Genomic DNA, 57,671 nt, shown 5'->3' with positions numbered 1-57,671 from the left:
TGGCTCATGTTCGCGGCGGCGAGGAAGGCGTCCTTGCGGCGGTTCATCGGCGTGCTGCCGGAGTGCGCGGCCTGGCCGTGAAACGTGATGGCGTGTCGCTCGACGCCGAACGTGCCGAGCACCGCGCCGAGCGGCAGACCGAGGTCCAACAGCACTGGGCCCTGCTCGATGTGCAACTCCAGATACGCGGCGGCGTTCGTGAGTTCCTTGCCGCTGTCCTTCACGCGCTCGAACTCGATGCCGACATTCTCCAGCGCGTCGGGAAGTTTGATGCCCTGCTTGTCCACCAAGCCGCGCGCCTCGGTCATGTCGAGGTTGCCGGAGCACGCGGAAGAACCGAACAGACTCTTGCCGAAGCGCGCGCCTTCCTCGTCGGCCCAATCCACAAGGCGCACGGACACGGGTGGCTTGCCGTGATACTGCGCGTTGATGCGCCGGAGAATCTCCACGCCCGCGAGCACGTTGAGGCAGCCGTCGAGCCAGCCGCCGTTCGGCACGGAGTCCATGTGGCCGCCGATGAGAAGCGCGCGGTCGGACGCGCCATGAAGCGTGCTCCACAGGTTGCCGGCGGCATCCATGTGCGTCTCGACGGGCAGCGCGGCGAGCTTGTTGCGCAGCCACGCGCGCGCGTCGACCCACTTCGGCGTGAAGGCGACCCGTTGCGCCCCGTTCTCATCGCCGGTGAGCGCGCGGAGTTCCTTCAGTTCGGCGATGGGGCGTTTGGCATCGAGCGTGTTCATGCCAGCGGTCGAATCGCCGGGACGCAGCCGATGTTTCCTGTCGCCACGGTGGTCATTTGCGCCTAGATTGCGGCCACAGCGGTCAGAAACAAAGTGCAAAGCCATGCCCTCCCTCGCGACCACCGTGGACGGCTTGAAGCTGCCGAACCCGTTCATCATCGGCTCGGGGCCGCCGGGCACGAACCTAAACGTGATCACCAAGGCCTTCCAGGAGGGCTGGGGCGCGGTCATCGCCAAGACCATCAGCCTCGACGCGTCGAAGGTCACCAACGTCACGCCGCGTTATGCGAAGCTGCTTGCGGCAAGCGGCGAGGTCATCGGGTGGGAAAACATCGAGCTCATCAGCGACCGGCCGTTCACGCACTGGCTCGATGAATTCAAGAGGTGCAAGGACCAGTTCCCTGATCGTGTGCTCATCGCGAGCATCATGGAGGAATACCGCCGGGATGCGTGGATCGAGATCGTGGAGCGCTGCCAGGGCGCGGGCGTGGACGCCTTCGAGCTGAATTTCTCCTGCCCGCACGGCCTGCCCGAGCGCAAGATGGGCGCGGCGATGGGCGAGAACCCGGAAATCCTCGAGGAAGTCTGCGCCTGGGTCGCGTCGGCCGCCAAGCGGCCCGTATGGGCGAAGATGACGCCAAACGTCACGCACATCGAGGATCCGAGCCGCGCCGCGTTGCGCGCCGGCGCGAGCGGCATCAGCGCCATCAACACCATCCGCAGCGTGATGGGTGTGAACCTCGACACGCTGCGCCCGGAACCGTCCGTCGAGGGCTACACAACGCCCGGCGGCTATTCGTCCAAGGCCGTCCGCCCGATCGCGCTGCGGATGGTCATGGAAATCGCGCTGATGATCCGCAGGGAATTCCCCGGCCGTTCGCTCTCGGCGATTGGAGGCGTGGAGAGCGGCAACGACGCGGCTCAGTTCATCCTGCTCGGGGCGGACACGGTGCAGGTGTGCACCGGCGTGATGAAGCACGGCTACGAATGCGTGAAACCGATGTGCGACGAATTGCTCGCCTTCATGGACCGCCACAAGTTTGCCGCGCTCTCCGACTTCCGGGGCCGGACGCTGCCCTACTTCACCACGCACGCCGACCTCGTGAAGCGGCAGGCCGAGCGCAGGGCCGCGCAAAAGGCCGCCGTGGACGCCAGGAAGGTCGTGAAGAGCGACGTGGAATGGAACGGCAGCGAATTCGTGAAACAGTCGGATGCACTCGCGCGGTGAAGGACCGCTGCGGAACCGGCCCGACCTCGACCCTGTTGCGGCCGGATGGCACTTTTTGAGGGCGAATTGCCAGTTTTCCCATGTCGCGCTCGCGCGGACCGCACAAAAACATTTTTGTCTTCAAGCGGTCATTGTGCGCCCCAGCGCGCAGCCGGCCCCGACTCGAAATCGAACGCGACCCAAAATCGAATCGCAGGCTCACAGGAAACAAGCCGGCTCCCCTTATCCAATGAACGCAGTGTCCAACTCCGAACGCCGCGGCGTGGCAGCCTTCACCTTCGTCGAACTGCACGTGGTGATACGCGCCAGTAGGCACGGCCTCACTCCCGGCGCGCGTGGCGTGTTCGCTCCCCCGAACAGTTCGCGCCGCCGGTTCCTGGTCGCTTCGCCCGCCACTTGGGCGGCGGCGGCCATTCCTTCACCTGCCGCCCAACCCCCGCGCACTTGCATTGCGGTGTGCGACTGGATGATTTTGAAGCGCCCAAAAACTCGGTGCGTTCCAGATCACCAAGGCCATCGGCGCGGATGGCGTGAAGGTGGACATGGGTTCCTCGCGAAGGCGCGTTCTACTTGGCGCGCTTTGCTTCCCAATCGTAGGTGCGCTTCTCGCCGCCGAAGTCGGAGGTGATCTTTCCCTTGATCGTGTCGCCGCTGAGCTTGCCGGTGTAGGTGGAGGTGAACTTCTGGCCGTCGCGCTCGCGGACGACTTTGAAGCTGAGTTCGCCGTCCTTCAACCCGCCGTCGCTGATGGGGGAGTCGAATTCGTTCACCTTGATCGTGCCGGTGACTTTGTCGCCGTCCTGCTTGAGCACGGCGGTGAACTCGAGGTTCGTGTCTACGGAGATTTGGAGCGCGTATTTCCACGACCCCGTGGCGTTGGCGGCGGCTTCGCGCCTGCCATCGATGTCCGCGGCGAAGTCCTGCCCCTCGACGGTCGCGGAGATTCTGCCTTTGAATTCGTCACCCGTGAATTTGCCTCCGACTTTGGAGACGATCTTCTGCCCGTTGCGCTCGCGGGTGACGTTGAACGATGCCTGGCCGTCCTTGATGGTGCCGCCGTCGTCGATCGCGATCTCCTGGCCGTTGCGCGCGATGTAAGTTCCGCCGAGCTTGGATCCGTCCTGCTTGAGTTTCAGGGTGAGGACGATCGCGTTTCCGTCGGGCGCAGTGAACGCCAGCTTCCAGACGCCGCTGACACTGGGCGCGGGCTTGACTTGAGCGAATGTGCAGAGCGCGGCGGAGAGGGCAAATCCAAGAGCCGTGCGGCGGAGCAAGGCGGGGATTGTGCGACGGAGACTCATGGTGTTTGGGCGCTTCGAATTGCGGCCGTATCGGCGGCGATTTGCATCAGAGTTCGGGGGGCCGGTAGAACGTGAGCCAGCTTCCGCTGAAGGAGCCGAGGCGAATCTGGTCCTTCATATACCAGCTTACGTGGCCATCCTCGTAGAGGAAGTTGGCGCCGCGCGCCCGGTCGGCGTTGTCGCGGTGGCTCGTGGTGGCGACGGACTTGCCGGCGATGGTCGAACGCCACGACGTGATGTTGTAAGTGGCGCCAAGGGCTGTCGCATTGCCTTGGGCTTGATACATGTCAATGAGGACAGGCGTGTCTTTGAGCGGGCCACCGAAGCGTTCCTTGGTTTGCCAGTTGGTCAGTCCCGCCGAGGTGTAGGGCCAGGAGTTTCCGGCATTGTTGGTGCGGTTGGGGAGGAAGAAGTAGCCGGTGAGCACGACGGGCGCACCGGGGCGTTCATATTGGCCGTAAAGCGGGTTGGCCTGAAGGCTGGCCTTGTCCACCTCGCGGTGCCATTCCTGCGTCGGGCAATAAACCATGTGGTTGCGCTGGTCGGCGGCGGGTTTGTCGAGCTTCATGAGGTATTGCGCCCAAAATTTTTGAACATTGGTGCCGACCCAGCTCAGGTCGCGTCCGTCGCGGTTGTCCGGGAACCTCTCGTCGTTGTCATTCCCGTAAGCTGCAAGGGCGATGCCCCACTGGCGCATATTGGAACTGCATTGGGCCTTGGCCGCCTGTTGCTTGGCCTTGGCCAGCGCGGGAAGCAGCAATCCGGCGAGGATGGCGATGATCGCGATGACCACGAGCAATTCGATGAGCGTGAACGCGCGAGCCGCGGCGCTCTTGGCAACGGAATGTTGGCAGTGTCTGGGACGCATCGGGTGCTTGAATTGTGTGTGACGATACAGGTTCGGAACCGGGCCGCAACAGGGATTCGTGGCGAAGCGCCCGCGCGGCCGGGGGGCGGAGCGCTGAGCGCTATTTCCCAGCCCACCACGCGTCGAGCGACTTTGTCATCCCGGCGACGCGATCCTTGTCGGTGGCGGCGCGGTTCGTAGTCTCGTGCGCGTCGTCCTTGAGGTTGTAGAGCTCGACCACGCCGGCGGCTTCATTGCGCGGCGATGGGACGATGAGTTTCCAGTCGCCCTCGATCGTCCAGCGCCATCGGAGGTTTGCCGCGGGATTGTCGAGGTCCACGGCGTTGTGCGTGAAACACGAGCCGAAGATGGATGTGCGCGCGCCGACCGCGGCGGGGTCGAGCAGATTCAAGCCGGGCAGGCCCGCTGGCAGTTTCACGCCCGCCGCCGCGAGGAGCGTGGGCATGAGGTCCACGGAACTCGCGAGCGACGCGGACTTCTGCGCCTTCACGCGGTCCGGCCAGCGGATCATGATGGGCGTGCGCAAGCCGCCGTCGTATTGCGATTGCTTGGACTTCGGCGCGTAGCGGTCGGCGTCGGGCTGTTGAATCCAGCCGTTGTCGGTGACGTAGGCGACGACGGTGTCCTTCGCGAGCCCCTGCCGGTCGAGGTGGTCGAGGAGCTGGCCGCACGTTTCATCGAACCACTCGACCATCGCCCAATACTTCGCCACGGACGGCGTCGGCGCCTTGTCGCGGTATTTCTCGAGCAGGCGCTCGGGCGGATTGTGCGGCGTGTGCGGCAACATCGGCGCATACCACACAAAGAACGGTTTCTTCTCCTTGCGCGCGGTTTCGATGAAATCGAACACGGGCTGCATCGTCTTGCGGCCGATGTCGAGCCCCTCGTCGCCATGGCGGTTGCCCTTCGTCATGCCGTGCGTGAAGCCGCCGCGGCTGAACGGCCCCTGCCACCACTTGCCGGTCTGCAGCGCGAGGTAGCCGTGTTGCGCGAGCACGCGCGGCAACGTCGGCACGGCGTCCATGTGGCGGTTCATGGCCTCCCGGCCGTTCTTGAACGCGTCGGATTTCTGGAAGTCGCGCGGCAACGTTCCCGCGGGCAGCGGCGGGTCGTTGCTCGTGACCTTGTGCTGGTGCGGATAGCGGCCGGTGATGATGGACGCGAGACTCGGGCAGCACAGGCTCGACGGCACGTAGCCGCGAGTGAACGTGAGGCTCTGCGACGCGAGCCGGTCGAGGTTCGGCGTGCGGATGTTCGGATGGCCCATGAAGCCGTAGTCCGTCCACGCGTGGTCGTCGGAGATGATCAGCACGATGTTCGGCGGCGCGGCGGCAAAGGCCGCGGCACAGGCGGCAAACAACGAAACAACGGCGGCGCAGCGTCGGAGCGTGTTCATGCCGTGATCGAAAGCGACGGCCCCGGCCGTGTCGAGGGGAAACCAGCGGCGCTTCATCCGTCCGACTCCGCGGCGATGCGCCGGTAGAAGTCCTTGGCCTTCTCAAACGTCGCCCGCGCCTCCTCGCGCTCGGCCGGGGCGATGGCCCGCTCGCGCACGCGCCACAACTGCTCGATGCAGCCGATCGCCCACAGCGCGCTCTCGCGTGAGGCACGGATGGGTTTGTCGCCCACGAGCACGTTGACCGGGTTCGTGTGCAGCTCGGGAAAGTGCCGCAGCGCGACCCAACTGCTCCGCTCGATGCGCGTGTTGAAAATCAGCTCGTGCTCCCGGTCGTCGGCGGGCACTTCTTTCGAGGCGACTGGCCGGCCGTTCACGACAAGTTCCACGCGCCGCTTCGTTCCCGCGAACACGCCTTCGCCCTTCGTCTCGTGCAAGTTCACCGTGTCGCCGAGCCATCGCGCGCCGCCCACGGGCATCGCGCCGCCGTAGTAGACTTCCAGCGGCGTGCCCGATGCGAATGCGACGCGCGCCTTCACATTCACGCGGCCCGCAGTCGCGAGCTTCAAGTCGTCGCCGGGGCGCGCGCCGTTCACCGTGAAGTCCAGCGCGTGCGCGTAGCCGTCGCTCACGTAACTGCGGCCGGCGCGGACGCCTTCGCACCACGCGGTGTAGTCCACGCGGTCCACCTTGCCGAGGCGCACATACACGCGGCCCTGCCCGACGCGCGTGCCGCTCATGCACGGGAAGTCCGTCTCGCCGCTGACCTTGAGCGGCAGCCCGCAATTGAGCAGGTGATACCAGCAGTTCCATTCCGCCAGCCGCGCGGTGTCCATCGCGCTGATGAAATCGCACAAACCCTGTGCCGCCGTGACGAAGATTTCCTGCGCGCCGACGCTGTTCAACTCGGGGATCGCGAGGTTGGGCAGGCGGTCCGCCGCGCGGTCGTGGCTCGCGGTCAACTCATCCGGCGAGATCAACCCGTCACGGTTCGCGTCCGCCGTCGCGAACGGCTCGGGAAGCAGCCCCTTGGCCGCTTCGTCCGCGCTCAGCCGGCCGTCGTTGTTTTCGTCGACTGACGCCATCATGCGCCGCGCCGCGCCCGCGGGGTCAATCTGCAATCCGCTCGCCGAGTGGGCGTAGCCGACGACCGCGCCCTGCGCCTTGGCCCAGCGCATCACGGGCGTGGTCCACGTCGGCCAGTTCTTCGCGCGGTCGGCGCCGGGATAGATTTGCTCCTTCAAATTCAGCAGGCACACGTGCCCGAGCGCCTGCGAGCCGAAGCCGCTGACCTCGACGTCGTATTTGATGACCGTGAACGGCTCGGAGAGCTTGTCCGGCGTCGCCGCGAAGAACTGGTGTTGAAAATCAAAGCACGGTCCCCACGAGAGGATGCACCCGACATGGAGCGCCTCGCCCTTCACCTGCCGGAACATGTCGCGCGCGAACACGCCCTCCGTCGGCGAGTTGTAGTGCGCGCAGCCCGCGGCGTGGATGTGATGGTCGCCGGAGTAGAAGCCGTCGCGCGCGGGATTCACCCAGCGGGCGAGCTTGGTGTCGAGTTTGGAGTTTGCGGCGATGGTGACCTTGCGGGGCTGCCACCGATACTCCGGCCCGCGGCCGGAATACATCGTGAACTCGCCGGGCGGCAGCAGGACGGTCTCGCCGTCCTCGCGATAAATGTGCTTCTGAAAGAAGAAATCCGGCGCGAGCCGCTTCGCCTGCGGCGGGAACACATGGCCTTGTTTGTCGAGGAACAAGAACTGCCCCATCGTCGGAGTGCCGTCGTGGTCCTTCACGGAGAGTTTCACCTCGATTGCCGGCGCGATGTCGAACAGCACCGGCACTTCGGCGCGGAAGCCGAGGTCCTGCGTGCCCTCGCCGGCATCGAACGCGAGCGTCGCCTCGCGCCTCCCCGCCTCGCTGCTGTAAAGCAGCGCGATGGCATACTCGACGCGCAGCCCGCTGAGCCGGTCCGTCATCGGCGGGTTCGTGAACAGTTCAACCTCAAGGAAGCGGTCGGTGCGCCCGGTTGTGTTTTCGTTCTCGCGAAGTTTCTGCTGCTTCTGCCGGTCCATGCTGAGCTTGGCGACGCCCGCATAGACGGGCCCGGCCTGCGGGCTCGTGATGCGAAGCGGCTTGGTGGCCGTGGAGTCGTTGAGCACCTTGAGCAGCACCGGCGTGTAGCCCGCCTGCTGCACCCGCGCGGCCACCGGCCCGCGCGCGGCCTTCACGCGCACCTCGGGATTGATGCCGACGACCACGAGCACGCGCGGGTCGAGAAGCTTCTGCAATTCAGCCGCGTCTCGCTTCGCAGCGGCCGCGTCGAGCGACTTGCGCAAGGCCGCGGGCAAAGGCGCGCCGAGAATGTCGAACGCTTGCACGACGCGCTGGATGTTCGCCGCCAGCGGCTGGCCCTCGACGTCCACGGGGAGGACTTGTTGCGCGAGTGCCCGTGGGTTGGGGGCAATGATGAGAGCGAGGCAGGCGCAAAGCGCCACACCGACCGGACCCGACGAGGGCTTCATGTCGCCGAGCGTAGCGGAACCGCGGAGACCGGCAAGCCACGGAACCGTGCGAACTACTTCTCCAACTCCGAGGGCACGATCTTCTTGTCCTCCCACACGGCTTCCTTCGTCTTCGCGTCGTATGTGAGGACGCGGGCTTTGCTGCCGGGCGCGGGCGGGAGGTCCTTCTTCGGCAGCCACTTCGCGAGGTCGCGTTTGGTGTCCGCGAACTTCGCTTCGGCGGCGAGGTTCGTCCACTCATTCGGGTCCTTCTTCATGTCGTAGAGTTCCTCGGAGCCGTCGGCGTAGCGGATGTAGCGCCATTGCGCGGTGCGGATGCCGTGGTTGCCCTGGTTGTGCGTGGTGATGGCGGGCCACTCGCGCGGCGCGCCGGCGTTCTTCAATTGCGGCACGAGGCTGTGGCCCTCGAGATCGGCGCGCGCGGGGAGCGAGCAGAGTTCGAGCAGCGTCGGGAAGATGTCGAGCAACTCGGCGGGACTGCCGCACTTCGCGTTCTTCGCAATGCCCGGCCCTGCGAAGATGAGCGGCACGCGCGTCGAGCGGTCCCACAACGTGTTCTTGCCCGTGATGGCCTTTTCGCCGAGATGCCAGCCGTGGTCGCTCCACAGGACGATGATCGTGTCGTCGGCGCGGCCGCTCGCGTCGAGCGCATCGAGCACGCGGCCTACTTGCGCATCCATGAAGCTGATGCTCGCGAGATACGCGCGGACAAGCGGGCGCCATTCGTTGACCCGCTCGAGCAGCGAGAGACGCGGTTCGGGCAGTGTCCAGTGCAGATACCACGAGAATAGCGGCGTGTCGTCGCGGTCGCCGGGCTTGACGGGCGGCATCGTGAGCGTGGCGTCGGGATACAAGTCGAACCACTTCTGCGGCGCGAAGCACGGCACGTGCGGCAGCCGGAAACCCGCGGCGACGAAGAACGGCTTGTCCTTCGGCGCGCGTTGAAGCGCCTCGACGGCCGCGGTCGCGATCTTGAAGTCGCCGCCGTCCTCGTCCTTCTCCGGAAACACGCCCCAGTCCATCGCGGGGTGACGGCCTGCCGCAGGCAGCTTCGCGATCGTCGCCGCAGGCCGCCCGATGCCCGGCGCCGGACCCCATTCGTTGAACTCCGCCGCGCGATCCTTGGGCTGGATCGAGCCGTCGTGGTAAATCTTGCCGCACGTGTAAGTGGACCAACCGGCGGTCGTGAACGTCTGCGGCAGCGTCACGTGATTCTTCGTGATCTCGACCTGCCGGATGCCGGGTTGCAATCCATAGATGCCCGTGGATGACGGGCGCAAGCCGGTGAGCAAACTCGATCGCGATGGATTGCAGAGCGGCGCCTGGCAGTGGGCGTTGGTGAACAGGGTGCCGCGCCGCGCGAGACGATCCATGTGCGGTGTCTTCACTTGCGGATGCCCGCCGAGGCAGCCGATCCAGTCGTTCTGGTCGTCGATGGCGAGGAAGAGAAGGTTGGGCCGCGTGGCCGCCTGAGAACTGAGGGACAGCGACAGCGCGGCGAGCGCGGCGTGGAGGAATGGCTTCATGCCTGCACGATAGCAAGTGCGGTGGCCGGCGGGAAGTGCCGGCGGGAGGATCTTCAGAACCAGTTTCAGTGATGAGATTCCGGCGGGGAGCATTCGGGAGAAGTCACCGGGCTGAACATGGACTGCTTTCGCCCGCCCCTGTCCGTGCTTCACGCCAGATACGGAATCGTCAACGGCCCCTGCGGCAGCACGGCGACGCGCGAACCGGGGCCGCGACGTTCGAGTTCCGCGTGCACGGCGGCGGTGATGTCGGCGCACGGCCCGAGGTGCGCGCCGCGGATGATCTCCTCGGGCAGGGAACTGTGCACGAGCACGCGGGCCTTGCGCTGGATGAGCGCCTGGATTTGCGCCTGCCACTGCTCGGGCCGCACGAATCCCGGCGTCGCCAGCATCGCGAGGATTTCCTCCGTGCTGCCGGCGCTGCGCAGTAATTTGTCCAGCGGGCTGCCGGCCGGGACGCCCTCGCGGCACTCGCAGGCGAGGATGATGAGGCCGCCTTCCCGCACGATGCGCGCGGCGGCGCTCATGCCCTTGACGCCCTGGTAGAGATTCAAGTCGAGCGGGTAGCCGCTGTTCGTGGTCACGACGACATCGAACGGCGACTTCACCCTTTGCATGGCGGACTTGCGCACGAACTCGCACCCGACGCGGTGCGCCTCGCGAAGGTCGCCGGCGAAGACGTTGGTGATGGCGCGCCGCTCGTTGAGGGTGACGTTGAGCAGGAAGCTCGGCCCGACGCGCGTCGCGATGGTGAAGAGTTCCTCCCAGAGCGGATTGCCCACGGTCACGCCGAAGGTCGAGTTCTGCGAGAGCAGGTTCCGGTAGCCGTGGTTGCTCATGATCGTGCGCAACCCGCCGACGCCGGGCACGATTCCCTTGGGCCCGCCGCTGAAGCCCGCAAAAAAGTGCGGCTCGATGAAGCCCGTGATGATCCGCACGTCGGCGTGCGCGCAGTGGCGGTTGATGAGCGCGGGCGTGCCGTCGCTCGTGGTGCCAAACGCCACGAGATCTGCGTCGTGCTCGCAGTCGTGGTTGAGCACGCGATAGCCCGCGACGATCCCGGGCGTGAGGATCTTCTCCAACTCGGCGCGCGTGTTGGCGCGGTGCGTGCCGGTCTGGTTGAGGAGCGTGATCTGGTCGCGCGAGACGCCCGCGGCGTGAAGGTATTCCAGAATCCACGGGATGATGCGGTCGTTGGGAGTCGCGCGGGTGATGTCGGTGAAGTTGATGCAGATGCTCGCGCCGGGCTTGAGCCAGTCCCGCAAGGGCCGCGCGCCGATGGGTTGCCCGACCGCGGCGAGGACGGCCGACTTCTCATCGGGCAATCCCGGGTAATGCGACGGCTCGATCACCGTGGTGCGGTCGGCGGGAAGCTCGACCGTGATGTGGCTGCGGCCGTAGGCAAGTTGGACGTTCATGCGTGGACGCGACCGGCAGACCGTAACAGCGAGCCCTGCCCGAGCCAAGCGCGGGCTTGGCAACCGTGATGATGCGTTGCGGCACGCCCACGGTTTGACAACTAGCTCAGGAATCCCAGCCCGGGGTCAGTCCTCCGTTCCGATCCTCCAAGCCCACCAAATCCCCTGGCCGGATTGACGACCTCCACCACCTCGCTGAACCAGGTTTGAACCGACACGAAGTGCCGGGATTTGAGGCTTGCGTTTTGGCCCTGCACTTCAAACATTTCCCGCCTTTATGAATCGGGAACAAGCGCCGCCGCCCTCACGCATGATCGACTTCATCGCGTGGGTGGAGGTGAACAAGGTGCGGCTCCTGCAGGCGGTGCTCGTCGCGCTCGTCGCGGGGTTCATCGTCTACACATGGTCGCACATGCGGCAGAAGGCGGAACGCGAGGCGAGCGAGGCGCTCATCGCGCTCGGCCGCTCGGCGGAGGCGGGCGGCAAGGTCGACGCTGAAAAATTCCTGGCGGTTTCGAGCACGCACTCCGGCACCGAGGCCGGCCTCCGGGCGCTCCTGCTCGGCGCGGGCGCGCTGTTTTCCGAGAAGAAGTTCGACCTCGCGCGCGCGCGGTTCGAGCAATTCCTGGCCGAGGTCCCCATCGGGCCGGGCGCGGCCACGGCGGCTTACGGCGTCGCCGCGTCACTGGAAGGCGCCAACAAACTGGACGAAGCCCTGCAAGGCTACCAGCGCGTCGTGGTGAGCTACTCGACCGAGCCCGAGGCCGCGCAAGCCCAGCTCGCCATGGCGCTGCTGCACGAGGCGAAGAAACAGGACGATCAGGCCCTCAAGATTTACGATGAAATTGATCGCGCCCGACGCCAATCCGTCTGGGGCATGGAAGCCAAGATGCGCCGCGACCTGCTGCTTGCTCGAAACCCGCAACTCGCGCCCGCAAGCCTCATCGTCCCGCCTGCTCCCGGCCCCAAAGCCGCCATCACCAATCTGCCCGCCTTCACAAACACCGTCACCACGGTCGTGACGAACCCGCCCAAGTCCGCATTGCCCCAGTCACCTGCCAAGGGCGCCGGCAAGTGATGAACCAGCCGCTGGCCAAGCAGGTCGTCGCCGAGTTGATCGGCACCTTTGCGCTCATCTTCATCGGCATTGGTGCGATCCACCACCTCGGCGGCGCGGGCGCGGGCGTCGTCTACGGGCACTCTCTCATCAAAATCAACGAACGCTGACCACCGTTCTCAGCCGTCCGCCCACCACGCAACACGCACCATGAAGCTCTGCATCATCGGCACCGGATACGTCGGCCTCGTCACGGGCACCTGCTTCGCCGAGGTCGGACACACCGTCACGTGCGTGGACAACGACGCGAACAAAGTCAGGACGCTGCAAGCCGGGGGCATCCCGATTTACGAGCCCGGCCTTGAGGAGATGGTCAAGCGCAACGTCGCCGCCGGCCGCCTGCGCTTCACCGTCAGCATCGCGGATGGCGTGCAGAATTCCGACGTTGTCTTCATCGCCGTCCCGACGCCGCCGCAACCCGACGGCTCGGTGGACCTGAGCTTCATCGAGAAGGTTGCCCGCGAGATCGCCTCGGCGATGACCAGCTACAAGATCGTCGTGGACAAGTCCACCGTGCCCGTGAAAACCGGCGAGAAGGTCGCCGAGACCATCAAGCGCTACTGCAAGTCCAAGGTCGAATTCGACGTCGTCAGCAACCCCGAGTTCCTGCGCGAGGGCTTCGCCGTCGAGGACTTGATGAAGCCCGACCGCATCGTCGTCGGCGTCGCCAGCCCGAGGCCGGTGGCGGCGATGCGCGACGTTTACACCCCCTTCAACGCGCCGATCATCATCACCGACATCAACTCCGCCGAACTCATCAAGCACGCGAGCAACTCGTTCCTCGCCCTCAAGATTTCCTACATCAACGCCGTCGCGAACATCTGCGAAGCCAGCGGCGCGAACGTCGAGGAAGTCGCCACCGGCATGGGCATGGACGCGCGCATCGGCCGGCGCTTCCTCAACGCGGGACTCGGCTTCGGCGGCTCGTGCTTCCCGAAAGACCTCAGCGCCTTCATCAAGATCGCCGAACAACTTGGCTACGATTTCTCGCTCCTCCGCGAGATCCAGAACATCAACGCCGCGCAGATGGACCGCTTCGTCAAAAAGATCACCGACACGCTCTGGGTGCTGAAGGACAAGAAGCTCGGCGTGCTCGGACTCGCGTTCAAGCAGAACACCGACGACGTGCGCATGTCGCCCGCCATCGAGCTCTGCCAGCGGCTGCTCAAGAACGGCGCCGCGCTGCGCGTCTTCGACCCGAAGGCGATGGACAAGGCGAAGGACGTGCTCAAGCCCGGCGCGAACGTGACCTACGTGGACGACATGAACGCGGTGGCCGAGGGCTGCGACGCGCTCGTCGTCGCGACCGAGTGGCCGGAGTTCAAGCAGCTCGACCTCGACCGCGCGCGCAAGGGCCTCTCGCACCCCATCATGTTCGATGGTCGCAACCTCTTCGACCCCGCCGCGATGGCCGCAGCCGGGTGGGTTTACAAGAGCGTCGGCCGGTGAACCGCGTCGAAGTCAGCGCCGCGCTCCTCTTTCACGAGGGCCGGCTCCTCATCACCCGGCGCCGCGCGCAAGATCACCTCGGCGGTTTGTGGGAGTTCCCCGGCGGCAAGCGCGAGCCTCACGAAACCTTCGAGCAGTGCCTCGCCCGGGAACTCCGCGAGGAACTTGGCATTGACGCGGACATTGGCGCGCTGGTCGAGAGCCTCACGCACGCTTATCCGGAGAAGACGGTTCACCTGCGGTTTTTCCGGTGCGCGATGCAGGCCGCGAGTGCCGCGCCGCGGCCGCTCCACTGCCACGCGCTCGCATGGGTCACGGCGCGGGAACTCGCGCACCATGAGTTTCTGGCCGCCGACGCGCGGCTGATCGGCCGCCTGTGCGCCACGCCGGAGTGGTGGGGCCAAAACCGAAGTTGACCCTCCCCTGCACGCTTGCTAGCGTGCGCCCCCTTCGCGGCGGGCGCCGCGGCGTATGCGTCACACCATTTCCGTGCTGGTCGAGAACAAGTTCGGCGTGCTCACGCGCGTGGCCGGGCTCTTCAGCGGCCGCGGCTACAACATTGACTCGCTCAACGTCGCCCCGACGCATGACGCGAGCGCGAGCCGCATGACCATTGTGACCCGGGGCGACGATGCGACCATCGAGCAGATCGTCAAGCAGCTCAACAAGCTCGTGGACGTGCTCGAGGTGCAGGACTTCCGCGACACGGAGTTCATCGACCGCGAGCTCGTGCTCGTGCGTGTTGCGGTGGACTCCAAGACCCGCGCCGAGGTGATGCAGATCACCGACATCTTCCGCGCAAAGATCGTGGACGTGCAGCCCAAGTCGCTCTCCATCGAGATCACCGGCAACGAAAGCAAGGTGGAGAAATTCGTCGGGCTGATGAAGGCCTTCGGCATTCTCGACCTGACCCGCACGGGCAAAGTCGCCCTGCCGCGCAAGTAGGTTCGAAGTTCAAAGTCCAAAGTTTCCGGCACTCAACTCCCAACCCACGCCTCAACTCCCGACGCCATGCCCTCGAAAGTTTACTCCGACAAGGACGCCAGCCTCGGCGTGCTCGCCAACAAGACGCTCGCCGTGCTCGGCTTCGGCTCGCAGGGCCACGCGCACGCGCTCAATCTCAAGGACAGCGGCCTCAACGTCATCATCGGCCTCTACGAAGGGTCCAAGTCCGTCGCCGTCGCGCGCGAGAAGGGCTTCGAGGTCGTCCCCACCGCCGAGGCGGTGCAGCGCGCGGACGTGATCATGGTCGCGCTGCCCGACACCAAGCAGGCCGCGTGTTACCGGCGCGACCTCGCGCCGAATCTCTCCAAGGGCAAGACGCTGCTCTTCAGCCACGGCTTCTCGATTCACTTCAAGACCATCGTCGTGCCGGAAAACGTGAACGTGATCATGGTCGCGCCGAAGGGCCCCGGTCACATCGTCCGCCGCCAATACACCGAGGGCAAGGGCGTGCCCGCGCTCATCGCCGTGCATCAGGGCGGCAGGGCGGCCAAGGCCATCGCGCTTGCGTGGGCCAAGGGCATCGGCGGCACGCGCGCCGGCGTCATCGAGACGAACTTCCGCGAGGAGACGGAGACGGACCTGTTCGGCGAACAGACGGTGCTGTGCGGCGGATGCACGGCGCTGGTGAAGGCGGGCTTCGAGGTGCTCGTCGAGGCGGGCTACTCGCCGGAGATGGCCTACTTCGAGTGCCTGCACGAGCTGAAGCTCATCGTGGACCTGATGAACGAGAAGGGCATCGCCGGGATGCGCTTCTCCATCAGCGAGACGGCCAAGTGGGGCGACGTGACCGTCGGCCCGAAGATCATTGATGCGAGCGTGAAGAAGCGGATGAAGGCCGCGCTCCGGGACGTGCAGTCCGGCAAGTTCGCGCGCGACTGGGTCAAGGAATACGAGGGCGGCTACAAGCGTTACAACGCGCTGCTGAAAAGGGACGAGCAGCATCTCATCGAGAAGACCGGCGAGCGGCTCCGCGGTCTCATGCCCTGGATGCCCAAGCGCAACATCAAGGGCGCGCAGGCGGCGTATTAGCCGCGGCCTCGGGAGGAATCCCGTGCGCCGAACCCCACGCGTTCCCGAGGGGCTTGGCGAGACCGGGCTTGCACCGGGTCCGGGCGCGCCGGGTGGTTTCCCGGCTTGGCAGCCACCGGTCGCGCGCCTACTGTCGGCGCCCGTGATCGCCTTCCTCCGCTTCATCGGCGTGACGAACGCCGCGATCTGGTTCGGGGGCGCATTCTTCTTCACCTTCGTCGGCGCGCCGACCTTCTTCACCGACGAGATGAGGCGCCTGTTCCCGCCTCCTTACAACGGCGCCGTCGCCCAGATGGCCCTCGACCGGTTCTTCATCTTCAACTACGGGTGCGCCATCGTCGCGGGACTGCACCTCGCGGCGGAATGGCTTTACGCCGGGCGCGAAATCCGCCGCGCAACCGTTGCCCTGCTGGCCGCAATGTTCCTGATCGCGCTGTCCGGCGGCGTGTGGCTCGAACCCAAGCTGGAGGCGTTGCACAAGACCCGTTACGCCGAGCAATACAGGCTCAGTCCCATGCCATCCGCCGACGCGCAGAAGGCGGCGGACAAGTCCTTCCGCCGCTGGCACGGCGCGGCGCAGGCCATGAACCTCGCGATGCTTGCCGGATTGCTGCTCTTCCTCGCCCACATCATCCGCCCCGACTCCGCTTCCAAGTCCCTCCGGTCGCCGCAAATTCGGGGTTGACATCCGGTCCCGGCGGCCGAGTGTCCCGCCCAAGCCCGGACCAGCGCCGCTTTGCGCGGCAAACCATGGAGTGACCATGATATCCAACGAGCGCCCGTCCCCTTACGGCCACCGTCATCAACCGTGGCAGCACAGCACGCCGCCTTCCAACGAGGAGATGCTCCGTGTCGAGCGCGTGCACATCGAGCGAAAGACCTTCGTCTTCATGCTCAAGGAAAACCCGCGCGGCCGGTTCCTCCGCATCACCGAGGACGTTCAGGGGCGGCGCGAAGCCATCATCGTGCCCGCAACGGGCCTGGAGGAATTCTGCCGGATGCTCGGGGAAATGGCGAAGGCCTCGGTCGCGGCGCCGGCCAGGGAAACCGAACCGCCCCCCGCGGACTAATCCGCGTCCGCGGCGTCGCCGTCTTCGCGCTTCGGAGCCCTGCGAAGCGCCCGGATTCGCGGCGCGTCGTTCCACAAGCCCTCGATGTCATACTGCGTGCGCACATCGGGCTTCATCACGTGGACGATCACGTCGATGTAATCCAGCGCGATCCACGCCGCGCCACGGCCGCCATCCACCGCGCTCGGCCGCAAATCCTGATCCTCGCGAAGCCGGTCCTCGATCTCGTCGCGGATCGCCCGCAAATGCGGCTCGCTCGTGCCCGAGGCGATCACGAAGTAATCGGTCACGGTCGAGATCTTGCGCACGTCGAGGATGACGATGTTCTCCGCCTTCTTGTTGTCCGCGAGTTTCCTGCAAAGGAGGGCCAGCTTGCGTGAATCCATCTTTTGGCCGCGAGGATGCCAAAGGAGAACCGGGCGCGGAAGAAGCAATTTGGAGGATTCATCGTGCGAGGTGCGTGGTTGGTGAACCCTCCGCGGTTGGCGGGCGTTCCCGCCTCCGCGCCCCGCACGCCCCGCACCACGTCACTTCCGATACAACCCCAGCTCGCGGATGGCCTCCGCGACGTTTGTCCCCACAAGCGCGTCCACCGGCAGTCCGGCCTTCACCCGCGCGCGGATCTGCGAGGCGGAGACGCCGATCGGGAAGCCGTGCAACGCGCGGCCGCGGAACGGGCCCGGCAAGGGCGCCGGCGCTTCGCCCGGCCGCGGGATCACCACGAATTCAACGAGGTGTGCGAGTTCGTGGGCGTCGCGCCATTGCGGGAGCGTGGCCACGTGGTCTGCACCGATGAGCCAGAAAAGCTGCGCGTCCGGGAATCGCCGCAGGTAATCGCGCACGGTGTCCACCGTGTAGCTCACGCCGCCGCGCTGGATTTCCTGCGCATCAATCTCGAAACGCGTGCGCCCCGCGAGCGCGAGCCGCAGCATCCGCAGCCGTGCAGCCGGCGGCGACGGCTCCGCGCCGGGCTTGAAGGGCGACTGCGCAGCCGGGATGAAGAACAGCCGGTCAAGCCCAAGCTCCTCGCACGCCGCCTGCGCCACGAGCAGGTGCCCGAGATGCACCGGGTCGAACGAGCCGCCAAACAGGCCGAGTTTCATTCGAAAAAATCTTCACCACGAAGACACGAAGGCACGAAGTTGGTCAGGGGCCTTCGTGTCTTGGTGTCTTCTCGATTCATTGATCAGCAGCACCGGTTCGGCTTGCCATCGAACTTCGCCTCGGCCGTGGCGACGTAGGCGCGGGCGCGGGCATCTCGTTCCATCGCGGGGCGGCCGCCGAGCAGGTCCACCTCCGGCGGCACGCAGGCTTGCGCGCGGTCCACGGCGCCCTGGCCGCTGAGTTCCTTGAGCAGCAGGAAGCCGAGCGCGAAGAGGTTCCACCACTTCACGGGCTTGCCCTCGGCGACGGCGTAATCGGGCAGCCACGTCGGCGGCGTCTCGCGCAATTCGGCGAGCTTCTTGCGCGTGAGCAGCAGCGTCCACTCGAACGCGCTGATGAGGAAAATCGTGGCAACAAGCGTGAGGAAGAACCCGGTGACAACGGCGTCGAGGACGTTGTTGAAGTGTTTCGTGCGGTTGGTGCGCAGCGCCGCTTCGGCGGACGCGAGCAGCTTGGGATCAGCGGTCCCACCGCTGACCTCGATCGCGCGCGCGCGATTCTTTGCGGCTTCAACGCCGGCTCGGAGAGCTTCGGCTTCACCATTCAGCACGTTCGCCGCAGCGAGGAAGCCGATGTTTGGCGCCGGATGCCAGATCTTTTGCACCGCCGCCGTGCTTGTGACGGTGAGCAGCCACAACAGCGGCGCGAGTGTGACGAGTGCAAAGGCCGGCGAGCGCGCCGTAGCGCTGGTTTCCACGCCGGTGCCTGCCCCGGCGCCGTTCGCCGCGCCGCTCAACTGCATTTTCAAGATCACCGTCGTTGCGAGGCACAGCGCGGTGGCGGCGAGGAGCTGGTTCGCGATGCCGAAGATGGGCCACAGCGCCTTGATGCCGCCGTCCGGGTCATACACGGCCGCGATGAGAAAGTATCCCCACAGCGACACCACGAGCCCGCTGGCGAAAATGTTCGCCGTCAGGCTCTTCACATCGCCGAGCGGTTTCCACATGTGCCCGAGCGCGTCCTGCAGGAGGTAGCGGCCCACGCGCGTGCCGGCATCGAGCGTGGTGAGGATGAACAGCGCCTCGAACATGAGCGCGAAGTGATACCAGATGGCGAGCGCGTGTTCGCCAATCCACGGCATCGCCTTGTGGAAGAGATTCGCCATGCCGACCGCGAGTGTCGCCGCGCCGCCGGTGCGGCCGTAGAGCGATTCCTCCTTCACCTCGCGAGCGAGTTCAGTCATGCGCTCGGTGGTCACGGCGAATTCGGGACCGAACGAGTTCACCTTCGCCACGGTCGCGGCCGCCACGGCTGCGGCGTCGGCGCCGGGCGCCTTGATGTTCATCGCGAGATACACGCCGGGGTCGAGCGTGCAGGCGGCGATCATGGCCATGATGGCGACGAGCGACTCGAGCAGCATCGCGCCGTAGCCGACCGGCCGCGCGTAGCCTTCGCGCGTGATGATCTTGGGCGTGATGCCGCTGGAGATGAGCGTGTGGAAGCCGCTGATCGCGCCGCACGCGATGGTGATGAAGCAGAACGGGAAGAGCTTGCCCGGCACGACGGGTCCGGAGCCGTCAATGAACTTGGTGACCGCGGGCATCTCGAGCTTCGGCAGCACGAGCAGCACGCCCAGCGCGAGCAGGAAGATGGTGCCGAGCTTCATGAACGTGCTCAGGTAATCGCGCGGCGCGAGCAGCAGCCACACCGGCAGCACGCTCGCGGCGAAGGCGTAGATCACGACCGACCACGCGAGCGCAGGGGCCTTGAGATGAAACATTTCCTTGAGCGTCGCGTGCTCGGACACCCATTGCCCGCCGACGACCGCGAGCATCAGGAGGAACACGCCGATGACGGAAGCTTCCAGCACCTTGCCCGCGCGCAGCCACCGCAGATAACCGCCCATGAACATCGCGATGGGAATCGTCGCGCCGACCGTGAACACGCCCCACGGCGATTCCGCGAGCGCATTGACCACGACGAGCGCGAGCACCGCGAGCAGGATCACCATGATCGAGAGAATCGCGATGACGCCGATGACGCCCGCGACGGAGTTGAGTTCCTCGCGGACCATCTGCGCGAGCGACTTGCCGTCGCGCCGCATCGAGGCGAAGAGGATCACGAAGTCCTGCACCGCGCCGCCGAGCACGACGCCGATGAGAATCCACAGCGATCCCGGCAGATAGCCGAATTGCGCCGCCAGCACCGGGCCGACGAGCGGCCCCGGCCCGCTGATGGCCGCGAAGTGGTGGCCGAAGACGATCCACTTGTTCGTCTTCACGTAATCGCGGCCGTCCTCGTGGACTTCGCAAGGCGTGGCCCGGCGGTCGTTGAGCGCGAGGATTTTCGCCGCGACCCACTTCGAGTAGAAGCGGTAGCCGATGGCGTAGGAGCAGAGGGCCGCGATGAGGATGAAGCCCGAGTTGACCGGCTCGGCGCGCTTCACCGCGAGTGTCACGTAGGCGAACGCGCCGAGCGCCGCGACTACGAGCCAAATGCAGGTCGAGAGGGCTTTGTTCATCGTCGTGCGCTGCGCGCGGGCGCAGACATGATACGAGCCGGACCGGCTGTGCAAAGGCGAAAGCACGTTGCGCGCGTTTCACTGCCGGGCCTTCCCACACGCAATCGCGGTCACTACGATTCGCGCATGCCGCAGTCATTCTGGATCGTGAAGCAGGAGCCTTCGGATTATTCGTGGGAGGATTTCGTGAGGGACGGCGGCGCGGCGTGGACGGGTGTGCGGAACTTCGCCGCGCGGTTGCATCTCCGCGCGATGAAGCCGGGTGACCTGGTTTTTTTCTACCACAGCGGCGACGAGAAACGGCTGGTCGGCCTCGCGCGGGTGAAGCGTGTGGCGTATCCCGACCCGACGGCGACCGAGGGTGACTGGTCCGCGGTGGACCTGGAGCCGGTGAAGCCGCTTGCCAACGGCGTCACACTGGCGGCAATCAAATCCGACCCGGCGTTGGAGGAACTCCCGCTGGTGAAGATTTCGCGCCTGTCGGTCTCGCCCGTGAACGAAGCGCAGGCGAGGCGGTTGATCGAGCTGGCCGGGATGGAATTGTGACGCCGCGACGGATTGCGGTGCGAGCAGTTTGAACGAACGTCAGACGGCCTGCTGGCCGTTGCCGTCGTGGCCTTCGCCGTCGAGGTCGATGAGGATGTCGCGGGGTTCGGCGCCTTTGCTCGGGCCGACGATGCCGCGGCCTTCGAGCTCGTCCATGATGCGCGCGGCGCGTCCGTAGCCGAGGCGGAGCCGGCGCTGGAGCAGCGAGACGCTGGCCTTTTGCTCGCTGCGGATGACTTCGATGCACTGTTGGATGACTTCCTCGGGTTCGCCGCAGCCGCCTTCTTCCGCGCCGAATCCGGCGGGTTGCGAGAGCTGCTGGTGGATTTCCATCTCGTAGCTCGGCTTGCCCTGCCGGGAGATGAACTGGACGATGCTCTCGATTTCCTTGTCGGTGACGAGCGCGCCCTGGGCGCGGATGAGCTTCGCCGAGCCGGGCGGCAGGTAGAGCATGTCGCCCTTGCCGAGGAGTTTGTCGGCGCCCATCGCGTCGAGAATGGTGCGCGAGTCCACGCGGCTGGCCACCTGGAACGCGATGCGCGCGGGGATGTTGGCCTTGATGACGCCGGTGATGACATCCACGGACGGGCGTTGCGTGGCGACGATGCAGTGGATGCCCGCGGCTCGCGCCATCTGCGTGATGCGCGCGATGGCCATCTCGACCTCGGCGGGCGCGACGAGCATCAGGTCGGCGAGTTCGTCGATGATCACCACGATGTAGCTGAGCTTGTCGGGGATGACGATGTCCTCGTCCTCGGGCACCACGATGTCCTCGTCCACCTCGACCGCGAAGCCGTCGGAGCCGGGCTCGATTTTCTCCTTCTTCGCCATCAAGGGCAGCTCGGGCTCGCGCGGCGGCAGTGGCTTGTTCTTGGGCCGGTCGTTGAAGGACTTGATGTTCCGCACGCCGACGCGTGCGAAAATCTGGTAGCGTTTCTCCATCTCGCTCACGACCCATCGGAGCGCGAGGATGACTTTCTTCGGGTCGGTGACGACCGGGACGACGAGGTGCGGGAGGGCGTTGTATTGCTGAAGCTCGACGACCTTCGGATCGATCATCACGAATCGCAGCTCGTTGGGCGGGAACTTGTAGAGCAGCGAGGCGACGATGGAATTGATGCAGACGGACTTGCCCGAGCCGGTGCTGCCCGCGATGAGCAGGTGGGGCATGTCGGAAAGGTCGGCGATGATCGGATGCCCGTAAACGTCCTTGCCGAGCGCGAGCGGCACGCGCGCCTTGCTGTGGTTCCAGTCCTCGGCCTCGAGCAGGTCGCGCATGATGACCTTGGTCTTGATCGCGTTGGGCACCTCGATGCCGACGGAGGATTTGCCGGGCACGGGCGCAAGGATGTGGATGCGCTCGGCCTTGAGCGCGGCGGCGATGTTGTTGGAGAGCGCGGTGATTTTCTCGAGCTTCACGCCCGGCGACGGGTGCAGTTCGTAGCGCGTGATGGTCGGGCCCTTGGTGATGTCGCCGAGCGCAACCTCGATGCCGAACTGTGCGAGCGTCTGCTGCATCAGGCGCGCGTTGGCCATGAGTTCCTCGCGCGACTCGGTGGGCTTGATTGCCGTGTCGGGCAGGTTGAGCAAGTCGAGCGAAGGCAACTGGTAACCGGTGATCTGCGGGGTCGAGGCCACGGTCATCGGCCGCGGTTTGCGGGAAGCTGGAGACTGCCTGATTTTCGCGGGGACCGGGGCGGCCGGCGCGGATTCCTCCGCTGCCGCGGGCGTTGCGGCTGCAAGCGCGATGGGTTCGGCGCTCGCGGGAAGCGCGGGGGAGATCCCGGCGGCGGGCTTCGGGGCCGCGCCGTCGGGCTTGAGGCCGAGGATTTCCGCAACGGTCGCGGGCGGCTTGACTTCGCTCGCGGGAACGGCGGCGGGCTGGACCGGTTCGGTGGACTTTGGCGGCGCGGCGGGAGTCTCGGCGGTCACGTCTGCGGACTTCCGGGACTTGGCGCGTGGGGATTTTTCGGCGGCGGGTTTGTCGGCGTTCCCCGGTTCGGGCTTGGGCGCCGGCTCGTCGGGCCTCGGGACGGGCACGCTCAAGTCGCGGACTTCCGGCTCGGGCACGGGCTGGAGGTCGGCGCCTAGCGCGGGCTTCTCCTCGCCGAACGGCGCGGAGGCGAGGCCGACGGATGTGTTCGCGTGCGCCTCGGCCTCGGCGCGGCGCTGGCGTTCGAGTTCGCGTTCAAGTTTCTGGCGCTCGAGTTTCAACTCGGCAAGCCGGCGGTCGCGGAGCGAATCCATCAGCCCGAGTTCGTTGGCTTCCGCGGCCTTGCGCGCGCGCCAGTCGCGGAACCAGTCCACCACTTGAAAGTCGGTCAGGAACAGGAGGCTTGCGAAGTAGAGCGAGCAGAAGATGATCGTCGCGCCCACCGCGCCGCACCGGCGGAAGATGGCGTCGTTGAGCACGAGGCCCACGATGCCGCCGCTGCTCGGGGCGTTGATATTGTGGGAGAGCCGCTCGAAAAATCCGGCGTCTCCCAGCCGCGGCTCCTTTGCAAGCAGCGAGACGATCGCGCGGTCGGTGTAGAGGTCCAGCAGGCACGCGAAGGAGAAGAGCAGCACGAGCGACCACGCCCATTTGCGCCGGAGAAACATGAACGAATCGGAGAAGCACGTCCACGCGAACGCGAGCAGGACAAGCGGCAGGAGGTAGGCCGCCGCGCCCATGGCGAAGAACGTGCCAAACGCGACGTGCGCGCCGGCGGAGCCGACCAGGTTGCGCTCGGGTTGGTTGACTTTGGTGTTGTTGAACGCGATGTCGGCCTTGTCGTAGGAGTAGATCGCGAAGAAGAGCAGCACCGCGAGGATGGCGAGGATGACTCCGATCGATTCCCCCGTGCGTCGCTTGGGAGATTGCTGCTCAGGGGCGTCCTTCCGGGCCACGAGCGCAGACTATGCCATGCGCCTGCGGGAGTTCAACGACGGAAGTGCGGGTGTTCTCCGCTTCTGCGCCTCGCGCTACTTGTCCGCCACCTGCACCGTCATCGATCGCGTGTCGAAGACGAATCGCTTGCCTGCCGGTGGGCTGGGCAGTCGCTTGAGGTAACCGGCGGTCACGAGGTCGTTGAGGTCCTTCGGCGGATTGTTCCGTTGGAAAATCCACAGTTCGAGGGCGCGGTTCAATTCGGCCACGCTTGCCTCGGGAGCGCCGGGCGGCGGCGCGACGGTTACGCCCACGGGGCTTGCGGTCGGTGGTGCGGGCGCCGGGGCGGGGGTTACGGCGGGTTGCGGCGCGGGCGTCACGGACGGTGTCACGGACGGCGAAGGCTGGCTCTCGCGGGAACAGCCCGTGAATTGGCAAGCAACCAAAGCGAGGGCGACGGCGAACAAGGCTCTCATCGGGGCTCGAAGTTGCGTGGCGCTCACCGGCGGTTCCATTTCGCCCGCGAGTCCGAGGCGGGGAATTGAAACCCAAGTTCGCTGGGCTTGAGGATTTCAGCGTGGGCGTCCATGAACCCCGCCGGCAGCCTGCGGTTGTGGCGCGCCACGGCACGAGTCGGTTCAATCGAGGCGTAGTTCCCATCCGACGGCGGGCGGAAGTAAACCGCGGCGCGTCCCGGGATTTCGAGCCAGTCGTCCGGGTTGGGCGCAGCGGGGTTGCTGATCTGCGCGGAGTCGGATGACGCAACGGTGCCGGGCGGATCGGTGACTTCGACTTCGCGATACGGGAGCGGGACCACGGTTTGTCCCTGAAACGGCGGGAACGCGAACGTGCGCGCAATCTCGAAGTGATTCAGTGCCACGCCGAGCATGTTGGTCGGGCTGGCGGACCCCCCTGCCGCCTGGATCGCGGGTTGTTTGAGCGCCGTGCAGTCGAAGGATTTCGGGTTGGACGTGAGGTAACTGCGGAGAATGTCGGTCCACCAGATCACATTTGGATTGGGCACGAGCCGCTGGCTTGCCGGCAGGTCGGTCGGCAACAACGGGCCGCGCCACAGCGGGACGATCGTCCCGTCGTTTTCGTCCGTGTAGAGTTTCATCGCCAACAACACTTGGCGGTGATTGTTGAGGCACTGGATTCCCTTCGCCTTGGACTTCGCACTCGCCAGCGCCGGCAGCAGCAAACTGGCGAGAATCCCGATGATCGCGATGACGACGAGCAATTCAATCAAGGTGAACCCGGCGCTTGCGCGCGGGCGAAGGGCTCCTGCGTCTTGTGTGGTCATTCGCTTCAACCCGACTGTATCGGATGTCCCCGGCGAATCAACCGGCATTCTTCCGACGCCGCGCGGCGCGATTACTTCACCTCGGGCGGGAGGTTTCCGTAACTCCACGGCGCGCGGAAGGGCGGTGCGGGCGGCGGTTGCGGAATCGGGCCGGGCGTCATCTGGTTGGCCAGCGCGATGCCCGTGTCGGCGAGCTCGCGGCCCGCGCCGATGTGCAGGTTGCTGTAGCTCGTGAGCCGCGTCTCGTAGCCGCCGCCGTTCGGGCCGAACGCCTCCTCGGTCGGCACGTAGCCCACGCAGCCGTTCGCGAGCTCGACGGGGAACGTGAACGGGAACTTGCTGCCCTTCTTGATGTCGAGGCCGAACTGCACGAAATACTCCGCCGGGTTCGACACGAACACCGCCGGGCCGACCTGGATCGCCTGCACCTCCACCTCCACCGCGGGCCGCGCCCGCGCAATGGCGTCGAGCATCACGATCTCCTTCGCGAAGGTCCACTCCGTCGCGCCGACTTTCGCAGGCTCCTGCTTCACGAGTTCGAGCGACTTCTGCACCTTTTCGGGCGACGGCAGCCGGCGCTTCATGGTCCAGACTTTGTGCCGCACATCGAGCGGGATGTTCGCGCTCGCGCCCCGGCGGATGAGCAGCAGCGTCTTGAACGCCTCCGCGCCGACGCGTCCGCCGACGATCTGGCACCACTCCTCCGCGCCGGGGTTTTGGAACGTGGTCAGGTTGTCCACCTGCGTCACGTCGCCGCACGCGCCTTGCAGGAAGACCACGGGCAGCGCGGCGTTGCCGGTCGCGCCGCGAAGGGTCTGTTCGAGCGACCACATCCAGTTGGCGGAGATGCCGCCGGGGTTCGTCGTGGCGTGGCACGAATAATTCACCACCACGCCGAGCAGGTTCGTGCGCGCATCCCACACGCCGATGACGCCCACCTGCGGGTCCGTCGGTCCCGCGTAGCCGATGATGTCCGGGTTGCCGGCGCCGGGATGCGAGAAGCTCAGCCCGTTCTTCATGCGGAGGCGGCGGTTGAAGGCGACCTTGTCCTCGTGGCCGAAGCCCACCGCGAGCCGCGCATCACCGCGCGCGGCGTCCGCGGTGGCGACCGCCTCGACGATCTGCCGTTTGAGCCACTGCGTGTAGCCGGGGTCCGAAGTCGTGGACTTTTCGAAGTAAAGCTCGCGCACGAACGGCGACGCCTTGTCGAAGTCTCCGGGCTCCGCCATGCCGATCGGGCCGGACGAATGCGAGTGCGACGCGCCGAGCAGCACGCACTCGGGGCGGATGCCCGTGCGCGTCGCGATCTCCGCGCGCACCTCGGTCGTGAGGTGGCGCGTGATGAACAGGATGTCGAGGCCGACGAGCGCGACGCGCATCCTGCCGTCGTCGAACACCGCCGCGCGGACCTTGCACGGGTCGTGGAACGTGCGGTGATACGACTTGCCGTAGCCGCCGGGCGCCTCCATGCCGATGTCCGGCGTGATGTCGCGCTCGGCGAAGCCGGCCTTGAAAATGGTCTTCGGCGCGGCAGCGGGTTGCTGCGCGGCGGCGCTGGCCGCGAACGTGATGCCGAGGGCGAGAGAGCACAGTGGAGTTTTCATGCGCGAAATGGGTTTTCCGCAACCAAACCAACGCCGCGCCGCCGGAGCAAGGCCGATTTCCCCTTTGCCCGTCGCGTCGTTCGTGGCTCAATCTCGCGCGTGTTCGAGCTGCTCCGCACCGACCCGCACACCAAGGCCCGTCTCGGCCGGCTGCGCACCGCGCACGGCGACGTGGACACGCCGGTCTTCATGCCCGTCGGCACGCAAGCCAGCGTGAAGGCGCTCGACCCGCGCGAACTGCGCGAGATGGGCACGCAGATCATCCTCGGCAACACTTACCACCTGAACCTGCGGCCCGGACTCGACATCCTCCGCGCCGCGGGCGGTCTGCACCGCTTCATGAACTGGCCGCTGCCGATCCTCACCGACAGCGGCGGCTTCCAAGTCTTCAGCCTCGCCAGGATTCGCAAGGTGCGCGAGCACGGCGTCGAGTTCCGCTCGCACATTGACGGCTCGCCGCTCTTCCTCGGCCCGAAGGAGGCGATGGAAATCCAGCGGGCGCTCGGCTCGGACATCGCGATGACGTTCGACGAGTGCCCGCCGCACGACGCGCCCGCGAAGGAGCAGCGGCTCGCCGTCGAGCGGACGATCCGCTGGGCGAAGGAATGCCGCGAACAGCCGCGCGCGGATGGACAAAACGTCTTCGGCATCGTGCAGGGCGGCAGCAGCGCGGAACTGCGCGAGCACTGCGCGAAGGCCATCGTGTCGCTGGACTTCGACGGCCACGCCATCGGCGGCGTCAGCGTCGGCGAGCCGGAGCACGAGATGTTCCGCGCCGTCGAGCTGGCGGAGCCGTTCCTGCCCGCGGACAAGGCGCGCTACGTGATGGGCGTGGGCACGCCGGCGCAACTCGTCGAGCTGGTGGCGCGCGGCGTGGACATGTTCGACTGCGTGCTGCCGACGCGCGTGGCGCGCAACGGCACGGCCTTCACGCGGCGCGGCACCTTCAGCATCAAGGGCGGCGCGGTGAAGGCGGACTTCGGGCCGATCGAGGCGGGGTGCGAGTGCTTCGCGTGCCGCGACTCCACCCGCGCTTACGTGCGGCACCTGCTGAACGTGAATGAAATCCTCGGCCTGCGGCTCGTGAGCATCCACAACAGCCACATGTTCCTGAAGCTGATGGCCGACATGCGCGCGCACCTCGCGGCCGGGACGTTTGCGGAATTCCGCCGCGAGTTCATCGCGAACTACACGCCCACGAGCCGCGTGCTCGCGGGCCGCAAGAAGGAAACGGAGCGGTGAAGGCGCGGCTCTCCGCCCGTTCGGGCACGGGCGGGACGCGATGTGAAGCCGGCGAGCTTTGAACCTTGAGGTTCGCTCCGGCGCGGGTAGGCTCGCGCGCGCCATGAGCCCCGCCGGACAGATTGACCAGCTTTCACGCCTTTACACCGGCGTCGTGTGCGATGTGCTCGATGCGCTTGGCTTCCGGCATCAGTCGCTCGGCGGCCAGGTGCGGCCGCTCACGCCCGCGCGCCACGTCGCCGGACGCGTCTTTCCCGCACGAGCGAAAGCCGTCACTGAAATCCCCGCCGAGCCTTACAAGCTGGAGATTGCCGCCGTGGATGCGATGCGCGCGGGTGACGTGTTCGTGGTGGACGCGGGCGACGATTGCGGCAGCGCGTTCTGGGGCGAACTGCTCACCACGGCGTGCATGGCCAAGGGCGTGCGCGGCGTGGTGATGACCGCCGCCGCGCGCGACATGTGGAAGATCCGCGAGCTGGGCTTCCCCGTGTTCGGCCTCGGCTTGCATCCCGCGGACAGCAAGGGCCGGCTCGATGTCGTGGCGATCGGCGAACCCGTCACCATCGCGGGCGTGCGCGCGCGGGCGGGGGACTTCGTGCTCGGCGACGAGGACGGCGTGGTCATCATCCCGGCTGAAGCCGCGGACGAGACCATCCGGCGCGCACTGGACAAAGTCTCCGGCGAGAACATCGCCCGCGAGGAACTGGCGCGTGGCGTGCCGATGGGCGAGGTGTTCCGCAAATACGGAATCCTGTGAGGCTGTCCGCGCTTCCCGACGGCTGCGCCGACCCCGCCCCGGTCAGTCGCTGAACAGGTATTCGAGGTCGGTTTGCGTGAGGCTCTTGGCGAAGCCTTCCTCGCCGAGCACATCGGCGATGGTCTGCGCCTTGCGCTGCTGGAGGTCCCAGATTTTTTCCTCGACGGTGCCAGGCGCGATGAGGCGGTAGGCGTTGACGGCGCGGGTCTGTCCGATGCGATGCGAGCGGTCGATGGCCTGCGCCTCGACGGCGGGATTCCACCAGGGGTCGTAAAGCACCACGTAGCTCGCGGTGGTCAGGTTGAGCCCCGTGCCCGCGGCGCGGAGCGAGAGCAGAAACACCGCGGGATTCGGGTCGTCCTGAAACGCCTGCACGACGTCCTGCCGGCCCTTGGTCTCGCCCGAGAGCAGGTGCGTGCCGATGCCGCGTTGTTTGCATTCGACCTCGAGCAGTTTCAGCATCTGAACGAACTGCGAGAAGACGAGCACCTTCTGCCCTTCCTCGATCAGCGGCTCGAGCAGTTCGAAGAGCGTCTCGGTCTTGCCGCTCGCGGAGTCGTTGCCGACAAGCGTCGGGTGGCAGCAGATCTGCCGGAGTCGCGTGAGCGCGGCGAGGACGTGAATCTTGCTCCGCCCGATGCCCTTCTCGGCGACGGTGCGCATGACCTGCTCGCGGCTGCGGCGCAGTTCGGCGAGGTAGAGTTTGCGCTGGCCCTCGTTGAGCTCGCAATCGCGGCGCTGCTCGATGCGGTCGGGCAGGTCCTTGGCGACCTGTTTCTTCATGCGGCGCAGCAGCAGCGGACGCAGCCGCGCGGAAAGCCGGCGCCGGGCGATGCGCGTCGCGCTGATGGCCTCCTCGCCCTCGCCCTTCGGCTCGTAGGTGGCGTGGAAGTGTTCCTCGTCGCCGAGGTAATCGGGCTCGACGAAGTCCACGATGCTCCACAGGTCGAGCAGCTTGTTTTCGAGCGGCGTGCCGGTGAGGGCGAGGCGCTGGTCGGCCTTGAGCTGCTTGACGGACTGCGTGATCTGCGCGGCGGGGTTCTTGATGAACTGCGCCTCGTCGAGCACGACGACGCGGAAGGGGAACTTCTGCAACTCCTCGAGGTCGCGCCGCAGCAGCGCGTAGTTGGTGACGATGATGTCGTGCTCGGGAATCTGCTTGCGGAGGTTGTGCCGCGCGGCGCCGCTCTGGAGCACGAGGACCTTGAGGTGCGGCGTGAAGCGCTCGGCCTCGCGCTTCCAGTTGTGCAATACGGACGCGGGGCAGATGACCAGCGCGGGCTTGGGTTTTTTCGGGTGCTGCTCGTAAAGCCACGCGAGCCACGAGAGGGTTTGCAGCGTTTTGCCCAGGCCCATGTCGTCGGCGAGGATGCCGCCCATGCGCAGGCGCGTGAGGTGGCAGAGGAAGTCGAAGCCCTCCTTCTGGTAGGGGCGCAACTCGGCGTAGATGCGGGCGGGCAGTTCGGTGGATTCGATGCCCTTGAAGTTCGCGAGCTTCTCCCGCAAGGCGAGGGCGGCGTCGGTCTCGCCGAGCTTGTCGAGCGCGGAGCCGTCCAGCCGGGCGGCGGTTTCGAGCGGGACCTTCTGCGCGAGCGGGCTGAGGGTTTCGAGGCCGAGGTCGGCCAGCGCCTCGTGCGCGCCCTGCACCGCCGCGGTGTCCAGTTCGACCCACCCGCTGTCGGGCAGCTTCACGAAGCGGCCCGTCGCCGCGGCGAGTCGTTCGAGGTCGGCCTTCGAGAGCTTCATGCCTTCCTGCTCCCACTCGGCGGAGACGCTGAACCAGTCGATGCCGCTGCCCTTGACGATGATCATCGGCTTGAGCGTTCGCGGCTGGAGGAAGAGCCGCTGGAAGGCGGGATTGCCGAGGAATTCGACGCCGTCGGGCCGGTGCGGCCAGGCGTTCGCGAGCTGGCCGAGGAAATTCTCGTTCGCGTCGCCGACCCACAAGCCGGGCTCGGGCGTGAACCAGTCCAGCTTGCGCAACCACGCGGTCGCGGGTTCGAGGCGCGGGTCGTCGAGGATTTCCGGCTTGCCGTTGGACTTCGCGCCGGGCTTGTCGAGCTGCCACTCGTGGCCCGTCCAGTGCCAGGTGGTGGCGTCGCGCTCGCTCACGGCGAGCAGGCGCAGGCGCACGTTTTCGTCGGCGAGCTCGAAGACAAAATGCGGCACCGCGGTGTGCGCGGTGCAAAGCTGGTCCCAGTCGACGCCGTTGCTCGACTGCGTGCGGCGGAGGTTCATCAGGAACCGGTGGCTCAGTTGCCGCACGGGCAGCGCGGCCTTGGCAACCCACGATTCGAACAAATCGGCGGCGGGCGCGTTGCGCAGCAGATAAAAAGTGCTGCCGACCAGCGCGAGCGCGGGCCTGCCGGCAAAGAAGCGGACTTCGCGCATCGGAGTGAACGTGCCATCGGGCATCGCGAGCCGGTGGGTGAAGGCGAGCTCGGCGTCGCCGTTTTGCAGATGCGGCTTGAGCTCGGCCATCTGCCCGTGAAATGCAAAGTGCGCGGGTTCATTCGGCACCTCGAGCCGCGGCTCGTGTCCCCAGCGCGCAAGCCACTGGAGCAATTCGAGCCCGACGAGTGACATCGGTTCGTCGCCGCGGTCCTTGTAGGTCTCGGCGAGCCACTGGATGAATTCCCAGTCGGCGGGCGAGAAGAGTTCCTGCTCGTGCGTCGCGCGCGTGACCAGCTCGGCCAGTTCGGGGATGGACTTCTCCCTTTCGCCGGTGCGCGGGCGGAACAGGTGGAATTCCACGGCGAAGCGGCGCAGGTGCGCGCAGTCGGGCGCGAACTCCGGCTTGCAAACCACGCGCAACGCCGCTCGCGGACCATCCAGATGCTCGGGCGCGGGCGGGAACACCCAGCGTTCGAGGCGTGCGATGAGTTCCTTGTCCTGCTCGACCTGCTCGGCTTCCGCGAAGCGGTCGAAGTTGGCGTGGGGCGCGAGCTCGTTCGGCAGCGAGCGCTTGGCGCGGAGGAAGAGGTGCGCGAGTTCCTCGAGTCGCAGCGCGCCGCTGGCCGCCAGCAGCCGGGGCCACCAGTCGTCGCCGATAAAGTCGCGGCGCGAGAGCGAGAGCTTCTCGAAATAATCCTCGAGCAACAGCCACGCGCGCTGCGAGTCGCCGCAGGTCGAGAAGATCTGCAGCAACTGGCTGCGTTCCGCCACCGCGGTCCGGCTGTCGGAAAGCTCGCGGCGCAGGTCGGCGAGGGCGCCGTAGGTTTGCGTGAGCACCTTGTGATGCGCGTCGTATTTGGCGGCGGCGGCGCGCGGGGTCGGGGCTTCGGTTTTTCGGGCGGGTCGGGGCATCGGTCGGGTTGGGTCCCTTTTCAGGGAGCGGGGAGTTCGTCAGAAACGGGTCGGGGTGGTCAACGATTTATCACTCGACGGCGTTCACGGGGAACGGCCGTGGAATTCAGTTCAAAGTTTCGGTTCGGCAAGGGAGCCGCGGTCACGGCGAACAGGGCGGACGCTGGAGGGGTGAGGTGTCGGGCGTGCGGGCGGGGCGTGGCATCATCATGGGAGTGCGTGGGGCTGGCGAAGCATCGCGCCGGCCGCGGCGCGGTGGGTTGAGCGGGCAGTCAAGGAGCGTGCGAATCGCTCGCGGGCAAATCGCGGCGACACACAGCCTGTCTTGAAGATGCCGTTCGTTCTGGGCATTGGAATCGTCGGGGTTCTTCGACGATGCGGACATCTTGTGTTCAGCCACGGCGAAGTCAACAGGCAACTTCTCGCCGGCAGGCTTCGGCCTTGACGCACCGGAGCCGCCCTGCAACAACTCGCCCGCCCGCCCGGAGCAATGAAGCGACCCGGGGAATCATCCGTCAGAATCCCAACATGAAACTCCTCCTCTCCTCCCTGTGCGCGGCTGCCTTGGCCGCGGGCATGACCGACACCGCCGCGGCTGATCTCAAGGCCGGCGACGTCGCGCCGGACTTCAGCCTGCCCGGCAGTGATGGCAAGACTTACAAGCTCGCCGACTTCAAGGGCAAGAAGGCCGTTGTGGTGGCGTGGTTCCCGAAAGCCTTCACCGGTGGCTGAACGGCCGAATGCAAGTCGCTCCGTGAGAGCGGCGATGCCATCCGGAAGTTCGACGTGGCCTACTTCACCGCGAGCTGCGACGCGATGGACGGCGAGAAGGGCAACAAGGCCTTTGCGCAATCGCTCGGGCTGGATTACCCGATCCTCAGCGACGCGTCCAAGGACACCGCGAAGGCTTACGGGCTCATCAACGATCAGGGCCGGGGCCCCGGCCGCGTGACGTTCTACATCGGCAAGGACGGAAAAATCCTGCACGTGGATCGTTCGGTAAAGGCGGCCCAGCACGGAGCGGACGTCGCCGCCAAGTTGAAAGAACTCGGCGTGGCCGAGAAGAAATAGGCGCGCAGCATTTCAAACGACTTCAACCGCGAACAGCCGCCCGCCCGGGCGGCTGTTTTGCATTCCAACGAGCCCTGCGCCTGCCGGCTCACACAGCGAACCCAAGGCGCCAGTGCTCCTCGTCGGGCTTGACGTCGCTTGCGAAAACCCTCACGCGGATTGGCCGGCGCGATTCGCGCCACTGCCTTCACTCTGAAGCCGCCGGCGCGTGGTTGCGTCTGACACATCGGCGCGCGCCCTTGTTCGAACTACCGGCGCCACGAATCCAATCCATGACCAAGTTCGCGCCTGCCCTGGTCGCCCTCGCCCTTTGCGCGCGCGTGTGTCTGGACCCGGCGACTGCCTCGGGCGCGTCCCCGGCGCGCGAGTTTCACTTCGTCAACGACATCGAGCCGTTACTGTCGCGCTACGGATGCAATTCGTCCGGTTGCCACGGCAAGGCGGAGGGGCAGAACGGCTTCAAGCTTTCCGTGTTCGGTTTCGACCCGAAGGGCGATCACGCCGCGCTGGTTCGCGAAGGACGCGGCCGCCGCGTGTCACCGGCCGCGCCGGACACGAGTCTGTTCCTGCTCAAGGCCGCGGGCATCGTCCCGCACGGCGGCGGCGGGCGCATCGCGCAGGGCACGTCGGAGTTTCAACTCATCCGCGACTGGATTGCCGCGGGTGCGCCGTTTGGCCGCGCGGATGCCCCGCGTGTCGCGCGCATCGAGATCGCGCCGCGGGAGCGCGTGCTCGGCATGGGCGCGACGCAGCAGCTTCGCGTCACGGCCAACTACAGCGACGGCTCGACGAAGGACGTCACGCGGCTCGCGCTCTTCCACTCGAACAACGAAGGCCTTGTGAGAGTGGACGACGACGGGCAACTGACCACGGGCTCGATTCCGGGGCAGGCCGCGGTCATGGCGCGCTTCGGCGAGGAGGTGGACGTCTTCCGCGCGATGGTGCCGCGCGGCACGGCGTTGAAGGAATTCACCGCGCCGCCGCAGGTCAACTTCATCGACGCGCTTGTGGACGCGCAACTGAAGAAACTGAACGTCCTGCCCTCGGGCCTTGCGGACGACCCGGAATTCCTGCGACGCGTCTACCTCGACGTGATCGGCACCTTGCCGACGCCGGCGGAAGCCCGCCGGTTCCTCGCCGACGCCCGGACCGACAAACGCGCGCGACTCGTGGAGGCGTTGCTCGACCGGCCCGAGTTCGCCGACTACTGGGCGCTCAAGTGGGCCGACGTGCTGCAGGTTGACCGCCTCAAACTCCAGCCGCGCGAGGCTTACGCCTACTTCAAGTGGATCCGCGATTCGCTCGCGGCAAACAAACCGCTCGACCGCGTCGCGCGCGAGTTGCTCACCGCCGAGGGGCCGCTCGACGACGCGCCCGCCGGGCACTTCTACAAGGTCGCCACCAAACCCGGGGACATGGCCAACTCGATTTCGCAGAGCTTCCTCGGCGTGCGCATCGCGTGCGCCGAGTGCCACCATCATCCCTACGACCGCTGGAGCCAGGCTGATTACCAGGGGATGGCCGCGTTCTTCACGCAAGTCAGCGTGCGCAAGGGCGCGCTCGGCGACGCGCTCCTCGCGGAGGGCAACCCGCAGGCGCGGCACCCGCGCACAGGCGAGCCCATCCACCCTTACGCGCTCGGGGCGACGATGCCCGGCAAGGCGCCCGAGGGCGACCGGCGCCGCGTGCTCTCGGACTGGTTTACCTCGTCCGACAACCCGTGGTTCGCGCGCAACCTCGCCAACCGCCTCGTCGCGCACTTTTTCGGCCGCGGTCTCGTCGAACCCGTGGATGACGTGCGGGCGACCAATCCGGCGAGCAACCCGGAGTTGCTCGACGCGCTCGCCCGCGACGTGCAGGGCGCGAGCTTCGACTTCAAGAAGATCATCCGCACGCTGACCGCGTCCCGGACGTATCAGCTCTCGTCGAAACCCAACGCGACCAACGAACGCGACGAGCAGAACTACTCGCGCGCGCTCTTCAAGCGGCTGCCCGCGGAAGTGCTGTTCGACGCCGTGAGCCAGACGACCGGTGTCGGGGAGAAATTTGAAGGCGTCGCGCCCGGCGTCCGCGCGGTGCAGTTGTGGGACAGCCAGGTGCAGAACTACTTCCTGAAACTCTTCGGCCGGCCGTCGCGCATGAGCGCGTGCGAGTGCGACCGCAACACGGAGGCGAGCATCGCGCAGGTGCTGCATCTGCTCAACTCGCCGGACATCCACCGCAAACTCTCCCACGAATCCGGCACCGTGGCCCGGCTCGTGCGAACGATCCGCGACGACGCGGCGCTCGTGGATGAACTCTACTTCACGTGGTTCAGCCGCCCGCCAACCGGGTCCGAGCGGGCCATCGCGATGCAGTTCCTCAAGGACTCGCCCTCACGCCGGCAGGGCGCCGAGGATCTCGCGTGGAGCTTGCAGAACTCGCTCGAGTTCATCTTCAACCACTGACCGCTCACCGGCTTGCGGTGGGTTGCGTGTTGTCCCGCCGGGCACCTGCACACGGAACCGGCCCTGCCGGACCGGACCCGCGCCGAGGATCGTCCCGCCTTCGTCGAAGAGGCGTCTTCCTGAGTGCCGGGCGTTGGGCCGACCGCGGGCATTCCCGGCCTTCCTGTCGCGAAGTCAAACGGCAGGGTTTCCGTCACCTAAATCCTCGCCAGTCCCGCCAGTTCGAGGAAGCGCGACTCGATTTGCGCGCGGGTCACGCGCGTGGTGCGGTTCAGGCCGAAGCCCTCGCAGCAGAACGACGCCACGACCGCGCCGTAAAGCATCGCTCGCCGAAGGTTCGCCTCCACGGGCCCGCGCCGGCTCGCGAGGTAGCCCATCACGCCGCCGACGAACGAATCGCCCGCGCCCGTGGGGTCCACCACGCGGTGCAACGGATACGCCGGCGCCACGAAGAACCCGCCCGGCCCGCTCAGGATCGAGCCGTGCTCGCCCTTCTTCACGATCACGAATCGCGGCCCGAGCTTGTGGATGCGCTTCGCCGCGGCGATCACGTTGTCCTCGCCTGCGAGCTGGCGGGCCTCGCTGTCGTTGAGCACGAGCGCGTCCACCTTGCGCAGCACCTTCAGCAGGTCCTTCAGCGCGATGTCCAGCCAGAGGTCCATCGTGTCGGCGACGAGGAACTTCGGCCGGCGCACCTGCTCGATGACGCGCAACTGGAGGGCGGGCGCGAAATTCGCAAGCAGCACGAACGGTGTCTGGTCGTGGCCGGCGGGCAGCTTGGGCGAAAACCCGGTGATCACGCCGAGTTCCGTCGCGAGCGTGCGCCGGTTGTTCATGTTCACCTCGTATTCGCCCGCCCAGTGAAACGTCTTGCCGGGCGCGCGCTCCAATCCCGCGAGGTCGATGCCGTGCTTGCGATAGAGCCGGACATATTTTTCCGGGAAATCCTCGCCCACGATGCCCGTGAGCCGCACCGGCGAGAAGAAGCTCGCCGCGACCGACGCGTGGCTGGCCGAGCCGCCGAGCAGGCGCGGGTTCTCGGCTTTCGGAGTCTTGATGGAGTCGAGGGCGGTGGTGCCGACGATGAGGACGCTCATGCTGGATTCAGTGGGTCGTTGCGTTGTGCGGGTTCACTGCAAGGCGCGGCGACGGTAGAGGCTCGACATTCCAATGTCGAGATGGCGCGGGGAATCCCAGCGCCGGCGCCGGCCAAGCGGCGGCTACCCGGGACGCGCCCTCGCGCCGAAGAGCGCGGTGCCGATGCGCACCAGCGTCGCGCCTTCCTCGACGGCGACCTCGAAGTCACTCGTCATCCCCATGCTCAGGTGCGGCAGAGGCGCGCCGAGCCTTTGCTCGCATTCGATCCGCATCTCGCGCAGCCGGCGGAACACCCGGCGCACTTTCCCGGCGTCGGGCGTCCACGGCGCCATCGTCATCAAGCCGTGAACTTCAAGCCGTGGCAGGGCATTGATCGCGTCGAGGTTTGCGAGCGCGGCGTCCGGGGTGAGGCCGTGCTTGCCCGCCTCCGCGGCGATGTTCACCTCCAACAGGATGGGCAGCCGCCTCGCCGCGGCGTCGGCGCGCCGGTTCAATTCTTCCGCGAGTCCAAGCGAGTCCACGCTGTGAATCATCTCGAACAGGTCCACGGCATCGCGCGCCTTGTTGGATTGGAGATGTCCGATCATGTGCCACCGCAGGCGCCCGGGGCACTGGGGGATTTTTGCCTTCGCCTCCTGCACGCGATTCTCGCCGAAGATGGCAAGGCCGAGCGCCGCGGCTTCGTGGACGACCGCCGGCGGCTGGCCCTTGCTCACGGCGACGAGCTGGACCGCGGCGGGATCGCGCCCGGCGCGCTCGCACGCCGACGCGATGCGCGCGCGGATCGAAGCCAGGTTGCCTGCCAAGTCCATGCCGCGAGCATACGAAGGCCGCGTGCGGGGCGAGAAGCGGAAAGCCGCCGCCCCGCGACGCGGTTGGCCGCGAAGATTTGTTTGACTTCGCCACGGGCAGGACAATCGTTGCGCGTCAGCACTCCGAAACCCGCGCGAACTCCTCGCCATGAACACCTCGTTCGCCCTCCTCGCCGTCACCGCCGCCCTGCTTATGAGCCACGCCGCATCCGCAGCCGAACCCGCCGCGCCGATCACGCTCGTCATCCACGGCGGCGCGGGCGCCATCCCGCGCGCGGAGATGACCGCGGACAAGGAGAAGGGCCATCGCGCCGCGCTCGAGGCCTCGCTCCGCGCGGGACACGCCGTTCTCAAGGCCGGCGGCGCGGCGCTCGACGCCGTCGTCGCGGCCATCCAAGTGCTCGAAGATTCGCCCTTGCACAACGCCGGCAAGGGCGCGGTGCTCACCGCCGAGGGCACGGTGGAAATGGACGCCTCGATCATGGACGGCGCGACCCGCCGCGCCGGCGCGGTCGCCGCGGTGAAGCATCCGAAGAACCCGATCGTCCTCGCGCGCCTCGTGATGGACAAGTCGCCGCACGTGCTGATGACCGGCGAGGGCGCGGAAATCTTCGGCAAACAGCACGGCGTGACGATGATGCCGCCGGACTATTTCATCACCGACCAGCGCCGGCAGCAGCTTGAGCGCATTCTGCGCTCACAAAAACAGAAGGACCGCGAGAAGCCGCGGTCGGAGTTCGAGATGCTCACGCCCGCCGAGCGCGCGGGCACGGTGGGCGCGGTCGCGCTTGATGGGCGCGGCAACCTCGCCGCGGGCACCTCGACGGGCGGCATGGTGAACAAGAAATTCGGCCGCGTGGGCGATTCGCCCATCGTCGGCGCGGGCACGTTCGCGGACAATCGCACGTGCGGCGTCTCGGGCACGGGGCACGGCGAGTTTTTCATCCGGGGCGTGGTGGCTTACGACGTCGCGGCGCTCATGGAATACAAGGGCCTGAAACTCGCCGAGGCCGCGGACCTCGTCGTGATGAAGAAGTTGAAGGAACTCGGCGGCACGGGCGGAATCATCGCGCTCGACCGGCGGGGCAACGTGGCGATGCCGTTTAACACGGAGGGGATGTTTCGCGGGGTGATGCGCGCGGACGGGTCGTTCGAGATCGCGATCTACCGCGACTGAGCGCGACCCGCGGCGTTCAACGGAGGGAAACCACGAATGGACACGAAGGGACACGATTTTGCCTGCGGGACGCTGGCGCGCTGCGACCGGTCGCATGCCGCAGAGCGACCGGCGCCAGCTTGCGCTTCACGCGCCTCGTGGCTTGCTGGCGTGCTCGCGTTCCTCGTCGCGACCGCACCCGCCGCCGACCCGGTGAAAGCCGATCTTACGGGTTATTCCGCCACGTGCGGCGTGCGCGTGCACGAGGTGGAGCAGGAACTGTTCGTGATGTGGCCGATGGCCGACCGCGTCACGGGCTGGCTCAAGTTCTCGCTCGACCCGGAGCGGCCGCTCATCCGCGCCATCCTCGCGCTCGGGCCGGGCGACCTCACGGGCGAGCCGTGGATGGGCAACATGCATCCGCTCGTGACGATGACTGTCGGCACGCGCGTCGCGCCCGCGGGGCGCCCGCCGGGGATGAGCCCGTGGAACACGTTCTTTGATTCGCCCGCGAAGCGACCGAACCGCACGCACGTCGGCGAGTTCAAGCTCACCCGGGCGCGCGTGACCAGCGAAGGCCGGCGCGCGACGGTGGCGTTCGGCGACGTCGCCATCGGGCCCTTCAATGGCGAGCTGCGTTTCACGTTCTACGCGGACACGCGGCTCGTGCAGATGGAGGCGGTGGTCACCACCCAGCAGGACGGGCTCGCGTTCATCTACGATCTCGGCCTCACGGGTGACATTGACGGCGCGCAGGCGTTCGCGTGGATGGACACGGATGGCAGGATGCAGGGCACGTCGGCATTGCCGGGAACGCCGGACCGCTCGCTCGCGGTGCGCCATCGCGTGCTGATCGCCGAATGCACGACGGGCAGCCTCGCGATCTTCCCCGCGCCGCACCAGTTCTTCTTCCCGGTGGACATCACGACGAACAACGAGTTCGTGTGGTTCGGCCGGCGGCACCAGTTCGTGGACCGGTTCGGCTTCGGCATCCGGCAGGACCCCAAGGGCGGCGGCAACTACGTGCCGTGGTTCAACGCGCCGCCGAACACATCGCAGCGGCTCGGGTGCTTCCTGCTGCTCACGCACGGGCCCGCGGGCAACGCGCTGTTCGAGACGCTGCGCTTCACGCGGCAGGACCGCTTCGCCGAGCTGCCGGGACACGTCACGTTCACGTCGCACTATCACATGGCCATCGCGATGGCCGCGATCGAGGCGGCGAAGTCGCGCGCGCAGCCGCCCGCGGTGCCGCAGTTTGTGGACGTCTTCAAGCGCATGGGCGTGCAGGCGGTGCACCTCGGCGAATTCCATGGCGACGGGCATCCGCGCGACCCCGGCCCGCTGCGGCTGCCCGAACTGGACGCGATGTTCAAGGAATGCCGGCGGCTGTCCGACACGAATTTGCTGCTCATCCCCGGCGAGGAGGCGAATGTGCACCTCGGCGTGAACGAGCCCGGCAAGCATCCCGGCCACTGGATGCTGATGTTTCCGAAGCCCGTTTACTGGACGATGGTCCGCGGCGAAGGCCAGCCGTTCGAGGAGAGGCACGAGCGCTACGGCACCCTCTATCGCACCGGCAACCGCGCCGACATGCTCAACCTCATCCAGCGCGAGAAGGGGCTGGCCTTCACCGCGCACGCGCGCATCAAGGCCTCGAGCTGGACACCCGACATTTATCGCAACGAGGACTTCTACCTGTCCGACTCGTGGCTCGGTGCGGCGTGGAAGGCGATGCCCGCGGACCTCTCGCGCGAGCGGCTCGGCGAACGCTGCCTCGACCTGCTCAATGACATGGCGAATTGGGGACAGAAAAAGTATCTGCCGGGCGAGGTGGACGTCTTCAAGATCGACCGCACGCACGAGCTCTACGGCCACATGAACATCAACTACCTCCGCCTCGCGAAGCTGCCGAGCTACGACGAAGGCTGGCAGCCGGTGCTCGACACGCTGCGCGCGGGCGCGTTCTTCACGACCACGGGCGAGGTGCTCATCCGGCAGTTCATCGTCAACGGCAAGTCCAGTGGCGAGACGCTCAAGCCGCGGCCCGGTGAGAAGCCCGAGGTGCGCGTGGAACTCGAATGGACCTTCCCGCTCAAGTTTGCCGAGGTGATTTCCGGTGACGGCAAGAATGTGTTCCGCCATCGCATCGAGATGCTGAACACGACGGCGTTCGGGAAGACCGAGCTGAAGCTCGCGCCCGACCTCGCGGGCCGCAAGTGGGTGCGCTTCGAAGTATGGGACATCGCCGCGAACGGCGCCTACACGCAGCCGGTGTGGTTGGAGCCGTAACTCGACATTCCGATGTCGGGAGGGGGCGCGAGGTTGGTTTCAAAACTCGACACCGGAAGGTCGAGCTACCTTACGCCGTCTTCGGCGCCCCCGACGGGGGCGCGGCCTTGGGCGTTCATGTGCCGCCGGCGCAGCCGGCGCGGAAACTGCGCCAGTATTTCAGCGGCAGCGAGCCGAGCGCAATCAGGAGGAGCTGGGTCGCGTTGAAGGTCATCAGCCACTTGAACGCGGCGTCCATGAAGCCGTAGCTGTGCAGGCCGATGCCGAGCATGTTGACCCCGAACCACGACCACGCGGTGACGATGTTTCCGACGAGCGCCATGTTCATCAGCCCGCGTTCCTTGATGTAGCCGCCCCACTTGGCGTGCAGGATCGTCGCGTTCCAAAGCACGATGAGGAGCGCGCCGTTTTCCTTCGGGTCCCAGCCCCAGAAGCGCCCCCACGACTGGTCCGCCCAGATGCCGCCGAGAATGGTTCCGACGAAGCTGAAGAGCGTCGCAAAGCACACGATGCCGTAAACCATCCGCGCGAGAGACTTGGCGAGTTCGTTGTCGAGCGACGTGGTCAACACGCCGCGCAGCAGGTAAACCATCGCGAGGAAGCCCGCGAGAAATGTCGAGGAGTAGCCGATGGTGATGGTGGTCACGTGCGTCGCGAGCCAGAAGTTCGTGTCGAGCACCGCGCGCATCATCTCCATCGTGTCGCCGTCCACCGAGAGGTGGTGCGCGATGATGAGCGTGACGAAGCCGATGGCCGACGCGGTGAAGCTGCCAATGCCGTTGCGCCACAGCCGTTCGAGGAAAAGGCCGAGCATCACCGCGCCCCACCCGACGAAAATCGCCGACGAATAGAGGTTCGTCACCGGCGGGCGCCATTCCAGATACATGCGGAACACCAGCCCCGACGTGTGCACGAGAAACGCAAGCCCCGTGAGCCAGAACGCCGCCTGGTTCAGCGTCGGCGAGAAGTTCAGCCACGACGCCGCCGCGAGCAGCAGCGCGAACACGTAGATGATCATCGACCGGTAGAATGGCAGGTAACCGTGGAAGTAGGATTCCTGCCGGCCTTTCTTCAGTTCCGGCTCGAAGGATTTCGCGAGCCACGCCTTGTAGCCCGCAACGTGCCGGTTGAACTCCGCGACGTTTCCCGCGCCGAATGCCGAGCTCATCGCGGCGTAGTGGCCGATGGCGGGATGGATGTCGCCGCTGCGCACGGCGTCCATCAGGCTCGCGCTCACGTGCTGCCAGTCGTCGGACTTGTGGCTGGAGCTCCACGGCGGCACGAGGAAGGGAAAGCCCTGCTGCAGCGACATTTGCTGCGCCATCTTCACTTGTTGCGCGATGTTGGCGTAAGGTTCCACGAGCGCCAGGAACCGCTCGAAGATTTCCTTGTTGTAGTCCTGCCCCGCCTGTTGCTTCTGCACGGCGGCGTAGCCCTCGCCCATGATGCGGCCGAGGGTCCCGATCTCGCGCTCGAAGTCGGTCGCGCGCTCGGGCTTGAGGCTGTTCTTGAGCCCGAGATAGACCTGCAACGAGCGGTGAAGCGACATGACGGATTTCTGGTAGGTGTTGCGATGTTCCTGCTTGGTGGTGGTGCCGATGTGGCGGGCTTCCTTCTCGATGAGCAGAAGATGAGGGGCGAGGTCGTTGAACGTGTAGAAACGCAGGCCCGACCGCTCGACGCCCTTCTCCTGGAGCGAAAGCTGGCCGAGCAGGTCCGGGTGATGCACGAGGAACGCGTGGCGCGTGTCGGCGACCGCAGGGTTGCAGAGCACCTCGAGAATCCACGCGGAGGGCTTGAGGCGCCTGGGGTGCTTCCCGAATTGATACCACTTGCGCTCGGTCATCCCGCCGTCCTTGGCGAGCTGGTCAAAGGCGCCCCACGCGCCGTTCGCGCCATTGCCCTCGAGCGGGACGGACGCGGTGCCGCGGAGCACGAGCAGGGCGTTGCGCCCGACGGAATCGAGCGGCTGCACGCGGCCGTTGAGCAGCACGGGCAGGCGGCCGAACTCATTCGCGGCAAAAGTGCCGGGCTTGTCCTGCTTCGGCCGCAACGCCGCGAGGAGCTCGAGCGCGAACACGCCGACGAGCAGCCAGGGAATCCATTTCTTCATAACTCAGTGGGTCTGACGTCCGGGCGGCGGGTTTGATTGCGGCGGAGTTTGTGATGACCGGGTCCGGCGCATCACGCCGCCTTCGGCGCGGCGGCCGGGCGTTTCCGGATGAACCCGACGAAGTGAATCATGAACTGCACCGTGAGCCCCACGCCGACGATCACGCACGCGAAATACGGCGTGAGCCAGCTTGGGTTGCTCACGACCTGCAGGATGGTGACCTTCCGCTCGCGCTGGTCGTTGTCCTTGTCGAAGCTCGCCTGGAAATACGTGAGCCCCTCGTAGCGCAGCGGGTTGTTCATCCAGATGTCCACCTCGCGCGCGTCGCCCTTGGCGGGATGTTCCACGCGGACGCGCGCCCGGAAGTCCTTCGGAATTTCCGTGCCGCGATACTTGTCGTGCGTGAACTTGAGCAGCGTGAACGAGTAGGGCGTGTAATGCCGCCGGAACCTCATGGCCACCTCGTAGGTCTTGCCGCCCGCGCTCACCGTCTGCCGCGCGCTCGAACTCACGGCGACGAGCCACGTGCCCAGCGACTTGCCGTTGTCGAGCAGCTCAAGTTCGGCGGCAGGGAGGTTGCGATTTTCCATGTCCTTCACGATCGGCCGCGGGGCGATGGCGATGCCGCCGAACGCGCCCTGCGTGACCTCCGGGAACACGGCCTCCTTCGGCAGCTCGCGATACAGCACGCAGCGCGGCCAGAAACCCCGGACGCGCATCGTCAGCGGCAGCCGTTTCAACGTGACTTCCGGATGCTTCGCAAACTCCGACTCGGGGACCATCTCGGGGTCGGCATCGCGGCCCGCGCCCGGGTCCGCCACGACGATCTGGTGACCGCCGAGTGCCGGCGCGAACAGCATCGAGAGGTGATAGATGCTGCCGTTGAACTCCAGCAACTGCGGCGCGGAACCGCGCGTGGCCAAGAGGAACGTCCCGTGCGAACCCTTCGAGGACGTGAACTCCACCACCGCGGCGGCGCGCGCGCGCGAGTCGGTGTCGTCGGGCTTGAGCGCGTGGACGACGCGGTTTGTGAACATGCCGTGCGTGGCCGCGGCAGGCACCGAACCCGCGGGCGGGCGCTCCTCGAGGTCGCAGTTGGGCCAGTAGTGCTTGACGCGGACTTCGAGCGGCATGCGCTTGTCAGCGATTGTGCCGCCGCGCGCGAGGAACGACTCCGGCACGGAGACCACCGAATCGTCTTTCGGGTCGGACGTGTCGATGAAGACCAGTTCGTTGGACTGGAAATCCTCCGAGTAATTCTTCGTCTCGCCCTCCTCGAGCCGCATGGCGCTCTCGATGGAAAGCATGTCCGTGCCGAGCTGGCCGAGCAGCAGCAGGATGAGCCCGGCGTGGGTCAAGAGGATGCCGGATTTCTTCCATGAGACCTTGAGCCGCTGGATGTGCGCCGCGGTGAGGTTCGCGAGCAGCAACGTGCCGATGAGGTAGCCGCCCGGCAACGGCAGCGGAACCTTGTGGCCGAAGAAGCTGAAGCCCGAGACAACCCAACTCTTGAAGTAGCGCGCCTGCGCGTAGTAGAGGCCCTCGTCCGCCTGCGCGACGGTGCCGATGAACACAACCACCAGGCCGGACACGAGCAGCACCAGCGTGAGCTTGAGCGAGCAGAGGACGGCGAGAAGCTTGGCGCGCATGGTCGGAGGATTACTGCGCGGCGAACTTCACGGACTGGACGAACTTCACAAAACTCGGGCGCTCGCGCTCCGCGACATCCACATCGCCCATCAGCTTGAAGAACCACGTCTCCCCGCGGTCCGGCACAATCGCGCCGATGATGCGCGTGCGTTCGCCCGTGCGCGCGCTCACCCCGGAGACGTCCACAAGCGTCGCCTTGCCCGCGGCGAGATCGAGCACGGGCAGCTTTGCCAGTTCCGCGGCGTCCATCGGCCCGAGGCCGACCTGCGTCCGCCAACGGTCGGCGTTGGCCTGCACGCCGCCCGCGGGTCCGGAAAACTTGCTCACGGTGATGTCCACCTTCTTCCCCGCGTCGCCGGTCGAGGCGAAACTTCGCAGGATCATGTCGGGCGGTTGCTGTTCCTTCCACGCCGCGGGCAGGTCCCACACGGGCATGCCCGCGGCCGCCGTCGCGGGGGCGGGCGAAGTCGAAGGGCCGTGCTCGTCGTCGGCGAACTCAACCGTCTTGAGGAACTCCACGAACGCGGGCTTCTCCTTGTCCACAAGCGCCGCGTCGCCCGTCAGCTTGAAGAACCACGTGAGCCCGTCCACCGGCACCACGGCCACGATGATGCGGTCCTGCCGCTGGCCCTCGCCCGAGGGCGGCGGGCCGGTCACGTCGAACAGCTTGCCCTGTTGCCTGTTCACGACGATGCGCGTCATGAATTTGAGGAGTTCCTCCTCGGTGGCCGCGGGCAGCTTGAGTTGTTCGCGCCACAAATTCACAAACTGCAAGTCGGTCCCGCCCATGCCGGGGAACGGCATCACCGCGATCTCGGCGGACTGTCCGTCGCGCGTGAGCGAGAAATTCGCCACGCGGGTCCGCGTCGCGCCCGCATCCGTCCAGCCCGCGGGCGCCTTGGAGTGAATGTGCGGCCGGCCGCCGCCGTGCGGGTCAGCCTTCGCCGCGGACACGACCGGCGCGGGCGGTTTCGGCACGCGATAGACCTGGAGTTCGTCCCGTCGGCAACCCGCGAACACGCACGCGACAACGAGTGCGGCGCGCGCGAAGATTCGCGCCGCGTGCCGCGCGGGGGTTTGTGCGTGTTGCAATTTCACAGCCGGCGCAGCCTAACGGTTCGTTTGACGGCGGAACAAGGAAATCCCGGACGATCACGTCGCGGGCGATGGCTCCGTTGGACAGGCCGGAGTTCGACGGGCTTGTTGGGCTGGCTATTCGCTCGCCGCTGGCAACGCTCCACGCGCTCGGCTAGCCTGCGCGCGTGAGCTGGTGCTACCGCGCGTGCCTCCGTCCGTGGCTGTTCTCCTTCGACTCGGAGGACATCCACAACCGCACGCTCGCCACGCTCGCGCGCGCGTCGCGCAGCGAGACCGCGTGTGACGCGCTCGCGTCGTTCTTCGGCGCGCCACCGCTGCCGGTGGAGCTTTGGGGCCTGAGATTTCCGAACCCCGTCGGCCTCGCCGCGGGCATGGACAAGCACGCCGCCGCCGCGCCCGTGTGGCCCGCGCTCGGATTCGGCTTCAGCGAACTTGGCGGCGTGACGTGGCACCCGCAACCCGGCAACGATCCGCCGCGGATGTTTCGCGCCGTCGCCGACGAGGCGCTCGTCAACCGGATGGGCTTCAACAACGGCGGCGCGGAGGCGATGGCCGCAAAGCTTGCCGCGTGGCGCGCGCTTGGCCGCTGGCCTGCGCACCCGGTCGGCATCAACCTCGGCAAATCGAAAGCCACCCCGATCGACAAGGCCGCCGAGGACTACGCGAACTCGTTTCGCACGCTGCGCGGGCACGCGGATTTCTTCGTCGTGAACGTGAGTTCGCCGAACACGCCGAACTTGCGCCAGCTCCAGGACAAGGCGGCGCTTGATGAAGTCCTCGCGGCCGTGCAGGAAGAGAACGTGGCGCGTGGCGCGTGGCGCGTGAAGGGAAATGCTGACTCAAGCCGGCCCGTGGCGGATTCGGATCTTCACGCACCACGCACCCCGAGCCACGCAAAGCCCGTCCTCGTGAAAGTCGCGCCCGACCTTTCGTTTGAAGCGCTCGACGAAATCCTTGAACTCACCGGTCCGCGCCACATCGCGGGCATCGTGGCGACGAACACGACCATTACCCGGCCGGACTCGAGCGACGAATCATGCCGGCGCGCTTTTTCCGAGACGGGCGGACTCAGCGGACGGCCGCTGCGCGCGCGGTCCACGGAAGTCGTGCGGCACCTGTTCCGGCAGACTCGTGGCGCGCTCCCCATCATCGGCGTCGGCGGCATCCTCAACGCGGACGACGCGTGGGAAAAGATCTCCGCCGGCGCGTCGCTCGTGCAGGTCTATTCGGGGCTGGTTTTTGAAGGCCCCGGGCTCGCGCGCGACATCGTGGGCGGCTTGCGCGAGCGGTTGGCGCGCGAAGGAATGAGGCGGCTCTGCGAAGCCGTCGGTATGAAGTCGTGAGGTTGTGACGCGCGACGCACCACGTCACGGAAACCTCTCCACATCCTCGCACGGCTCCATCCTCGCGATGCGGCGCATGAGTTCCCCGGCGATCTCCTGGTAAATTTCCTTCAGTCGCGGCTTCGAGCACGACTCCGCCTCGGCGCGCTCCTTCTCGAACAGCAACGGGTGGCCATACTTGACGACGACGGGGCGCGGACGCGGGAGTTTCCCGTGCCGCGACCACGCCTCGAACGTGCCCCACACTCGCACCGGCACCACGGGCGCGGCGGACTTGATGATCGTGAGGCCGATGCCCGGCCGCGCTGCCCGGAGCGAGCCGTCGCACGAGCGCGTGCCCTCGGGAAACAGGATGATGCCACCGCCTGCAAGCAACCGGTCGAGAATGCCCTTGAGCCCGGCCGCGCCGCCGCCGTCGCGGTCCACGGGCACGACATTGAGCGAACGCATGTAGGCGCCGAGCACGGGAAACTTCACGAGGTTTTCACGCGCGAGGTAGTTGATGCCACGCGTCAAGCCCGAGCCGACAAGCGGCGGGTCGAGATAGCTTTGGTGGTTCGCCGCGAGGATGACCGGGCCCGTGGGCGGCACGCGATCCGGATGAAAGACGCGCCACCGGAAATACGTGGCGAACAGCAGCCGGCACAACCTCCACGTGAGGTAGTAACTCGGATTCATTCCCGGCCTCCTCGGGTCACGCCGCCTCGGGCTGAAGCGCGAGCTTGCGTCCCAGCTTGCGTTCGAGTTCCGCAAGCATCACCTCGCATGTCTGCGGGATGGTCTGCTCCGAGTTGTCGATATACATGGCGCCCAGCGGCACCATGAGCGGCGCGGCGGCGCGCTGGCTGTCGTGATGGTCGCGCGCGGCGAGATTCTCCGAAACGCCCTCGGCCGCGCGGCGGCGGTTGCGCACCGCGAGCGAGGCGTCGAAGTAAAACTTGAAGTCCGTCTCCGGGAATACGTTCGAGCCGATGTCGCGGCCTTCCATGACGAGGTTGCCGAACTTCACGCACTCGCGCTGCTTCTCCTTCATCCAGTCGCGCACCTTGGGCACGGCGGCGACGTGCGCCACGGCCGCGCTCGTCTCGGCGGTGCGGATTTCCTTCTCCGGCCAGTAGCCGTCCACGAGCAGGCGCACGTGGTCGTCCACGCACACGAGCGAGGTCTTCCAACGGCGGCACACGGCGGCGACGGCCCTGGCGTCGTTCACCTCCGCGCGCTGCGCGAGGCAATGCCACGCCAGCGTGCGATACATCGCGCCGGTGTCCACGTAGACGAAGCCGAGCAGCTTCGCGAGGTGCCGCGACGTGCTGCTCTTGCCGCTCGCGCTCGTGCCGTCAACGGCGATGACAATCGAAGCGTTCAAAGTTCAAGGCTTGCGGTTCAAAGTTTCTTCGGATCGTCCTCGATTCGCCGGACGGTGGGTCGCGGCGCGACCGGCGCCACCGGGTCGAGTCCCGGCCGCGCAGGACGAGGACGAAGTGCTCAATCCGCAAACAACTCCTCCATCGCCAGCCGGCGCCCGGTGCGGCCGTCGAGGATGGCCACGCCCAGCCCGCGCGGCGGCGGCGTGGCGAGCTTCTGGAAAAAATTGGGGAACGTCTTCTTCACGCACGCGGGATTCTTGATTTTGATGCCGGGCACTTTCAAGCCGAGAACCGCGAAGCACATCGCCATGCGATGATCGTTGTAGGTCTCGATCTCCGCGCCGTGGAGTTGCGACGGATACACCGTGAGCGTGTCATCTTCCTCGATGACCTTCGCGCCGCACTTGGTCAGCTCCGTGCGCAACGCGACGACGCGCTCACACTCCTGCACGCGCAATCGGACGAGGTCAGTGAAGCGAATGGGTCGTCGGAATCCGCCGACATCGCGAAGGGTTCCTTTCGTTCCGGCCGGTTCACGCCATTCACGCCCTGTGTCCTCATCCGCAGCGAGGATGATCGCTGTCATGATGCTGTCTCCCAGTTCAGTGGCGCGAGAGACTCCGGACGGAACCGGCAAGTAATCCGGGAATTTCCCGTCCACCTGCCATCCCGATGCGGGCCAGTTGCAAACACGGAGTTGCAAGATGGACGGCGAACAAACCCCTGGTGCGTCCAGTTGCCCTCTTGGAAGGAGTGGCCGGGAAAAGCCTGTCTGTCCGGTCGTCGTCGTCCCGTCCGGGCGCATGGTCGTTGTGACGGCAACGAACCCTTCTTCAAACGCAAAACGGACGGTCATCCCGCCGTCTGGTTCTCTCTTGTAGGTCGTTTTCGGGGCCCAGGCAGACCACCCGGCTGCTAGAAAATAACTCCCGCTGCTCGCGTCCGGTTCGATCTGAAATGCCCCGCCGCGGCGCGGGAAGACCTTCACGAGTTCGCGCGTCATTGTCACGTAGGGCATCTCGTCCTCGTTCGCGCCGGTCACTTCGACATTCCAGCCGCCCGCGTCCGCGCACAGCAGCAGCGCGCTGGCAAACTGCGAGCTTTCCTCGACGCTGACTTTGCAACGGCGCTTGCCGTCACCCTCACCCGGCCTTCGGCCCCCCTCTCGCTCAGGGAGCGGGCGGGGTGAGGGTGAGCCTCCCCAGATTCTCACGGGCAACTTCTCATGGTCCGCCTCCGATTCAACGTGGTAGCCGAGCTGGCGCAGCGCGGCGAAGAGCGCAGCTTGAGGGCGCTCGTGCATCCGCGGAACGCCGTGCAGCCGATACACGCCGCTGCCGAGGCACACGAACGCCGCAAGAAACCGCGCCGCCGTGCCCGCGTTGCCGACGAAGAGTTCGAGCGGGTTGCCCTCCGTTCCGCCGCGCGGGACTTCGCCGCCCCGGCCGTAAACGGTGATGGTGCGGTTGCTGACTTCGTCCGCGTCGGGCGCGACGTTGACCATGAAGCCGAGGTCTTGCAGGCACTCGACCATGATCTGCGTGTCCTCGCTCCACAACGCGCCGCGCAGCGTGGTCTCGCCGTCCGCGAGCGCGGCGAGCACGAGCGCGCGGTTGGTGATGCTCTTGGACCCGGGCACGGTGATCTCCGCGCGCACGGGCTGCGTGAGCGGGACAATCTCGATGAGGTCGGGCAGGGGCATTGCAACTCGGCGGGACGCAGCGCGCAGCCGCGGCCCTTGCGAAAGACGCTCGCGATTCCGTTTCGCTTTGGCAATGGGATTCAGGCTGCGCGGCCAGCGTGCGACGGCTCAACGGCACTGAATACCCCTCTTGCAACTCAGTCTCAACTACACTAGCGTCCTGCGCCGTGAATGAACCGACGAATCCCCTCGCACCGGTCAACGGGCATTGCCCGCAGCCGGAGGCGTGTCCGCTGGACACCGTGCGCGCGGGGACCTCGGTGCGCATCAAGCAGCTCTCGGCGTCGCCCGAGCTGAACCACCGGCTGCGTGAGATGGGCTTCTGCGAGGAGCAGCGCATCAAGCTGCTGATGAAGCACACAAACGTCATCTGCCAGGTCTGCAACGTGCGGCTCGGCATCAGCAAGCAGCTTGCGGGCTCGATCATGGTCGAGCCCATCCCGGCGCCGTCCGCGCCCCGCCAACGCGCCGCATGATGTCCGCCGAACCCCAGCCGCTTTCGTCGCTCGCGGTCGGCGCCACCGGCACCGTCGCCGAGATTCGTGTGCCGGCGGAGGACCGTGCGCGGCTGCTCGAAATGGGCCTGCTCGTCGGCACGGCGGTCGAGCTCGTGCGCTTCGCGCCGCTCGGCGACCCGGTGGAAATCAAGGTGCGCGGCTATCACCTGACGCTCCGGAAACACGAGGCGGAATTGATCTTCGTTCGAGGGAAGTGAGCGCGAACCTTTTTGACGCAGTGACGCAGGGGCGCAGGGAGTTTGCCGCCCTGAACACTCCCGACTTTGCGCCCTCGCGCCGTTGCGTCTGAACCATGCCGCCCTCCGCCTCGAACTGTTGCGTCGCGCTCACCGGCAACCCCAACTCCGGCAAGACGACGCTGTTCAACGCCCTGACCGGGCTGCGCGCGAAGGTCGGCAACTACGCCGGCGTCACCGTCGAGCGAAAGGAAGGCCCGCTCAAGGGCGCGCCCGCGGACCGCGCCGTCACCGTGCTCGACTTGCCGGGCACTTACAGCCTCAGCCCCAAGTCGCTCGACGAGCAGGTCTCGCGCGACGTGCTATTCCACCGGCTCCCCGACGTGCCCGCGCCCGCGGCGGTGGTCGTGGTGGTGGACGCCTCGAACCTCGAACGCAATCTGTATTACGCGACGCAAGTCATCGAACTCGGCTATCCCGCGATCATCGCATTGAACATGATGGACGTGGCCGCGGAGAACGGCCACCCCGTGGACGCCGCCGCGCTCGCGAAGGAACTCGGCGTGCCCGTGCTGCCGCTCGTTGCGAGCCGGGGCGACGGCGTGGCGGAGTTGCGCGCCATGCTCACCAAGCCCGGCCACCCGGGTCTCGCCCCGCGCACCCCGCGGACTTTCTGCGACCTGCCGGCGCGGTTCTCCGACGAGGTTGCCACGCTCGCCGCGATGATGGAGAAACTCGCGCCGGCGCGTTTCACCTCCGCGCGCGCCGAGGCGCTGCTGCTGCTCTCCGACGAAAAGGGACTCGCCTCGCACTCCGCGCCGTTTCCGGTGGAAATCCAGTCGGCCGTCCTCGCGGCGCGGCAGCGGCTCGACGCCGCCGGCGTGGACTGGCGCAGCGCCGCGATCGAGGCCCGCTACTCCCGCATCGGCGGAATCGCACGGCGCGTGGTCACCGAGGCCGATGCGTTGCGCGAGACGTTCAGCGACAAGCTCGACCGCGTGCTCACGCACCGGTTTTACGGGTTCGCCATCTTCGTCGCGCTCATGGCGCTGATGTTCCAGAGCATCTTTACGTTTGCCGAAATCCCGATGGGCTGGATGGAAGGCGCGGTCGGCTGGCTCGGCAAAACAGTCGGCGGCGCGATTCCGCCGGGCGAATTGAACGACCTGCTCGTCAACGGCGTCATCGCCGGCGTCGGCGCGGTGGTGGTGTTCCTGCCGCAGATTTGCCTGCTGTTTCTCTTCATCAGCCTGCTCGAGGACACGGGCTACATGGCGCGCGCGGCGTTCCTGATGGACCGCCTCATGAGCAAGGTCGGGCTGCATGGCAAGAGCTTCATCCCGATGCTCTCGTCGTTCGCGTGCGCGATTCCCGGCATCATGGCCACGCGCACCATCGAGTCGCCGAAGGACCGGCTCGTCACGATTCTGGTCGCACCGCTGATGAGCTGCTCGGCGCGGCTGCCGGTTTACACGGTGCTCATCGCGGCGTGCATCCCGGACGTGCGCGTGCTGGGCTTCTTCAAACTCGGCGGGCTGACGATGCTCGCGATGTATCTGCTCGGCATCGCGGGCGCGCTGGGCATGGCGTGGGTCTTCAAGAAAACGCTGCTCAAGGGCGCGGCGCCGATGCTCATCATGGAACTGCCGCCCTACAAACGGCCCGTGCTCGCGGTGACGCTGCGCCACATGTGGGACCGCTCGAAGCTCTTCCTGCGCCGCGCCGGCACGGTGATTTTGGGGATCAACATCCTGTTGTGGTTTCTGGCGACGTATCCAAAGTTGGAAGCGTCAGGCCAGACAAGCCGAACCGGTCCGCCGAATGCGGCGCCGTCGGCCGGCGACCAACTTCGCCTCTCCTTCGCCGGTCGTCTTGGTCATGTCATCGAGCCCGCGATCGCGCCGCTGGGCTTCGACTGGAAGATGGGCATCGGCATCGTCGCGTCGTTCGCGGCGCGCGAGGTGTTCGTGAGCACCATGTCCGTCGTTTACAACGTCGGCAGCGCCGACACCGAAGAGGCTGCGTCCGCGAACCTCGCCAAGACGATGCAGCAGGAAAAGCGCACCGACGGTTCGCCCGCCTACACGCCGCTCACCGCGGTGTCGCTGATGGTCTTCTACGTCTTCGCGCTCCAATGCGTGAGCACCGTGGCCGTGGTGCGGCGCGAGACGAATTCGTGGAAGTGGCCCATCATCCAGTGGCTTTACATGGGCGCGCTCGCGTGGGGGCTGGCGTTCATCACGTATCAGGGCGGCCGGTTGCTCGGTTTCAACTGAACGCCGCAGGCCCGGCTTGGCGCAAAGGCGCAAAGGAAGGATGGAGCCCTCTGCAAAACCCATCTTGCGCCGGTGTAGTGTCCGGCCTGCGTGACCGTCCGTTGGCGGCGGGCTCCGGGGTCAAGCGCCGCGGTCCGCGCGCCACAACAGCCACGCGCCGAGGCATTGAAAGAGGAAGTTCGGCACCCACATCAGCAGGTGCGGTTGCCACGCCGCGCGCATTTCGAGCGCCTGCCCGAGGATGAAGAAGCTGTAGTAAACCAGCACCAGCAGCAGCGCCATCGCCACGCCCGCGCTCGTCTCGCGCCGGTGCGCGTGGATGCCCAGCGGAATGCCGACCAGCGTGAAGCCGATGCACGCGAACGAAAACGACACCATGCGGTGGAGCTGCACGAGGATGGGCGACGTCTCCAGCCCGCGCGCCCGCGCCTCGCGCAGTTCGGCGCGAAGCTGCGTGAACGTCATCTCGCTGAGTTTCGGTTTCGCGTCCTGCTCGACCGCGGGCTTGAACTTCATCGGCACCGTCATCTCGCCGACGTGGACGGGCTGCCAGACCGCTTCCGGGCCGGACGGCTGTTCGCGCTGGACGCGCAGGAAGATGGACGTGTCCTCCGTGTTGAACTCCAGCTCGCGCTCGGCGGCGTTGACGGTGATGGTGGCGCGGCGCGCGCGCGTGCGCTGGACGACCTCGCCCTTCTCAAGCCGGAACAGCAGCACATCCTCAAGCACCTCGCCGCGGCGGCGGGCGACATACACCACCCAGCCGTCAAAGTCCGTGACGAACTTGTTCTCCGGGATGAGCGCCGTGGGCGGGATGTTCCGCAGGTCGTCGAGCAGCGCCTTGTAGGCGACGCGGCAGCGCGGGGCGACCTCGCAGTTGACGGCGGCGGACAACAGGCTGAGCGCGGCGGCGAGCGCGAGCACGGGCGCGACGAGCGCGAGCAGGCTGATGCCTCCCGCCCGGGCGGCGGTGAGTTCCTGGTCCGCGCTGAACCGGCCGAAGACGAGCAGCGTGGCCGTGAGCAGGCCCATCGGCAGCGCGAACACGAGCACGTAGGGGATGAGCAGCGCGATGGCGCGCGCCACGCCGCCGGGCGTCGCCTGCCGGCTCACGAGCATCGCCATCACCTCGCGCAGCACATTGCCCAGCAGCAGCACGAAGGTGAACACCAGCACCGTCATCACCAGCGTCTGCAGGACCTGGCGTGTGAGGTGGAGGTGAAGCGTCTTCATGGCATCCGGACGCGCCGGAACGTTTGGCTACAAGGTGTGGCCGGGAAAGTTGCACGTGGGCGCGTCGGCGATGTTTGTGCCCGGTGAGTAGCGGCCGCCCGCCGGACAGACCGGCAGCACGGCGCCTTTCAAAAACGCAAACAAAGTAGCGTTCGTGAGAGAATATGTGTCCGCAGTAGTCTTCCTATTTTCCCGCGCCCAGTTTCGAAGTGCGCCGCGCATCTGTTTCAAATGGGTAGTGCAGCCGGCGCGCCTCCTCTCCTGCGCGCGACGGACTAACCCGGGTGTGGCAGGCGCAAGCACAAACAGCAGCCCCGCGCCAACCATCGCCAGCTCGTCCTGCTTGAAGCCGGAGTCCGCTCGGTGCCGAGGGGATAAACGCATGCTTCACCGCCTTCTTCCACTCCGGCCGAAGTGGTAGCCCTTGCCGATGCGCACGGCGCGGGCCTTCATCTCGTGCGGCGTGGGCGCGCCGGGTTTTCCCTGCTCGAACAGCGCCGTGTATTTGTAGGCGAAGTTTTCCAGCTTCACGCGCTCGACCGCCCGCCCGATGAACCGCTCGATGGCGAACACGTGCGTGGCGTCCTCGGCGATCATGATGGTGAAGGCGTCGCCGGTGTTCTCCGCGCGGCCGGTGCGGCCGATGCGGTGGACGTAGTCCTCCGGGTGCTGCGGCACGTCGTAGTTGACGACGTGGCTGACGTTGGCGATGTCGAGCCCGCGCGCGGCGATGTCGGTGGCGACGAGCACCTCGTAGCGTCCCTCGCGGAAGCCCTTGAGGGCGTGCTCGCGCTCGGCCTGCGTGCGGTTTGAGTGGAGCACGGCGACGGAGTGGTTGGCGCGCTTGAGCGTGGCCGCGACGCGGTCGGCGCCGTGCTTGGTGCGGCAGAAGACGATCACCGAGTCGTAGTGAACGCGGTCGAGCAGGGCGAGGAGCAGGTCGTCCTTCTGCGCCGAGTTCACCGGGTAGAGGACGTGCTTGACGGTGTCGGCGGGCGAGCGGCGCGCGCCGATCTCGATGGTTTCCGGCGAGCGCATGGCCCACGAGATGAGCGTCTCGATGGCCGGCGGGATCGTGGCGCTGAAGAGCGACGTGTGCCGCTGGGCGGGGCATTTCTGCACGATGCGCTTCACGTCCGGCAGGAAGCCCATGTCGAACATGCGGTCCGCCTCGTCAATGACCAGGAACTGCACGCGGTCCAGCCGGCAACGGCCCTGTTCCATGTGGTCGAGCAACCGGCCGGGCGTGGCGGCGATCACGTCCACGCCCTTCGTGAGCGCCTCGATCTGCGCGCCGTAGCCGACGCCGCCGTAGAGGACGGCCACGCGCAGGTCGGTGAAGCGCGCGTAGTCGCGGAAGGCGGTCTCGACCTGCGAGGCGAGTTCGCGGGTGGGTTCGAGGACAAGCGCGCGGGGTGAACCGGGGGCGTGTTTGTCGAGCTTGGAGAGGATGGGCAGCGCGAAGGCGGCGGTCTTGCCCGTGCCGGTCTGCGCGCTGCCGATGATGTCGCGGCCCTCCATGATGAGCGGGATGCCACGAAGCTGGATGGGCGTGGGTTCGACGTAGCCCATCGCGCGGACGCCCTCGAGCATCGCGTTGGAAAGGCCGAGTTTGGTAAACGGCATGCGGCGCAGGCTAGCCCACGGTCAGGGGGGACGGAAAGGGAAAGTGTGTTGACCGGCCAGCGGGGCTTGATTACATTGGCAACAGTTTCAACAGGCTGTGAATTTGACGCGCCCCTTCGCGAACTTGAGCGGCCCCGTGTGCCTCACGTGGCTGGTGCTCGGGCTGGCGGCGGGTTGCACGAGGAAGGAACCCGCGCCACCGGTTCCGGCCGTCGCCGTGCCGCAGCCCGCACCCGCGCCTTCAACTCCGCCCCGGGTGGTCGCGCCCGCGACGGTCACTGCACCGCCGGCACCGGCGCGGCCGGTGGCGTCCGCCCCGCAACCGCGGGAGCAGCCGATGGATTTGAACAGTCTTGATTCGATCCTGCAGGATTATGCAAACGCCTCCGGCCGGGTGCCGAAGACGTTTCAGGAAATGGTCGATCTGAAGCTCATCCCGCGCGTGCCGCAGCCGCCGGCGGGCAAGCAGTGGGTGATTGACCCGGTGCAAATCCGGATCAAGGAGAAGTAGCCAAACCGCAGCTTCCACCATGCGAACACAAGCAAAAGCAACCCCGCGCGGATTCACGCTCATCGAATTGCTCGTGGTCATCGCTATCATCGCGATCCTCGCCGGCATGCTCCTGCCCGCGCTTGCGACGGCCAAGAAGAAGGCGCAGTCGGGCCAGTGCCTCAACAGCCTCAAGCAGATCGGGACGGCGGCGCACCTGTATTCCGGCGACAACGATGAGAAGGTGGTCATTGCGGGCTACCGGGTGATCTCGGACCGCCCGCCGCAGATCAGTTGGGATGACTTGCTCAGCTCGTATCTCGGCGCCACCTACCTGCCGGTCGAGTTGGCGAATCCATCCGTCATCGGCACACGGGGCATGCGCATCATCAAGTGTCCGTCCGACAAAGTGGAGAACCAGGCGAACGTGAACAACGTCAACTCCAACTACCTCGCGCTGCGCCGCAGTTACGTGATGCCGCGCCATAACATGGGGCAGATCACGATCGGCGGCCGCGCGCCGCAGGCGGTGGATTGGCCGCCCGCGCCGGGCAACCAGACCGGCATCGGGCTGAACTGGAATTTCGGCAACGCCAGCCTGGCCATGGGAGTCAACTGGATGAACCCCCTGCCGGGTTCACAGACCATCAACGGCCCGCAAGGCGAGGCCTACTTCCACTCGAGCATGATCAACGACCCGACCGGCACCATGTTGATGACTGAGAAAGTCCACGCCACTTCCATGCAGGGCAACATGACGCAGGCGTTCATCCCCAATTCCACCGACGCCAACCACATCCAGGCAGGCAACGGCATCAGGTCGGCCCAGTATCACAACGCCAAGTTCAACTACCTGATGGTGGACGGACACGCCGAGTTCCTCGAACCGCTGCGCACGCTCGGGCGCGGCACGGCCCGCGGAGTGCAGACCGGCATGTGGACCGTCGCAGTCGGGGACTAGCTTCTCGACGTTCAAAGCCCACCCAATCCCCCATGAAACCGACGCCCCTTGCCCTTGTCGCCATCGGACTCGCCGTCACTGCCGCCTTGGCCCTCGCGCAACAGCAACCACGACCCGGCGCCCAGCAGAAGGCCGGCAAGCGCGCGGGCGACCTCCGCACGCAAACCAACCTGCGCGTCGGCGACACCGCGCCCGACTTCAAGCTCAAGACCAAGGAGGGTGACCGCGAGGTGCAACTCGCGAGCTTCCGCGGCAAGAAGCCCGTGGTCCTTGTTTTCGGCAGCTACACATGACCGCCTTTTCGGGACCAGGTTGGTT

The 57,671-nt window shown here is 66.6% G+C and carries 47 protein-coding genes (1 of these 47 only partly in view); 22 read left to right on the top strand and 25 right to left on the bottom strand.

Annotation, left to right across the window (positions count from 1 at the left end; translation table 11 throughout):
* Positions 1 to 740: the 5' portion of a M20 family metallo-hydrolase gene (locus FJ386_01290; GenBank protein ID MBM3875342.1), read on the bottom strand. It extends 508 nt beyond the left edge of the window; only the first 740 of its 1,248 coding nucleotides appear in the window; it begins with the start codon at positions 738 to 740; the stop codon falls past the left edge of the window.
* A 103-nt stretch (positions 741 to 843) separates the two neighbouring features.
* Between FJ386_01290 and preA the strand changes: the two genes are divergently transcribed.
* Positions 844 to 1,968 (top strand): NAD-dependent dihydropyrimidine dehydrogenase subunit PreA, encoded by a 1,125-nt coding sequence (preA, locus tag FJ386_01285; protein ID MBM3875341.1) that lies wholly within the window; start codon positions 844 to 846, stop codon positions 1,966 to 1,968.
* A gap of 566 nt (positions 1,969 to 2,534) precedes the next feature.
* Here preA and FJ386_01280 read toward each other — a convergent pair.
* From FJ386_01280 to larA, 6 genes are all read right to left on the bottom strand, one after another.
* Positions 2,535 to 3,269 (bottom strand): hypothetical protein, encoded by a 735-nt coding sequence (locus FJ386_01280; GenBank protein ID MBM3875340.1) that lies wholly within the window; start codon positions 3,267 to 3,269, stop codon positions 2,535 to 2,537.
* 46 nt (positions 3,270 to 3,315) lie between these two features.
* Positions 3,316 to 4,137, bottom strand: coding sequence for a type II secretion system protein (locus FJ386_01275; protein MBM3875339.1), 822 nt, complete (start codon positions 4,135 to 4,137; stop codon positions 3,316 to 3,318).
* Positions 4,138 to 4,237: 100 nt separating this feature from the next.
* The gene (locus FJ386_01270; protein MBM3875338.1) at positions 4,238 to 5,533 is read right to left on the bottom strand and encodes a sulfatase; all 1,296 of its coding nucleotides are present in this window, start codon (positions 5,531 to 5,533) and stop codon (positions 4,238 to 4,240) included.
* A gap of 53 nt (positions 5,534 to 5,586) precedes the next feature.
* Entirely contained in the window at positions 5,587 to 8,061 is a 2,475-nt protein-coding gene (locus tag FJ386_01265) for a hypothetical protein (protein ID MBM3875337.1), read from the bottom strand.
* Between the two features lie 53 nt (positions 8,062 to 8,114).
* On the bottom strand, positions 8,115 to 9,587 hold the full coding sequence (locus FJ386_01260; GenBank protein ID MBM3875336.1) for a sulfatase: 1,473 nt from the start codon (positions 9,585 to 9,587) through the stop codon (positions 8,115 to 8,117).
* Positions 9,588 to 9,736: 149 nt separating this feature from the next.
* Entirely contained in the window at positions 9,737 to 11,005 is a 1,269-nt protein-coding gene (gene larA, locus FJ386_01255) for a nickel-dependent lactate racemase (GenBank protein MBM3875335.1), read from the bottom strand.
* A gap of 277 nt (positions 11,006 to 11,282) precedes the next feature.
* On the opposite strand from larA, the gene FJ386_01250 reads away from it, so the two are divergent.
* The 7 genes from FJ386_01250 to FJ386_01220 all read left to right on the top strand — a co-directional run bounded on the left by FJ386_01250 (position 11,283) and on the right by FJ386_01220 (position 16,675).
* Positions 11,283 to 12,083, top strand: a complete 801-nt coding sequence (locus FJ386_01250) for a tetratricopeptide repeat protein (GenBank protein ID MBM3875334.1) — start codon at positions 11,283 to 11,285, stop codon at positions 12,081 to 12,083.
* A 189-nt stretch (positions 12,084 to 12,272) separates the two neighbouring features.
* A complete protein-coding gene (locus FJ386_01245) occupies positions 12,273 to 13,571 on the top strand; it encodes a UDP-glucose/GDP-mannose dehydrogenase family protein (protein MBM3875333.1) in 1,299 nt (432 codons plus the stop codon).
* Entirely contained in the window at positions 13,568 to 13,987 is a 420-nt protein-coding gene (locus tag FJ386_01240; protein ID MBM3875332.1) for a (deoxy)nucleoside triphosphate pyrophosphohydrolase, read from the top strand. Before FJ386_01245 ends, FJ386_01240 begins: the two co-directional genes overlap by 4 nt.
* 55 nt (positions 13,988 to 14,042) lie before the next feature.
* Positions 14,043 to 14,516, top strand: a complete 474-nt coding sequence (ilvN, locus tag FJ386_01235) for an acetolactate synthase small subunit (protein ID MBM3875331.1) — start codon at positions 14,043 to 14,045, stop codon at positions 14,514 to 14,516.
* A 66-nt stretch (positions 14,517 to 14,582) separates the two neighbouring features.
* Positions 14,583 to 15,605 carry a ketol-acid reductoisomerase gene (gene ilvC / locus FJ386_01230; protein ID MBM3875330.1) on the top strand — a complete coding sequence of 341 codons (1,023 nt, stop codon included), beginning with the start codon at positions 14,583 to 14,585 and terminating at the stop codon, positions 15,603 to 15,605.
* On the top strand, positions 15,517 to 16,290 hold the full coding sequence (locus tag FJ386_01225; protein MBM3875329.1) for a DUF4149 domain-containing protein: 774 nt from the start codon (positions 15,517 to 15,519) through the stop codon (positions 16,288 to 16,290). Before ilvC ends, FJ386_01225 begins: the two co-directional genes overlap by 89 nt.
* Before the next feature lie 76 nt (positions 16,291 to 16,366).
* Positions 16,367 to 16,675: an RNA-binding protein gene (locus FJ386_01220; GenBank protein MBM3875328.1), complete on the top strand. Its 309-nt coding sequence runs from the start codon at positions 16,367 to 16,369 to the stop codon at positions 16,673 to 16,675.
* On the opposite strand, the gene rsfS is transcribed toward FJ386_01220, so the two are convergent.
* The 3 genes from rsfS to FJ386_01205 form a co-directional block, all read right to left on the bottom strand.
* Positions 16,672 to 17,061 carry a ribosome silencing factor gene (gene rsfS, locus FJ386_01215; protein ID MBM3875327.1) on the bottom strand — a complete coding sequence of 130 codons (390 nt, stop codon included), beginning with the start codon at positions 17,059 to 17,061 and terminating at the stop codon, positions 16,672 to 16,674. The genes FJ386_01220 and rsfS overlap by 4 nt on opposite strands.
* Before the next feature lie 141 nt (positions 17,062 to 17,202).
* Positions 17,203 to 17,778: a nicotinate (nicotinamide) nucleotide adenylyltransferase gene (gene nadD, locus FJ386_01210; protein MBM3875326.1), complete on the bottom strand. Its 576-nt coding sequence runs from the start codon at positions 17,776 to 17,778 to the stop codon at positions 17,203 to 17,205.
* 83 nt (positions 17,779 to 17,861) lie between these two features.
* Entirely contained in the window at positions 17,862 to 20,300 is a 2,439-nt protein-coding gene (locus tag FJ386_01205) for a carbon starvation protein A (GenBank protein MBM3875325.1), read from the bottom strand.
* A 126-nt stretch (positions 20,301 to 20,426) separates the two neighbouring features.
* Here FJ386_01205 and FJ386_01200 point away from each other — a divergent pair, with 126 nt between their 5' ends.
* Complete coding sequence (locus tag FJ386_01200) at positions 20,427 to 20,846, top strand: EVE domain-containing protein (protein ID MBM3875324.1); 420 nt, start codon at positions 20,427 to 20,429, stop codon at positions 20,844 to 20,846.
* A gap of 39 nt (positions 20,847 to 20,885) precedes the next feature.
* Here the strand turns inward: FJ386_01200 and FJ386_01195 are convergent, their stop codons facing one another.
* The 4 genes from FJ386_01195 to FJ386_01180 form a co-directional block, all read right to left on the bottom strand.
* The gene (locus tag FJ386_01195; protein MBM3875323.1) at positions 20,886 to 23,735 is read right to left on the bottom strand and encodes a DNA translocase FtsK; all 2,850 of its coding nucleotides are present in this window, start codon (positions 23,733 to 23,735) and stop codon (positions 20,886 to 20,888) included.
* A 75-nt stretch (positions 23,736 to 23,810) separates the two neighbouring features.
* On the bottom strand, positions 23,811 to 24,029 hold the full coding sequence (locus FJ386_01190; protein MBM3875322.1) for a hypothetical protein: 219 nt from the start codon (positions 24,027 to 24,029) through the stop codon (positions 23,811 to 23,813).
* Between the two features lie 185 nt (positions 24,030 to 24,214).
* The gene (locus FJ386_01185; GenBank protein MBM3875321.1) at positions 24,215 to 25,018 is read right to left on the bottom strand and encodes a type II secretion system protein; all 804 of its coding nucleotides are present in this window, start codon (positions 25,016 to 25,018) and stop codon (positions 24,215 to 24,217) included.
* A gap of 71 nt (positions 25,019 to 25,089) precedes the next feature.
* Positions 25,090 to 26,622 carry a hypothetical protein gene (locus FJ386_01180; GenBank protein ID MBM3875320.1) on the bottom strand — a complete coding sequence of 511 codons (1,533 nt, stop codon included), beginning with the start codon at positions 26,620 to 26,622 and terminating at the stop codon, positions 25,090 to 25,092.
* A 99-nt stretch (positions 26,623 to 26,721) separates the two neighbouring features.
* Here FJ386_01180 and tgt point away from each other — a divergent pair, with 99 nt between their 5' ends.
* Together tgt and FJ386_01170 are read left to right on the top strand one after the other, a co-directional pair.
* Positions 26,722 to 27,864 (top strand): tRNA guanosine(34) transglycosylase Tgt, encoded by a 1,143-nt coding sequence (gene tgt / locus FJ386_01175; GenBank protein MBM3875319.1) that lies wholly within the window; start codon positions 26,722 to 26,724, stop codon positions 27,862 to 27,864.
* 103 nt (positions 27,865 to 27,967) lie between these two features.
* Positions 27,968 to 28,621 (top strand): RraA family protein, encoded by a 654-nt coding sequence (locus FJ386_01170; GenBank protein MBM3875318.1) that lies wholly within the window; start codon positions 27,968 to 27,970, stop codon positions 28,619 to 28,621.
* A gap of 42 nt (positions 28,622 to 28,663) precedes the next feature.
* Here the strand turns inward: FJ386_01170 and FJ386_01165 are convergent, their stop codons facing one another.
* Entirely contained in the window at positions 28,664 to 31,927 is a 3,264-nt protein-coding gene (locus tag FJ386_01165) for a DEAD/DEAH box helicase (GenBank protein MBM3875317.1), read from the bottom strand.
* Positions 31,928 to 32,455: 528 nt separating this feature from the next.
* Between FJ386_01165 and FJ386_01160 the strand changes: the two genes are divergently transcribed.
* Both FJ386_01160 and FJ386_01155 read left to right on the top strand, forming a co-directional pair.
* Positions 32,456 to 32,998: a peroxiredoxin gene (locus tag FJ386_01160; protein ID MBM3875316.1), complete on the top strand. Its 543-nt coding sequence runs from the start codon at positions 32,456 to 32,458 to the stop codon at positions 32,996 to 32,998.
* A gap of 272 nt (positions 32,999 to 33,270) precedes the next feature.
* Entirely contained in the window at positions 33,271 to 35,445 is a 2,175-nt protein-coding gene (locus FJ386_01155) for a DUF1549 domain-containing protein (GenBank protein MBM3875315.1), read from the top strand.
* 197 nt (positions 35,446 to 35,642) lie between these two features.
* Here the strand turns inward: FJ386_01155 and FJ386_01150 are convergent, their stop codons facing one another.
* Both FJ386_01150 and FJ386_01145 read right to left on the bottom strand, forming a co-directional pair.
* Positions 35,643 to 36,542: a sugar kinase gene (locus FJ386_01150; GenBank protein MBM3875314.1), complete on the bottom strand. Its 900-nt coding sequence runs from the start codon at positions 36,540 to 36,542 to the stop codon at positions 35,643 to 35,645.
* A 123-nt stretch (positions 36,543 to 36,665) separates the two neighbouring features.
* Positions 36,666 to 37,355 (bottom strand): YggS family pyridoxal phosphate-dependent enzyme, encoded by a 690-nt coding sequence (locus FJ386_01145; protein MBM3875313.1) that lies wholly within the window; start codon positions 37,353 to 37,355, stop codon positions 36,666 to 36,668.
* A gap of 148 nt (positions 37,356 to 37,503) precedes the next feature.
* On the opposite strand from FJ386_01145, the gene FJ386_01140 reads away from it, so the two are divergent.
* Positions 37,504 to 38,532, top strand: a complete 1,029-nt coding sequence (locus FJ386_01140) for an isoaspartyl peptidase/L-asparaginase (protein ID MBM3875312.1) — start codon at positions 37,504 to 37,506, stop codon at positions 38,530 to 38,532.
* A 150-nt stretch (positions 38,533 to 38,682) separates the two neighbouring features.
* A complete protein-coding gene (locus FJ386_01135) occupies positions 38,683 to 40,800 on the top strand; it encodes a hypothetical protein (GenBank protein ID MBM3875311.1) in 2,118 nt (705 codons plus the stop codon).
* Positions 40,801 to 40,915: 115 nt separating this feature from the next.
* Here the strand turns inward: FJ386_01135 and FJ386_01130 are convergent, their stop codons facing one another.
* The 3 genes from FJ386_01130 to FJ386_01120 form a co-directional block, all read right to left on the bottom strand.
* Positions 40,916 to 42,913, bottom strand: coding sequence for a cytochrome C biogenesis protein (locus FJ386_01130; protein ID MBM3875310.1), 1,998 nt, complete (start codon positions 42,911 to 42,913; stop codon positions 40,916 to 40,918).
* A gap of 71 nt (positions 42,914 to 42,984) precedes the next feature.
* Complete coding sequence (locus tag FJ386_01125) at positions 42,985 to 44,562, bottom strand: cytochrome c biogenesis protein ResB (protein ID MBM3875309.1); 1,578 nt, start codon at positions 44,560 to 44,562, stop codon at positions 42,985 to 42,987.
* A gap of 10 nt (positions 44,563 to 44,572) precedes the next feature.
* Positions 44,573 to 45,661 carry a hypothetical protein gene (locus tag FJ386_01120; GenBank protein ID MBM3875308.1) on the bottom strand — a complete coding sequence of 363 codons (1,089 nt, stop codon included), beginning with the start codon at positions 45,659 to 45,661 and terminating at the stop codon, positions 44,573 to 44,575.
* Between the two features lie 164 nt (positions 45,662 to 45,825).
* On the opposite strand from FJ386_01120, the gene FJ386_01115 reads away from it, so the two are divergent.
* Entirely contained in the window at positions 45,826 to 47,004 is a 1,179-nt protein-coding gene (locus tag FJ386_01115) for a quinone-dependent dihydroorotate dehydrogenase (protein MBM3875307.1), read from the top strand.
* Positions 47,005 to 47,028: 24 nt separating this feature from the next.
* Here the strand turns inward: FJ386_01115 and FJ386_01110 are convergent, their stop codons facing one another.
* The 3 genes from FJ386_01110 to FJ386_01100 form a co-directional block, all read right to left on the bottom strand.
* Positions 47,029 to 47,682, bottom strand: a complete 654-nt coding sequence (locus FJ386_01110) for a 1-acyl-sn-glycerol-3-phosphate acyltransferase (GenBank protein MBM3875306.1) — start codon at positions 47,680 to 47,682, stop codon at positions 47,029 to 47,031.
* A gap of 16 nt (positions 47,683 to 47,698) precedes the next feature.
* Complete coding sequence (gene cmk / locus FJ386_01105; GenBank protein ID MBM3875305.1) at positions 47,699 to 48,370, bottom strand: (d)CMP kinase; 672 nt, start codon at positions 48,368 to 48,370, stop codon at positions 47,699 to 47,701.
* Between the two features lie 119 nt (positions 48,371 to 48,489).
* Positions 48,490 to 50,073: a 3-phosphoshikimate 1-carboxyvinyltransferase gene (locus FJ386_01100; protein ID MBM3875304.1), complete on the bottom strand. Its 1,584-nt coding sequence runs from the start codon at positions 50,071 to 50,073 to the stop codon at positions 48,490 to 48,492.
* Here FJ386_01100 and FJ386_01095 point away from each other — a divergent pair.
* The 3 genes from FJ386_01095 (at position 50,073) to feoB (ending at position 53,043) form a co-directional block, all read left to right on the top strand.
* Positions 50,073 to 50,549 carry a ferrous iron transport protein A gene (locus FJ386_01095; GenBank protein MBM3875303.1) on the top strand — a complete coding sequence of 159 codons (477 nt, stop codon included), beginning with the start codon at positions 50,073 to 50,075 and terminating at the stop codon, positions 50,547 to 50,549. The genes FJ386_01100 and FJ386_01095 overlap by 1 nt on opposite strands.
* Complete coding sequence (locus FJ386_01090) at positions 50,549 to 50,788, top strand: ferrous iron transport protein A (protein MBM3875302.1); 240 nt, start codon at positions 50,549 to 50,551, stop codon at positions 50,786 to 50,788. The genes FJ386_01095 and FJ386_01090 overlap by 1 nt, the downstream gene beginning before the upstream one ends.
* Positions 50,789 to 50,883: 95 nt before the next feature.
* Positions 50,884 to 53,043 (top strand): ferrous iron transport protein B, encoded by a 2,160-nt coding sequence (feoB, locus tag FJ386_01085; protein MBM3875301.1) that lies wholly within the window; start codon positions 50,884 to 50,886, stop codon positions 53,041 to 53,043.
* Positions 53,044 to 53,163: 120 nt separating this feature from the next.
* Here feoB and FJ386_01080 read toward each other — a convergent pair whose 3' ends face one another.
* Both FJ386_01080 and FJ386_01075 read right to left on the bottom strand, forming a co-directional pair.
* Positions 53,164 to 54,276: a YjgP/YjgQ family permease gene (locus tag FJ386_01080; protein ID MBM3875300.1), complete on the bottom strand. Its 1,113-nt coding sequence runs from the start codon at positions 54,274 to 54,276 to the stop codon at positions 53,164 to 53,166.
* A 387-nt stretch (positions 54,277 to 54,663) separates the two neighbouring features.
* Positions 54,664 to 55,902 (bottom strand): DEAD/DEAH box helicase, encoded by a 1,239-nt coding sequence (locus FJ386_01075; GenBank protein ID MBM3875299.1) that lies wholly within the window; start codon positions 55,900 to 55,902, stop codon positions 54,664 to 54,666.
* 97 nt (positions 55,903 to 55,999) lie between these two features.
* Here FJ386_01075 and FJ386_01070 point away from each other — a divergent pair, with 97 nt between their 5' ends.
* Genes FJ386_01070 through FJ386_01060 form a run of 3 tightly spaced genes read left to right on the top strand, consistent with a single transcriptional unit; the run spans position 56,000 to position 57,646 of the window.
* Complete coding sequence (locus FJ386_01070; GenBank protein ID MBM3875298.1) at positions 56,000 to 56,413, top strand: hypothetical protein; 414 nt, start codon at positions 56,000 to 56,002, stop codon at positions 56,411 to 56,413.
* Between the two features lie 19 nt (positions 56,414 to 56,432).
* On the top strand, positions 56,433 to 57,353 hold the full coding sequence (locus tag FJ386_01065) for a type II secretion system protein (protein ID MBM3875297.1): 921 nt from the start codon (positions 56,433 to 56,435) through the stop codon (positions 57,351 to 57,353).
* Between the two features lie 32 nt (positions 57,354 to 57,385).
* The gene (locus FJ386_01060) at positions 57,386 to 57,646 is read left to right on the top strand and encodes a redoxin domain-containing protein (protein MBM3875296.1); all 261 of its coding nucleotides are present in this window, start codon (positions 57,386 to 57,388) and stop codon (positions 57,644 to 57,646) included.
* Positions 57,647 to 57,671: the final 25 nt, after the last annotated feature.

Source organism: Verrucomicrobiota bacterium (assembly GCA_016871675.1).
Classification (GTDB): Bacteria; Verrucomicrobiota; Verrucomicrobiia; order Limisphaerales; family VHCN01; genus VHCN01.
Note: the sequence above shows the minus strand (reverse complement) of the source record. Positions and strands in the feature narration are given on the sequence as shown.

What these genes read in the sequence shown, in the direction of transcription:
- FJ386_01125 (MBM3875309.1), bottom strand. Translation starts at nt 44,562, where the DNA reads ATGCGCGCCAAGCTTCTCGCCGTCCTCTGCTCGCTCAAGCTCACGCTG.
- FJ386_01130 (MBM3875310.1), bottom strand. Translation starts at nt 42,913, where the DNA reads ATGAAGAAATGGATTCCCTGGCTGCTCGTCGGCGTGTTCGCGCTCGAG.
- FJ386_01060 (MBM3875296.1), top strand. Translation starts at nt 57,386, where the DNA reads ATGAAACCGACGCCCCTTGCCCTTGTCGCCATCGGACTCGCCGTCACT.
- FJ386_01170 (MBM3875318.1), top strand. Translation starts at nt 27,968, where the DNA reads ATGAGCCCCGCCGGACAGATTGACCAGCTTTCACGCCTTTACACCGGC.
- FJ386_01155 (MBM3875315.1), top strand. Translation starts at nt 33,271, where the DNA reads ATGACCAAGTTCGCGCCTGCCCTGGTCGCCCTCGCCCTTTGCGCGCGC.
- FJ386_01245 (MBM3875333.1), top strand. Translation starts at nt 12,273, where the DNA reads ATGAAGCTCTGCATCATCGGCACCGGATACGTCGGCCTCGTCACGGGC.
- FJ386_01250 (MBM3875334.1), top strand. Translation starts at nt 11,283, where the DNA reads ATGAATCGGGAACAAGCGCCGCCGCCCTCACGCATGATCGACTTCATC.
- FJ386_01270 (MBM3875338.1), bottom strand. Translation starts at nt 5,533, where the DNA reads ATGAACACGCTCCGACGCTGCGCCGCCGTTGTTTCGTTGTTTGCCGCC.
- ilvC (MBM3875330.1), top strand. Translation starts at nt 14,583, where the DNA reads ATGCCCTCGAAAGTTTACTCCGACAAGGACGCCAGCCTCGGCGTGCTC.
- FJ386_01185 (MBM3875321.1), bottom strand. Translation starts at nt 25,018, where the DNA reads ATGACCACACAAGACGCAGGAGCCCTTCGCCCGCGCGCAAGCGCCGGG.
- FJ386_01140 (MBM3875312.1), top strand. Translation starts at nt 37,504, where the DNA reads ATGAACACCTCGTTCGCCCTCCTCGCCGTCACCGCCGCCCTGCTTATG.
- FJ386_01110 (MBM3875306.1), bottom strand. Translation starts at nt 47,682, where the DNA reads ATGAATCCGAGTTACTACCTCACGTGGAGGTTGTGCCGGCTGCTGTTC.
- FJ386_01275 (MBM3875339.1), bottom strand. Translation starts at nt 4,137, where the DNA reads ATGCGTCCCAGACACTGCCAACATTCCGTTGCCAAGAGCGCCGCGGCT.
- FJ386_01150 (MBM3875314.1), bottom strand. Translation starts at nt 36,542, where the DNA reads ATGAGCGTCCTCATCGTCGGCACCACCGCCCTCGACTCCATCAAGACT.
- FJ386_01205 (MBM3875325.1), bottom strand. Translation starts at nt 20,300, where the DNA reads ATGAACAAAGCCCTCTCGACCTGCATTTGGCTCGTAGTCGCGGCGCTC.
- FJ386_01145 (MBM3875313.1), bottom strand. Translation starts at nt 37,355, where the DNA reads ATGGACTTGGCAGGCAACCTGGCTTCGATCCGCGCGCGCATCGCGTCG.
- nadD (MBM3875326.1), bottom strand. Translation starts at nt 17,778, where the DNA reads ATGAAACTCGGCCTGTTTGGCGGCTCGTTCGACCCGGTGCATCTCGGG.
- FJ386_01265 (MBM3875337.1), bottom strand. Translation starts at nt 8,061, where the DNA reads ATGAAGCCCTCGTCGGGTCCGGTCGGTGTGGCGCTTTGCGCCTGCCTC.
- preA (MBM3875341.1), top strand. Translation starts at nt 844, where the DNA reads ATGCCCTCCCTCGCGACCACCGTGGACGGCTTGAAGCTGCCGAACCCG.
- FJ386_01260 (MBM3875336.1), bottom strand. Translation starts at nt 9,587, where the DNA reads ATGAAGCCATTCCTCCACGCCGCGCTCGCCGCGCTGTCGCTGTCCCTC.
- feoB (MBM3875301.1), top strand. Translation starts at nt 50,884, where the DNA reads ATGCCGCCCTCCGCCTCGAACTGTTGCGTCGCGCTCACCGGCAACCCC.
- FJ386_01065 (MBM3875297.1), top strand. Translation starts at nt 56,433, where the DNA reads ATGCGAACACAAGCAAAAGCAACCCCGCGCGGATTCACGCTCATCGAA.
- FJ386_01220 (MBM3875328.1), top strand. Translation starts at nt 16,367, where the DNA reads ATGATATCCAACGAGCGCCCGTCCCCTTACGGCCACCGTCATCAACCG.
- FJ386_01180 (MBM3875320.1), bottom strand. Translation starts at nt 26,622, where the DNA reads ATGAAAACTCCACTGTGCTCTCTCGCCCTCGGCATCACGTTCGCGGCC.
- ilvN (MBM3875331.1), top strand. Translation starts at nt 14,043, where the DNA reads ATGCGTCACACCATTTCCGTGCTGGTCGAGAACAAGTTCGGCGTGCTC.
- FJ386_01080 (MBM3875300.1), bottom strand. Translation starts at nt 54,276, where the DNA reads ATGAAGACGCTTCACCTCCACCTCACACGCCAGGTCCTGCAGACGCTG.
- FJ386_01280 (MBM3875340.1), bottom strand. Translation starts at nt 3,269, where the DNA reads ATGAGTCTCCGTCGCACAATCCCCGCCTTGCTCCGCCGCACGGCTCTT.
- FJ386_01100 (MBM3875304.1), bottom strand. Translation starts at nt 50,073, where the DNA reads ATGCCCCTGCCCGACCTCATCGAGATTGTCCCGCTCACGCAGCCCGTG.
- FJ386_01200 (MBM3875324.1), top strand. Translation starts at nt 20,427, where the DNA reads ATGCCGCAGTCATTCTGGATCGTGAAGCAGGAGCCTTCGGATTATTCG.
- FJ386_01090 (MBM3875302.1), top strand. Translation starts at nt 50,549, where the DNA reads ATGTCCGCCGAACCCCAGCCGCTTTCGTCGCTCGCGGTCGGCGCCACC.
- rsfS (MBM3875327.1), bottom strand. Translation starts at nt 17,061, where the DNA reads ATGGATTCACGCAAGCTGGCCCTCCTTTGCAGGAAACTCGCGGACAAC.
- FJ386_01165 (MBM3875317.1), bottom strand. Translation starts at nt 31,927, where the DNA reads ATGCCCCGACCCGCCCGAAAAACCGAAGCCCCGACCCCGCGCGCCGCC.
- FJ386_01075 (MBM3875299.1), bottom strand. Translation starts at nt 55,902, where the DNA reads ATGCCGTTTACCAAACTCGGCCTTTCCAACGCGATGCTCGAGGGCGTC.
- larA (MBM3875335.1), bottom strand. Translation starts at nt 11,005, where the DNA reads ATGAACGTCCAACTTGCCTACGGCCGCAGCCACATCACGGTCGAGCTT.